Raw genomic sequence first — 41325 nt, 5'->3', positions numbered from 1 at the left:
GAGCTAACACATAGCTAACACATTTTGACTCCTTTGCCAAAACCTGATAGCCGTAGGTCATCATATCCCAATAGGTGGAGGCGTAGTGTGGAAAGTCACCGAGTTCTGGGCGGTAAAGTGCAGCTGTATCGGCGCGGTGAGAGTCGCATCTGGCAATGCTCTGCCTCGGTCGGCGGTAAACAACGACGCGCCACGACCAAACGTGAAAGTCTCGCGCTCGCTTCAGAGTTTGCCGAAGACTGGTATCTCGCGCTGCGTGGTAAAGATCATGCCGGTATTCTCCTTTCAGAGAAGAGCTTTGCCCAGGCCGCCGAGCAGTTTCTGTCGGAATATGCGGTCATCACGGAAGGTGAGCGCAGCCAAAAATGGACCGAGGGCCACGAAATCCGTCTTCGATTACATCTTTTGCCATTCTTCGGTGAGCTAGGCGTCTCGAAGGTTACTCCAGCCAAAGTGCAAGATTACCGTGTTCACCGAATGACATCGAGGCTTGAACCCAATCCGGCTTCGCGTAGCAATCGCCCATTAGTGGACAAGCCGCCGGCACGCAGCACATTGCACAACGAAATCGTAACGCTTCGCATGGTTTTGAAGACGGCTATCCGCAATGGCTGGCTGGAACATTTGCCAGACTTGTCACCGCCGTACAGGACGCAGGGTAAGATAGTGCATCGGCCCTGGTTTAGTCCGGCTGAATATAAGCAGCTGTATGAAGCCACACGTGCCTATGCGCGTGAGCCCTATCATGAGCGAGACCGCTGGAATGCCGAGCAGGTACATGACTACGTGCTGTTTCTTGCCAACACCGGCCTTCGTCCTGATGAGGCAAAGAACCTCCAGCATCGCGATGTGGCGATTGTCGAGGATGATGCGAGTGGTGAAACGATCCTTGAAATCGAGGTTCGCGGCAAACGCGGTGTCGGCTATTGCAAATCAATGCCGAGCGCAGTGAGGCCATATGAGCGTTTGCTCAATCGGCCTAAGCCTGTGAAGACTGAAAGCCGCCGTGAGAAACAGCGCCGCCGCAAGGCGGGGTTACCGCCCCTCTCTGAAGATCTACCGGAATTAGAATATCCCGATCTACGAGAGTCTGTTTTTCCAGGTAATCATGTGAGATTGTTCAATGGTATATTGGAGCGAGCAGACCTCAAGCGTGACCGCGACGAAAAGCCGCGCACTGCGTATAGCTTGCGCCACACTTATATTTGTATGCGGTTGATGGAGGGCGCCGATATCTACCAGATTGCCAAGAATTGCCGAACCAGCGTCGAGATGATCGAGAAATTCTATGCTGCACACATCAAGAGTACCCTTGATGCGGCATCTATCAACGTCCGTCGTCCCAAACGACCTGCGGGATTGAAAACATCAGCCCGCCCTGTGATTAGAATTGAAGACGATTAGTCTTGCTAACGGTACGGCCGCAATAAGCAGTGATTTACACAAAACCTTACACAATTGAGCCGATAAACAGTCATTTTCGGCAATCAGAAATTTGCTCGAAACTTAAAGGGCTGAAATGCTAGGATTGGATCGGTAGTCTCGCTCGACTCAAAATGCCGTTCCGAGAGGAGTGTCGGTTCGATTCCGACCGCCCGCACCATCATTCTAAACGAGCAAAAACGGCCCAGAACTGGGACTTTGATCGTTCTTGTATGGGGTGAAATGCGCCGAACGGGCATCACCCCGAACCTTGCGAAATGACAGCCGAACGCCTGTCATGCTGGCCACAGGAATCCCGGACGGGATTCGGCCATCGCCGTGACCTAGAAAATCCCCACAACCGCAAATTTTGCCCTTGGTTCCAGTCGCCAAGTGTGTAGGAAGGCACTAAAAGACCGAGCGTGCTTGCTTCCAATCACCCCGGCGACGTCAAGTAGGGGTGATATCATTATGTTGAATAAGCAATTCGTCGCGAAACAAGTGACATTTTAAAACAAGGGGCTGGTATTATGATCACCGTTAATCGACGCAAACTTCTCGGAGCAGGGGCCACCGGAATGGGCCTGCTCGGCCTGGCCGGTGCCGTTCCGGCCTGGGCGAGAGGTGGGAATCTCCTGGATGCTACAGCCCGCAAGGGCTTTGACGAAGTGACCGGATCGAATATTGACCTGACAGTTGCGCGCTCGGCTTTCACCACCGGGAAAAAGCGTGGCGGCGCGATAGCGATCAATGGCAGCATTCCTGGCCCGCTATTGCGTTTGAAGGAAGGCACGACCGTCCGCCTCAACGTGCATAATCAGCTAGAAGAGGACACCTCGATCCACTGGCACGGCCTGATCGTTCCGTTCCGGTTCGATGGAGTACCGGGGGTCAGCTTTCCCGGGGTTAAGCCCGGCGAGACCTTCACAGCAGAATTCCCCGTGCGGCAATCGGGTACCTATTGGTGGCATTCGCACAGCGGCCTGCAGGAACAGGCCGGGCATTACGGCCCGATTGTGATCGATCCCGCAGGCCCCGACCCGGTGCAGGCAGACCGCGAATATGTCGTTGTACTGAGCGAGTTCAGCGAAACCGATCCAAATGTACTTTACGACAAATTGAAAAAGAGTTCTGATTATTTCAATTATGAACAAACAACATGGACTGATGACTATCCGCTCAGTGGAGCGCAGAGAAGAACATGGGCAAAAATGCGAATGTCGCCCGTTGACATTCTCGATATCACGGGATCCACGTACACCTATCTTATTAATGGTCATGGACCGGCAGATAATCTTGAATTCACGTTCCAACCCGGCGAACGCATTCGTTTGCGTTTTATAAATTCGGGGGCCGCCACATTTTTCAATATCCGTATTCCCGGCCTCCCGATGACGGTGGTTCAGGCCGATGGTCAGAATGTCGAGCCGGTCGAGGTTGACGAATTTCAGATCGGCATCGCCGAAACTTACGATGTGCTTGTGACTCCGGGCAATGAAACTGCTTACACTATGGTGGCCGAATCGATGGACCGGTCTGGCATGGGTATTGCTTCACTGGCAGCTGCTCCTGGAGCGCGCGCCGCAATTCCTCCGCTGCGGGATCCACCGCTGCTGACCATGACCGATATGGGCATGGGCGGCATGGCTGGCATGGCGGCTGGCTCAGAAGGCATATCCGGAATGTCCAGCGGACAAGAAATGTCCCCAATGAAAAAGCGCGATGCGCCCAAATTGCCGGCGAATGTCAAGAAGGGCCCCGGACTTGCGATGGTAGCCGCGAACCCTGTCGATCGCAGCGGCGATCCAGGGGTTGGCCTTGCCGATGTTCCGCACCGAACGCTCAATTATCGCAAACTGCGCGCACTTACGCCTAACAAGGATAATCGAACACCTTCGCGAAGGATGGAAATCCATCTAACAAGTAACATGGATCGCTATATGTGGTCGTTCGACGGGAAGAAGTTCTCAGCCGTCTCCGACGACCCGATCCGCTTTGCTTATAATGAACGCGTGCGCGTCAAGCTGATCAACGACACAATGATGGCCCACCCGATCCACCTTCACGGGCATTTTTTCGAACTGGTCAACGGCGCGCCCGCCGACCGGCAGCCGCTGAAGCACACGGTTAATGTGCAGCCCGGCGGCAGCGTGGAGTTCGATTTGACCGCAGACGAGCCCGGTGACTGGGCCTTTCACTGCCATATCCTCTATCATTTGGTCGCCGGGATGTTCCAGATCGTCACCGTTGCCAATCCGGCCGGAGACGAAGCATGAAGACTTTTGTTGTAAGCACGATCGTATCGCTCGCTGCGGGAACCGCGCTGGTATCGCCGGTATCGGCACAGCAGCACACCGGGCATGACATGGCCCAGCCACAGCAGAGTGCGGGGCAAGCAGCGCAGCAATGTGCCCAAGAGGCACAGCGCCATCGCGCAATGGGTCACACCGTCCCGGATGGCGCCTGCAAACCTAAGCCTGAAGCTGAGGCCGAAATGGATCATGGACGCATGGATCGTTCGCAGATGAACCACGGCGCGATGCCTATAGCCGAAGGGCAAACGGGCATGGCGATGCCCATGAACCAATCCGGGCAGCAGGTCGCACCGATGGATCACGGCACAATGACCGATGCTTCGGCACCCGCGCAGGGCATGCAGGGTATGGACCACTCCACTATGCAGATGAATTCCGGCGCTGACATTCCGCTACTTCCTCCTCCGCCCGAAGCCGGAAGCGGGCCTGCCCGTGCGGCGATACCGGTATGGGGTGAGGAAGCCATGAGAGAGGCTCGCCAAGAACTGATCCGCGAGACCGACGGCGGCAAGCGCCTGTGGATCCAAGGCGACCGCTTTGAATATCGTGCGCTTGAAGGCCGGGACGGCTACCTTTGGGACATGCAGGGCTATTACGGCGGCGACATCGACAAATTCTGGTTCCGGTCCGAAGGCGAGGGCGCGTTCGGCAAGAAAGTTGAAAGCGCCGAGGTCCAGGGACTGTGGAGCCGTGCAGTCGCCCCTTTCTTCGATTTCCAGGCAGGTATCCGTCAGGATTTGACCGGACCGAAGCGGACCTATGGTGTGGTCGGCTTTCAGGGTTTAGCTCCCTACAAGTTCGATATTATCGGAGCAGCGTTTCTCTCTAACACCGGAGATATCACCGCTCGTTTCGAGGCTGAACTGGACCAGAGAATTACCCAGCGTCTGATTCTCACGCCACGGGTGGAGGTTAACCTTGCCGCTCAAGACGTGCCCGAATTGGGCATCGGGGCAGGCATCGACCGGATCGAGCCCGGAATTCGCTTGCGGTATGAATTCGTACGCGAATTTGCACCCTATATCGGCATCGCTCAGGGTTGGAAAGTTGGTAGAAGCGCCAATTTTGCACGCGCGGCTGGCGAAGACCCGAGTGTGACGAGCTACGTAGTTGGTGTCCGGTTCTGGTTCTGAGTTTGAGAGAAACCCAATGAAGACCGTCATACCTGCTTGGACCTGGGCCGGTGCTGGATACACTTCCGAAGGTGGAGCTAGGGATCGTCCGGAGCGATCTTTACGGATCACCCATGACCGTTGCGCTAACATCGTGCGGCCTGTTCACTTTTGGCGCGGCGACATCTCTCCTATTCATATCGCGCTGAAAGGAGGGCAAAGCGTTTATAGCGACCAGAATCAGTTTGCTGGTTTTCGAGGTCGCCGGCGCGCTCCTAACAGGTCGGGGACTCTGGCATATCTCACTGCGACAATTGGCGATTGGCGGCGTCGCTGCAGCTGCAACCTTTGCAATAGGAAACTGGTCGGGCAAGCTATCGGCTGACGGACATCCCACGAGAGGAAATTATCGTATGAAAGTAGAGAAATCAGGCAATCCACAGCACTATTCGAACCTGACGCGCTTTCTTCATCTGGTGACGGTACTGGCGGTCACCGCAGCGCTTGTCATCAGTTTGTTCATGACTTATCCAAAGGGGGGGCAGCCGGGCGATTTCTGGTTCGAAGTGCATGAAAAGGCCGGGCTGGTCGCTCTCGGCGGATTGGTCCTGTTCTGGCTATGGGCCGCCTTCCGGCGCCGCGAACCCAGTCTTGGTGACTGGTTTCCCTACCTATCTGGTCGTCGGCTTGCCGCATTGTGGGCCGATATCAAGGCGCACCTAGCTATCCTTCGGGGTGGCAAGCTTCCGATCAGCGATGATCAGCCGCTGGCCAATGCCTTCCACGGTCTTGGCGCATTGATCGCTCTTGTCTTGGCGGCGACGGGCACGCTTGGCTATTTCTACGGCCAGAGCTGGGCACTTGGGGTGCACGAGGCACTGGGCCTCCCGATGTGGATATATTTCGGCGGACATGTACTGATGAGTCTGGTGCATGAATTCGCGCATGATCCGGTGCTGAGGAACATGTTCGTCTTCCGCTCCCGCAAACCGTGATGAAACCGGCGCGTGTCACGCTCGACCTCGCCAGTCGCGCGCATGACGCAGAAGAGACCCCGGTTCTCGAACATATCGAGGGCCGCTAGCCAATCAGCGAGGATGCCGCAGAACTTGCGGAAGACCAGAAGAAGATTGGGGCCGAGTGTCGGACCAGATCGCATCGATTGGCGGTCCCTGGTCCTTCATCGGTAGGTTCTTCGCGTTCATAGCTGCGTGGATCGGACTCAACAGATACGTTCTGACAAAGGACGGGGAGTTTGGGTGGGCGGACATGCAGAGTTCTATTGGCGGGACGCCGTGGCATTACGTGTTGATTCCATACGACACGATTGCCGAGAATATGACATTGGATTTTCTCTTAAAACAGTTTGGTCAAAGGTTTTTTGCGCTGCCCGTCGGCAACCCGCTCTATGCGCTGCGCGCACCAAGCCTATAGTCTTGGCCCTTCGGGTGACCATCGGGAGCGCAGGCATAATGAGCGGGATTTTCTATAGTCGCTCTCTTTCTCGCTACGCTCCTTGAGGGTGCTGCATTTTTGAACTGACCCGCTGGCACTCTCGCCTCTCGACTGACCGGACGCCCGCTGGCCCACAGACCCGCGCGCAGGACGTCCGTCGGCGTCGCGCTGTGCAAGGGTGCCGTTGCCTGTGCCGCGTTGCGGCGGAGGGAGGCTGATCGCCTCCGTTCATTTGATTGTGGGGGAACGCCAAGGGCTTTGCCCTCTCGTTCCCAAAGCAGAATAGCCGCCCCCGTGTGGCGGTCGCTGCGCGCCCGCTGGCCCGCGCCAGGGCGTCGATTCAGCTTTCCCTCCCCCTCCCATCCTCGCCGGAAGGCAGAGCCGCATGTCGCAGACAGTGCGGCTTTCAGCCCAAGAGGAGACAGAAAATGTGTGATTTGCAGTTGATGTATCGTGAGTGCGGGGCCGAAACCCGCGACGATTATTTGCGCGGCATTGCCAACGAGAACGGCTTGCCGATTGCCTGTGTCCGCAAGATTGCCGACCGGCTTGGCGAGCGCGAAGATTTCGGGGCTTTGATTCTGATATGCGAAACCCGCAGGGGGCGGGTGCAATGAGCGCGACCCTTGCTAGCCAGCGCGAGCGGACGGCGCGGATTGCCCGATTGAATGATCGGGCTCGGCAGGCGATGGGGCTGGCCTGCACCGCTTTTGTGACAGTCGGGTTTCGCTCGCTGCCCGACGCCGACCAGTCCCGTGTCCGCGAACTGATCGAAACCTATGACGCCTTCGATGAGGACAGCGACCCGCACGGCGAGCGCGATTTCGGGGCCGTCTATCAGTTAGGCGATGGCCGTTGGACGACCGACCGTCCGAGGGTGCGCGACGACGAGCGCGAACGGGTGTTCTGGAAACTGGACTTGTATGAGGGTCAGTTTGTCAAGGTACATTCCTTTATCATTGCAGGCAGATCAGCTTTTTTCGTTCCAAGGCCCATAGATGCACAATCCGTGCATAGACTTGTATCCGGTCGGGATCATCGTCCCGCACCACAATCCGTATTCACATCCTTGGATCGAGCAAAGGCGGATGCGGACCAAACTACTACTGGGCGTTTTTCAGGCGCCATCAATCTTCCCGGTCACACATCACACCAACCCGCGCTTCCTATCAAACCTGTTGCAACTTTGGCTTCAGGTCGCGCGGAGCTCGGCACCTTGCGGAACCAGACCGGTTTCCACAAAGCGCCAAAGGGCAATCAAGAGTTTTCGCGCCAAGGCAATAATGCCGATTTTCGCCGAACGTTTTCCACGCCCTTTGTAGCGGTCACGATACCACTGCGACAGTTCGCTAGCGGGCTGATAGCGCAGCCAGCACCAGGCGAGTTCCACCAGCAGAACGCGGGTTTCGTGATTGCCCGCCTTACTGATCCCCTGATCGCGTTCCACGCTGCCACTGTTATACGGGCTGGGTGCCAACCCGATAAACGACGCCAGTTGCCGCCGATTGTCAAACTGGCGGCAGAAAACCTCGGCGACCAGCATCGTCGCGCTGTTCGAGCCAATCCCTTTCAATTGCTCCAGCCTGACAGCTTTTTCGGCACATGGGAACGACGTGGTCTCACTCGTGATCGCCTGCGCTCTATCGGCTTCGACCAACTTGATCTGGTCGTTCAGCAGTTCCAACCGGGCAAAGCAGCGTTCGATCTGCCGCCGCTGATGTTGCTCCAGCGGTCTGCCATCGCCGGTGCGCATGTCGTCCAGTTGATCGGCCCACTTGCCGCCCCAGATGGCCCGCACCTCGCGGACGCCATGCAAGGCCAAAAGCCCACGGATGCGGGAGATGATCCGAGTCCGCTCACGCACGAGATCGCTCCGTTCGCGCATCAGGCGGCGCGCATCTTCTTCCTCCGGCGTTGGAACCGCAACCGTCCGGCAAACGCTCTTGTCGCCAGCGAGATACGCCTTCAATATGCCGATCATGGCTTCGGCATCAATGCGGTCAGTCTTGACCCGCTTGCCGCGCCGCGAAACCAGAAAGCTGGCAGGGTCGAGAACATAGGTATCGATCCCGTTCGCCAACAACATTCGCGCAATCCAGAATCCGTCGTAGCCGATCTCAAAGCACAGGCGGATCGCCAATGGCCCCTTAGCCTTGCGGGCGGCACGCTCTTTGAGTTTTTGCAAATGGTCAAGCAGCGCCGCGCTGTCCCCGGCGGGAATCGTGCGCAGCGAAGGCCTCGCACATTCGGGGAGCAAAGAGGCCACAAGCCAACTTCGCTTGCTCAGTTCAAGGCTCACATAAATCGGGGCCGGTTCGATGTCCGTAATCTTGTCGTCGTTCATAATCTCTTCTCCTTCCGTCGAGCACCTCCATCAATCTGCCGCAGGCAAACCAACCTGCATAGGATCTATTACGACCGCGATTTGCGGTTCGGCAGCGAAGACCCCGCCAACTCCGCCGTCACACGGCGGGTGCTGACCATCATGCTCGCCGATGAATATTGAGCGGAGGCAGACAATGGCCAAGCGCAAGACATTACCGCAGATCACGCTGCCCGACCCCGACCAGATCATGATGGCGAGTGTTGCCCCCGTCAGCATGGGGGAGCGGCTTGGCTGGCTCGCCAACCAGCCGATGATGCAGCCCCGTCGCGCACAGCGTCCGCTCGATATCGGATTCTGGAATCCGATGCGCGATCAGATCGAGATGTTTTGAACTTTCGATCTCCGATTCATGATGATCGGAATACCAATCAGATAGATTGGTATCTTTTGCTGTTGCAATCATCACGAATCACGCTAGAGACGAATCAGCGTGATTAGAGCGTTGATTGATACCAAAGGATACGAACAATGACCAATTCAGGATTTTTGCTGTCCACAGCGGCCTTTGGCGGCCTTACTCCCTCCGCCCAGCAAGAGGTGCTTTTAGCGATGGGCCTCAGTGGCATCGGCCCAAGCAGTGCGGCCTCTCCGGCATCAAAGACCGCGCCGCGCACCATTGATGATGATGGCCCGGCAGAGCTGACACTCGCCTTTGTCCGCAAGCTCACGGACAAGCTAAGTGATAAGACTCTGAATGCGTTGAAGGTGATCGCCCAAAGCGACACCCCGCAGTTTCACATGAAAGACGTCATCGACGCCACTAGCGGGGCTGATGACTATATGGGTATGCGAGGTGTCTGGTCGGCACTTACACGGCGCACACGCAACATTCTGAATGATAGCGACGCTGATCTGATCTGGTGGGTTGGCGAGCAAATCAACGATGCTGACGGCAACTATGTCGATCATGTGGGGGAAGTTGCTGCGCTCACCCACGAGTCTCTCAAAACCCATTTCGGCATCTGACCTATCAAGTTGCAAAGGAATTATCTCATGCCGATCAAATCACATGGTGTGGATTACCGTCGCCATTCCATCAAAACCATGAAGTCAGGTGATGCGTGGCAAGCCAAAGCCTTTCGCGGAACGGTGGCTATAGGAGAGACCGTTACGGCTCCCACCAGAGATTCCGCTATCCTCTTTGTGAAGCGCCAACTGGATGAAGCCGCTGCTAAGCAACGGGCGATGCGCGGGGCCGATGGCTTTCCGACCGTGGATGAGGTTCGCGCCGCTTTGCCGCACCTGAAATGTAATAAGGCGCAGGATGCCATGCTGGCCGCTCACCTCCAGGCACCTGGCCATGTTTTAACGGCTACACATCTCGCCCAAGCTGCTGGTTATGACGATTATGTCGTCGCCAATGCACAGTATGGGCAGCTAGGCCGCGCCTTGGCGGAGGAGCTGGATTGGGAACCTCAGGAAAAAACGGCGGGCAAAACCGTTTGGACGTTCACACTTGCGACCGACGCAGACGGCAAAGCCCGCGAAGACGGTGAGGAAATAGCCGGGCATTGGCGCTGGAAGCTGCGGCCTGAAATTGCCGCAGCTTTGTCCAGCCGGTGATGCAGACAGGCTTGGCGGCACTCGGTTCCCGTTCGGCCCACCCCGCAATTTCGCGGCCCGTCCCTTGGGACGGGCCAAGGCCGATTGCGTTGGCATCCGGCCTCCACTGGCGCGGTGGCTTATGGCCACCGCGCCGATGAGCGAAGGCCTATGGATATTTATGGGTCGATTTGCGGATACAGTTGCCTTTATGGATATTTATGGGTATAGATATGGATATGCCCATCAACACTGCCTCGCTGACGATCACGCCGCAAATGCTTTCGCTGATCGCGGAGATCGACGAATTCAAAGGCGCATGGCGCGCGCTGGGGACGCTTGCGCCTGATCGCCTGTCGGCACTGCGGCGCGTGGCGACGATTGAAAGCATCGGCTCTTCGACCCGGATCGAGGGGAGCAAGCTGTCGGACAGTGATGTTGAGCGGTTGCTTTCCAACATCGAAATCCGCCACTTCGCCACCCGCGACGAGCAGGAAGTGGCGGGATACGCCGAAGTGATGGAAACGATCTTCGCCTCGTTCGACGCGATTGAGCCGACCGAAAACCATATCAAGCAACTGCACCGCGACCTGCTGGTTCACAGCAGCAAGGATGCGCGGCATCGCGGCGCTTACAAAACCAACACCAACCATGTCAGCGCCTTCGACGCCGACGGCAAAGAAATCGGCGTCGTGTTCGAGACAGCTACGCCGTTCGACACGCCGCGATTGATGTCCGAGCTGATCGAATGGGTGAATGAGACGCTCGATCAGAAGCAGCTTCACCCTTTGCTTGCCATTGCCATCTTCATCGTGGTCTTTCTCGAAATCCACCCGTTTCAGGATGGCAATGGCCGCTTGTCGCGAGTGCTGACCACCTTGCTGTTGCTGCGCAGCGGCTATGCCTATGTGCCGTATTCGTCGCTCGAAAGCGTGATCGAAGCGAGCAAAGAAGGCTATTATCTGGGCCTGCGGCGGACGCAGGGAACAATCCGCAGCGAAGCGCCCGCATGGGAGCCGTGGATTGTCTATTTCCTCCAGTCGCTCCGGCAGCAAAAGACCCGCCTTGAAGCGAAGATCACCCGCGAGCGATTGATGGTCGAGCGGTTGCCGGAACTTGCCGTGCAGATTCTCGAACTGGCGAAAGCGCATGGGCGGATCACCAACGGCCAGGTTGTCGATGTGACGGGCGCAAACCGCAACACGGTGAAAAAGCATTTGCAAATGCTGGTATCGGCCAGCCATCTTGTCCAGCACGGCAGCGGCAAAGCGACATGGTATAGCCGCGTCTGACAGCATCGGCGCAGCAGGCACCGATGAACCGAAGTAGGATTCTGCAACCAACTCCCCGACCGCGATCAGCCCCTGTCCTTGATTGACGGACGTTTGGCCGCTTGCACCGCCTTCATACCCGCAAGCAAAAAACCGGCGCGTCGCGCCTACGGTTTCCACATAAGCGGAGCCTCCGTTTTTTGGCTGGCGCGCAGGCGGCGCGCGGCCCTGTCATGTCCGTCAGGACATCTCGCCTGACACGATCAGGAGACAGACAGTGCAGAACATCGTCGAATTTCACATCATCGGACGGCTCGGCAGGATCGACCCCGCCAAGAACGTCACCCACATCTCGGTCGCCACCAATTACAACCGCCGCGAAGGCGAAACATGGAAGTCCGATCCGCAGTGGCATCGCGTCACCCTGTTCGGCAAATTGCGCGACCGGCTCGCCAAAACCACAATCGGCGATCTTGTCCGCATCACTGGGCGCATCGGTCAGTCGAGCTACAAGGTCGAAGGCCAGACCCGCTACTCGGTTGACTTGATCGCAGACGGTTTCGCGATCCTCGCCAAAGCCAAAGGCAAGTCAGCAGACGGTAAAGCTGGCGAATGAACATCCAGCGGGGCGGCTTTGCCGCCCCGTTTCTTTTGCCTAAGACTGATGTTGGGTGGTTAGCGGGCATTGACATGTGCCACCCAAAGAGCGAGTTTGAAGTGTGAAGTCCTTCAGCTCATTCCTTGTGCTTGCTACGACGTTAGTGCTGACTGGGTGCGCCCATGCGCGTCAGCCCAACTGCCCCGCTCCGGTTAATGCCAGGGCCGAGATCGACCGGACCATCCATGATTTCTTCGATGCGCTTCGCAAGGATGACGAGGCGTCCTTCAAACGCCTTACTACCGAATCCTTTTACTCGTTCGATGTTGGCAAGCGTTTTGAAGGGACCGAGCTTGTGGATGTAGTTCGAAACGCTCACGCTCAGGGTGTGCAAATCAATTGGTCCATAGGCCCGATAGATACAAAGCTGAGCTGCGATGTGGCGTGGTCCGCTTGGGAGAATGTTGGCAGCGCCGGGATTCCACCCGACCTTCAGCCTGTCCGCTGGCTTGAGTCAGCTGTAATCGTTCGCGAGAACGGGAGCTGGAAAATCGACTTCTTTCATTCGCAGCGAGCGGCCAAGTAATAAGGAAAATACCAACTGCCGACCGCTTCTGGGTCTATTCTGTTGAAAAACTCCGTGCGCAATTTTCTCAGACAACATTCAAAGCTCATACCGTCTGCCTTTGCAGGAATGATTCACGAACGGCTGCTCGTCCGAACCATTGTTGCTGAAAATTCGCGGTAGGAAGGTCAGTGATGAGTTTTTCAACAGAATAGGGTCGAAAAAAGACATAGCCTTCAAGCAGCATCAAACATCTCCGCAAACTCCTTGTCGGCATAATACCGCAGTTTCCTAACAATCAGCGGACTCTCCCCAACCCGCATGAGCAGCAGCGTATCGGGCGCGAGTTTCATAATCTCATTGGGGTCCATGAGATTGCGGGTGGCGAGATGCTGGGTCTTGCTCAAGGACCGTTCAGGGTCTTTGAGCATCACATCCTTCTGACTCTGCCCACCGGTTTCATAGGTGATGGTTTCACGGCCCATTGTTTTCGACAGCATATCGGCGGTTTCATAATCATTAACCCCGAACGCTTGCAGGACACCGGCATTGGACAGGAACGTCCCCGCGAGCGTTCCATAGAGGCTGCGTAGTTGATGAATGTCCTGCAAAATCGGCCAGAGTTGCAACCCGTAACCCGCCATCAGACCCATTGCGCGCTCGATAGGTTGCAGCCGTCCGAGCGCGGCAAATTCATCGAGCAAGAACAAGACAGGGCGTTCCGGCTTGGCCGACGACCGCGCCATTTCATTGATGGCTTGCGCCACAAGCAAGCGCAGCCAGCGCGAATAGGTGTCGAGCCGGTCAGGCGGCAGGATCAGGAACACCGTCGCCACTTCGTCCTTGAGATCGGCAAAGGCAAAATCAGACCCGCCCACCACAGCGGCGATACGCGGGCTATCCAGAAAATGCGTGTGCCGCTGCGTGCCCGACAACACGCCCGCCGCTTCGCGGTGCGATTTGCTGAGGTATCTGTTAGCGGCACGCGCGATCAATCCGCTCGCGCGGTCGCTGGCCTGCATGACAGTCAGCAACGCGGTAAAATCATCGGGTGCGAGAGTCAGATAATCCCGAACACTGGTCAGGTTGCGATGTGCAACATCATCGTGGCAGACGACATAAAGGATGATGCCCGAGATCAGCGCTTTGGCCTCTTCGTTCCAATGCGCTTCGGTTTCAGCTTCATCGAACACCAGCGCATCGGCAAGCGTCATCGCATCTTCGGCCAGATCGAGGCTTTTGGCGTCAAGCCGGTCGAGCGGATTGTAACGCGCGCTTGTCTGTCCAGAGATACCGAACGGATCAAGGCAATGCACGGACCCGAACGCCTCGCGCTGGCGTAGCGTCACAAGGGCATTCTCCCCTTTGGGATCGATACAGACCACCGACCGATTGGCGGTGAGCAGATTGGGGATGATCGTGCCGACACCTTTGCCCGAGCGCGTCGGGGCGATGGTGATGAGATGGGCAGGGCCGTCATAACGGAGCAACCGGCCCAATGTATCGCGACCGATCAGAAGATCGCCTTTGCTCTTTGCCAGCGCGTTCACATCAGCGCGCGATCCGAACTGGGCGGAGCCAAGCGTGGAATCGGGGCGGGCGAGCCGGACCTTGAGATAGATGCCCCCGATCCACAACGCGAGGCCACCAATCAGGATTAGCCAGAACGCGGTGTGCGTTTTGGGCAGCCACCACGCGATAACCAGCACCCCGGCGAAGATCAGCAACGCGCATCCGAGAAGCCGACCTTTCACCGATCAATCCTCCCCGCCGGAAGCGTTCGCCAAGTCTGCGACTTCCGCAGCTTCGGCATCGAACGCCCGCTTGCCCCGCCGCTTCCATAGCGCCAGCGCATTCACCGCGTCATCGCCCCCGGCACGTCCGGCGAGATCAAGCATCGCCCCGTAAAGGGTGGCGCGATCATCACCGACGAGTTCGACCAAGCCCGATTTCTGGACGAGGCCGCCCAGTTCGATCAGGTGCCTTGTCCGCTCGCGTCGCTCCACCACCCACTCCCTTGTGTCAGTGCGGCGCTGGCCTGATTCAGCCCGCCGCCGCGCTGCCGTATTTCTAGCCAGCGCCTGTTCCGTCGCCACCAGCAGGCCCATTACCTTTGCGCCCGCGTGACTTGAGAAACATGGCACCATCGGCGCGCCAGCTCTCCTTCACGGAATCGACCTGGGCTTCCACCACACCGTGCCGGAGCATTCCGGCGATGACTTCGAGATCGAGCGCGTCGGCTCCTGTTGCAACCACGAGCGCGCCAAGCTGCTCGACTTTGCGCGCCTTGATCGCCTTCGCCTTGTCGCGAAGCGCGGTCAGTTCAGCATCATAATCCCGGACTTTGCGCATGGCGCACCTCCGATTAGTGGTAGCATTGGATGCAGCGTAAGCGCGAATCACGCCGCAAACAACCATGCCATTCCAAAAGTGAAGCAAGTCACGCCAAAAATGGCGAAGACAGTTTTGAGTGCGCGCTTATACGTTGTTGCCAACGTCGCTTGAAAATGAGAGATTGCTTAGCGTAATGGCAATCTACCATTTCTCTGCAAAAGTCGTGAGCCGCGCCAACGGATCAAGCGCGGTTGCATCGGCTGCCTATCGTGCCGCTGAACGGCTAACTGACGAACGCCTAGGCCGCGATCATGACTTCACCAACAAGGCCGGTGTCGTCCATTCTGAAATCATGCTGCCAAACGGCACGCCGGAGCGACTCGGCGACCGCGAGGCGCTGTGGAACGCGGTCGAAGCGGGCGAGGTTCGCAAGGACGCGCAGCTTGCGCGCGATGTCGAATTTGCGATTCCAAGGGAGATGAATGAGCAAGACGGTACCCAATTGGCGCGAGATTTTGTCGCACGGGAATTTGTAGCGCGCGGTATGATTGCCGACCTCAATGTCCATTGGGACAAGGCCGCCGATGGCAGTCCCAAACCCCATGCCCATGTCATGCTGTCAATGCGCGAAGTTGGTCCGGACGGCTTTGGCCAGAAGGAGCGCGACTGGAACAGCAAAGAGCTTCTGGGTAGTTGGCGTGAGAGTTGGGCCGATCATGTGAACACCCGCATGGCCGAGCTGGGAATTGATGCGCGGGTCGATCATCGAACATTGGAAGCGCAGGGCATTCCGCTTGAGCCGCAGCACAAAATTGGTGCGGCAGGATCACGCCGCGCCATCCACGGCGAGGACGCCGAGCGCGCCGACGATCATATGCGGATCGCGCGGGAGAACGGCGAGAAGATCATTGCCGATCCGGCAATAGCGTTGAACGCGATCACTCATATGCAAGCGACGTTTACCAAGCGCGATCTTGCCCAGTTCGCGTTCCGGCATAGCGACGGCAAGGATCAGTTCGATGCGGTCATGGCATCGGTGCGCAGCTCACCCGAGCTTGTTGCGCTGGGCAAAGACGGGAAGGATCAGGAGCGGTTTACCAGCGCCGATATGATTGCGGTGGAAGAGCGGCTTGGGCTGTCGGCATCGATGCTGGTCACGAGCGAGCGCCACAGCGTTGGCGACCACTACCGCCATGCTGCGCTTGATGGCGCAGCCGAGCGCGGGATGATTTTATCGGGCGAGCAGCGCGATGCGTTCGATCATGTCACCAGCCAGCGCGGTCTTTCCTCGGTCGTCGGATATGCCGGGAGCGGCAAGTCGGCAATGCTAGGCGTTGCGCGGGATGCTTGGGAACGCGAAGGCTATAATGTGCGCGGTGCATCGCTATCGGGCATTGCCGCTGAAAATCTGGAAGCCGGTTCGGGCATTACGTCGCGGACAATCGCAAGTCTTGAGTATCAGTGGAAGCATGGCCGTGAACAATTGAGCGAACGTGATGTGCTGGTCATCGACGAGGCGGGTCTGACCGGAACCCGCCAGATGGAGCGGGTGTTATCATCGGCGCGCGATGCAGGCGCGAAAGTTGTTCTGGTTGGCGATCCTGAACAGTTGCAGGCGATTGAAGCGGGGGCGGCATTCCGGTCGCTCGCCGAAAACCACGGCGCGGTTGAGATCACCGAGATTCGCCGTCAGCGCGACGACTGGCAGCGCGGTGCGACACGAGCACTCGCCACCGGACGGACGGGTGAGGCGATCCATGCTTATGGTGAAAGCGGCATGGTTCACAGCGCTGAAACACGCGAGGATGCGCGCGCTGAGCTTGTTGAGGGCTGGAATGATGCTCGCACCAATGACCCAAGCAAAAGCCGTATCATCCTCACCCATACCAATGCCGAGGTGCGCGACCTCAATATCGCCGCCCGCGAGAAGCTGCGCAGTCATGGCGAGCTTGGGAATGACGTGAACGTGTCAACCGAACGCGGCAACCGCGACTTTGCCAGCGGCGACCGGATGATGTTCCTGCGCAACGAGCGCGGCATGGGGGTTAAGAACGGTACGCTTGGCACGGTTGAAGCCGTCTCCCCCGGACATATGGCCGTCCGCACCGATGACGGGCGCAGCGTGGCGTTTGACCTCAAAGACTATGCCCATATAGATCATGGCTATGCCGCCACCTTCCACAAATCGCAGGGTGTGACGGTCGATCAGGCGCATATATTGGCCACGCCGGGAATGGACAGGCATTCGGCCTATGTTGGCCTCACGCGCCACCGTGACGAGGTGCAGCTTCATTATGGCCGCGATGATTTTGCCGATCAGAGCAAGCTGGTCCGTACCCTGTCGCGCGAACGGGCCAAGGACATGGCGGGCGATTATCCGCTTCCAGACGCAGCCGCGCGCGGTTTTGCCGAACGGCGCGAGTTTCGGTTTGGGGAGGTTGCCCGTGATATGGTCGTCAAGGCGCGTAACTTGATCGCTGACCCTGACCGGATTGAAGCTTTGCGGGGCCGTCTCGACAAGGCGCTGGGGCGCGAGCCGTCAATAGCGCCGGAAGCTAAGCGCGGCGCGGACAAAGAACCGGAAAAAGGTCGCGATGCCAATTCTGCCGCGTCGCGCCTACACGCCCGCATGGCCGAACTGGGCAAGCAGGTGCGCAAAGATGATGAGCGAGATCGTGATCGGACGAAAGATCGAGACCGCGACCGTGGAGGGCCAGGACGATGAGCGACGAACAGGACGACCCGCTATTGCGATTGCTGACTGATATTGCCGAGGGGGTGGCTACATTGGCCGCGCGGATGGATGCAATGGAAACAAGAGCAGCGGAGCATCAAGCGCAGGTGAATGAGGCGCTTGCCACCATCGCCGAAATCGCCACGCGCACATATTATGCCAGCAAGCCGGCCAGCGCCTTGCCGAATGATGTTATCAACGCGACCGTTATAAATCCCATGATCGAACGGTGGCCACTCGAATGGACAACAACGTTTCCATCGTCGGAATTTAAGCTGCTCAAAGAGTTGGGATCACTGAGCGTCGCAGAGATAGAGGCGCAACTTAGACAGCGGGCAACTATTGCAGAGGATGCAACTAACGCCCAGCGCATTCGTCACGCACGGGCATTGGCGATGCTGAAAGAAGAAATGGACAGGCGATTCAAAGCCCATGAACAAGGCGAAGAGCGTGATGCACCGGGGCGGAGCCGATAACAGACATAGTGCTAGAAAACTGCTGCCTTAGAGTGCGCCACTGCCAGTCGATTGGCCGAGGAAGGTTGGGGCGCTTGTTTTTAGGACCAGTGATCCTTTTGCTAGGCATCGTGGACAAAGGGTATCCAGAGTTTGATTGAAGCGAGAGCAACGAAGCCAAGGTAGGATTCTCTGGTTTTGTCGTATCGGGTGGCAACGCGCCGCCAGTTCTTGAGTTTGCTGAACAGGCGCTCGACGAGATTGCGCCAGCGGTATTTCTCGCGGTCATGCGGGATGTGGATGCGGCGGTTGCTCTTGGCCGGGATGACCGCTTCGACACCGGATGCGGCAAGCTCTGCGCGGATGGCGTCGGCGTCATAGCCCTTATCCGCGAGCAGTGCCTCTATTCTGTCGCCCAGCATCCGGAATAACGGGCCAAAGCCCTGCACATCATGCGTCTGCCCCGGCGTCAGGACGAAGCCGAGCGGCCGACCGTGTCCATCGCAGCGCGCATGGAGCTTGGTGGTGAAGCCGCCGCGCGACCGGCCAAGCCCCTGGGTCTCTTGATCCCCCTTTTTAGCCCGACGGCGCAATGATGCGCCCGGACCACCGTGCTGTCGATCATGTCGGCGCTGGTATCGCGCTCCACCATCTCGGCCAGCGTCTCCAGCAAGGCATCGAACACACCGCTCTCGACCCACCGCCGGTAGCGCCGGAACACGCTGTTCCACTTGCCATATTCGTCGGGCAGCAGACGCCATTGCGCCCCTGATCGCGCCATCCACATCATGCCCTCGAAATACGGCCGGTTGTCTCCCGCAGGCCGACACCCACGGCCACGCTCCGGCGGCAACAGCAGCCCGATCAGCGCCCACTCTTCGTCCGATACCCCAATCCGCTCGCCCAACGCCGCCTCCAAAAGGCAGCCTTGAATCAACCTCCGAGTCTCAGGTCAAGCTTTGTCCACGATGCCTAAAGCAGTCATATTCGTTAAACCCGTGTTTGGCGGCGGCTGTGAAGGAGGATGCCGACCGGAATGCAGATGGCGATCAGGCCAATCATATAAACGCCGCTGATCGGATCGGCGGCAATGAAGGCAATCAGCAGCAACACGCTGATCACAAGTGCCAGCGCTGGCAGGACCGGATAACCGACTGCGCGGAACGGCCTGGGCAGATCGGGCTGGCTCCGGCGAAGGGCGAAGAAGGCGGCAAAGTAGAGGGAACTGGCAAAGATCGACAGCGCCCCAGTCAGCTTGAACACGAAGACGAAGCCACCGGACCAGATCAGCGGAAAGGCAATCAACGCCGAAATGGCTAATGCCACGGTGGGGGTGCCGCCGCGATTGACGCGCGTCGCGGACTGAAGGAACAGCCCATCGCGCGCCATTGCAAACAGGATACGCGGCGTTGGCATCACAATCGAATTGAGCGTGACCAGCGCCATGATTGTCGCGATCAGAGCCACAATGATATTGCCTGTCCGCCCGAATACCTGCTCGATTACCAACGCCATCGGCAATTCAGACGCGCGCAATCCGGCGATGTCGAGCGCCTTGAATAGACTGAGATTGACCAGCAGATACACGCCGATAATGACGAATACCGAGGTGAACAGCGCGCGCGGGATGTTCCGGCCGGGGTTCTTGTCCTCTTCGGAAAAGTAGATTGGTCCGAACCAGCCGTCATATGCGCCGAGGATGATCTGGAGCGCGGTTACAATAGCGATGAAACCGGCAATGCCGCCGGGCAGTGCCGGGACATAAGCTGCGGCCGACGAAGATGGCGCAGCGACAGGATCGATCAGGAACGCGATACCTACGACCGCGCCCAATAGGCCGAGTTTAATGGCCGTACCGATAATCTGCATCCACTTACCTTCCCGTACACCCGCCCAATTGGCTGCTGTCACGGCGATCAGGATTGCCGATGCCGCCCATGGCACATGCGCGGCAACCCACGGGTTAATGGTGCCGAGAAAATCTGCGCAGGCGATCGCGACGGCAGTCGTTCCCGCCACATTTGCCAGCCAGTTGGTCCATCCCGACAGCAGACCCATCGTATCCCCGAAGGCGGCATGAACCGCGACATAATGCCCGCCCGCCTTTGGCAATGCCGCACCAAGTTCGGCAGTGACATTCGCTGCCAACAGAATAAACAGCCCCGCCACCGCCCACAGCGTCATCGCAATCCAGAATACAGGCACCTCGTTCACGATCACGCCCGGTGCCCGCATGATCCCCGTTCCGATAACCCCACCAACAGAAATGGCCAGCGCAAAGGGCAAGCCAAGACGCTTTTGGAGGTGGTTTTGAATGGGTTGTGGTTGTGTCATGCGGGTTGCTTTCGAAGAGCGAAATCCGGTTCATGGGCCATGTCCCTATCCAGCGCCCGCGTCAGCATGGGGCCGAACACGAAATACAGCGCAGCCCCGAACCAGCAGGCGACAGCGTTGAGTGCCCAGAACAGCGCCGGGTCCATCGTCTCGTAAAAGCGCGAAAAATAGCCAGCGATGATTGAGCCGAAGAATACGACCAGATAAGCCGCCGCCATCATTCGAGCGGCAATTTGGCGCGGGGCATAGCGCGCCATGATCGCCAGCCACGTTGGCCATGACCAAGTAAATGCGACGCCCGTGATGAAATAGGAGAGCACCGGAAAGACGATGTTTACCGAACCCGGTCCCTGAACCGCTGATCCAATGGCTAACAGCATCGTGCCTGCGCCGTACATCAGACCCCCAAAAACCATCTTATTATTGTCGCTCTGCTCTCTCCCGCGCTTTGCTTGCCAGCGCCAAAAGCCAATCGCCGCAAACGCGCCTAGGACCGTGCCGAAGGAGTTGATCGAGACGAACCATGCCACCGGCACCGGCCCGAAAGGCGTTTGCAAATCGACTGCCGCGTCGATCCAGACCATGCCCATATTAAACTGCTGATCATAACCTGGCCCCAGAAGCACTTGGAATACCAGAAAGATCATCAATATTCCGACGCTGCGCCAATCTGCCGTTGTGAGTTTGACAGATACGGCAGCCGTGCGCGTCAAATGCGGTTCTTCGGGAAGATGTGGTAGCCCCTTCAGGTATACGCCAAGCGCCACCAGCATCAACAATCCGGCGGTGCTAAACCCGACATGCCAGCCATAGATTTGCGCCAGCAATCCGCAGGCCAGCGGACCGCCGATGGCACCGATATTGATCGCCGTGCTGAAAATGACGAAACCGCGTGCGGGTCTGTCATCGTCCTTTGAATAAAGCTGTCCCACCTGCGATGCGATATTGCCTTTGAGCGCGCCCGAACCCATGATCAACAGCATCAGGGCAATCAGGAAACTCTGATCCAGCGCCATTGCCGCATGGCCTGCGGTCATTAGCAGTACGCCAATAATGACCGTGCGTTTCGCGCCCAGCCAGCGGTCGGCTATCCAGCCGCCAATCAATGGCGTGAAATATACTAATCCGGCATAAAGCCCGAAGGTCTGCCCGGCCAATGCAAGTGGAGATAGCGGCCCGTATGCCCCTTCGAGCAGCGAGCGATACCAGCCCATGCCCGCGACATGTTCGATATGGCCGGGCAGGAACAGCTCCTGCGTCATATACAGCACCAGCAGCGATTGCATACCGTAAAAGGAAAACCGCTCCCACATCTCGGTGAACGCCAGATAGGCCAGCCCGCGTGGGTGACCAAGGAAGACGCTGTCTTGTTCTGCGGCTTTTATGGTAGAATCACCCATAGAAAAATCTTTCTTCGACAATCTGCCCGGCGCACACCGTATAGGTGGCGATTTCGCTGAAGGGTTCGCGCGTGCCGGTGGCACGGCGGGTGATTTCCATGTCGATAAAAAGCGCAAACTGATCGCCGGTGATGAAGGGGCCGTCGATTAGCAGTTCGCTCATCGCATTGGCCTCCAGCCATTGGGTTAGCCGAGCGATTGCCGCAGCCTTGCCCGTGGCGGTCGCCGGTTCGTTTGATTGGTTTTGGGCGGGTTCAAAGCACGCAATGTCATCGGCCCAATATTTTTCCGCTGCGACGAGCGGCTCGCCTGCTGCCACTAAGGCGGCATAATCATTCGCAATGTCGGCGAGACTTTGCATGGGCGTATCTCCCGGAGCTGACAGGGCCATAATGAAAGGATAGCCCGGCGGGTGACGGGTCGCATTCTCACCCGCCGGACCGGGTTGCGGTCTGGCCGGTCAACGCAAAGGGTTGCACTGTCCGGCCAGACCAAGCGCTGAAATTACCGGATTTTCGCTTCCTGTAGCGTCATGGAACCTGTGACCTTGCGGAATTTTGCCCGATTGCCGGATTCTGCATCAAGCTGCGCGTTGGTTCTTTTGTCAAAAGCTTCCCATTCCTTGTTGCGCTTTTCAAATTCAGCGCCGCTCGGCATGGAGGGGAAGGTCTGCGTCAGGTACATCATCGGCTCACCATCGCGGCGATCGATATTATAGTAGATTTTATAGTCGCTGATCCAGCCCTTGGATTTGGCAAAATCCTGATTTTTCTTCCACTCTGTGGCAAGATAAGTGGCGTATGCGGTTCCGCCTCCGGCCTCAAGATAGATACCGGTCATGGTTGTGTAATCACCGGCTACAAGCGGAAAATCATCTGCCATTGCGGGCGTGGATAGCGCGAGCGGCGCGGCCACAATCATGGCAGTGGCCATCATCATAGTTTTAATCAGTTTCATCTTTCTTCTCCTGTTATGTGCCGCCCCGGAATTGGGGCAGCGTCTGCAAAAATCGCGACCGGTCAGGCGATGACGGGCTGTGGTAAGCGGGCTTTGTCCTCTGGCCGTGGTTCGGCGCTGTCACGGGCGGGGAGTGTTTCCTTTCGCCCCAATCCGGCGAAAAGACAGGCCGCCATTCCCACAGCGATTGAGATCGCGGCGACCAGAAAGGCGGCGTCATATCCATAGCTGTCGATGATCTGGCCATGCGCGCCCGCGCCAAAGGACCGCGTCAGGTTGGGGATCGCCATGAACAGCGCAAACATGCTGGCTGCGACGGCGGGATTGGTGAGGTTCATCGACCACGCGACGAAGACAACGAAAGCTCCATAAATCCCGGCCCAAAAGACCACGAACCAAAGCTGCATCGCCAGCGTGCCGAATTGGCCCGCTCCGAAATATCCGGACAAGGCCAGAAATGCGCCTAGATTGGCCAGCAGCATCATCGAAGTGAACAGGACAAAGAAACGGGCCGTGCCAAGGCGGCTGACCATTGGTCCAGCGACAACCATAATCATAATCACCGAAATAAAGCCGGTAATACTGGAGAAATTGGTGAAATATGCGCTGCTCCAGCCCAGTTGGGATACGCTGTAACTTGGCCCGAAAACATCCGCCATCCCGACGCCGGAGTATATCATCCCGACGCCGGCAAAATACAGCAATGTGCGCCAGCGAAACAGGCCGCGAAGCACTTTACCGATGATCGGCAGCCACGGCTCCCCGCCCCGTGCAAGATTTTCGGGCGAGGCGGTTCCAGCCGTCCACGGCAGCAACCGCTCACCAACGCGCTCCCGCAGCAGTGTGACCATAATAGTTAGCACGCCCACCAGGAGCGCACAGGTCAGCGCTGTCAGTGCGACCCCGCCATAGACTAGCGTGACCCCCGCAAGCATTGCCGAAGCGGAAATCCCGACCGCCTGACCGCCGCTCATGAAGGCAGTGATCCGCTCGCGCTCTTGCTCAGGCACCAGATCGACCGCCATGCCGTCCACCGCGACATCGTTAAAAGCCGAACACAGCAGAAGCGTGAAAATCAGTGCGGTAAGCACGGCAAGGTCTGTTGGACCGGGGTTCAGCGCTGCGGTGACTAGCAAAACCGCGATCATCACTGCCTGCGAGCCGATAATCCATGCCCGCATCCGGCCCATCGGCCGATAGCAGAAACGGTCCATGAGAAGCCCGTTCACCAGTTTCAAGGACCACGGCAGCATCACGATGCCGATAAAAGCTCCTATTTCAGCCGCGCTCGCGCCATTGGCCGCGAGCCATGCGGGGATAGCGACCTGCGCCAGTCCAAAAGGTATGCCTTGCGTGACATACAATAGGAAGAACGCCCACAGCCGTAGGCGGCGGTTTTCGGACAGGGCGGGGAGCGTAGCAAAAGGACGCAAGAACATAGTCATTGCACCATCCCGGCCATCATCGCCCCGCGAATGGGTGAGACTTCTCCGGCCATGTCGATTTTCAAAATATCCGCTGCGCTTTCTCCGCCGCGCAGCCGGACCAGCCAGTCGTCTGGGTCATATTCCACTCCAACCGGATTATCCGCTATCTGCTCGCTTTTGAAATAGGCGGTACATTCTTCTTTGGTGGCAAAGCAATCGACGGCAAATTCCATTTGATTGCCATCGGGGTCGGCATAATAGAGCGATGCGCTCATCCCGTGATTCACCGCCCAATATGGCGTGATGCCATCGGCCTTCAGTTCAGCATAATTTTCCAGCAATGCGGAAAGCGAGGGCATGTCCCACGCCACATGATCGACCCCGATCATCCCGCGATCATCAGGATCATCCTCGCCCGGACGGATCACGCCAAGATCGGCAAAAGCGAAACGGTGATGCTCGTGGTCAAATGTGAGGAAGGCCAGCGCCGGGTTTTGATATTGCACTGTCGCGCTGAACACTTTCTCATACCATGCCAGCATTTCTTCAAAGCGGCGCGTGCGGTAAACGACATGGGCGAGCTGGGTTGGTGATGTGGGCATTGCTGATTTCCTAATCAGGCAAGCGGCATCAGAATGAGGCTGGCGGCGATACCTTTGGCTACGATGAAATGCTTCATTTGCGTTCTCCCTATCTTCAGGCACAGTTCTCCGGGCTGCGGAAACGGTGGTTGCCGGTTCCGTTCAAATCACCAGTTATGTCTGCTATCTCAGTGCGCTATAGATGCGCCCAAATGTAACTTTGGGTCAACGGCGCTACCGTCAATAAAGCGTCAATAATGATCTGGATTCAGGAGGAAGGTGCCGGGAGCAGGTCCGGCCAGCCATATTTGTCCCATGCTGCGATCAATCCGATGCGTTTTGCAAAGTCCCAAAAGTCTGGATGGATTCGCGTTTGACGGATCGGTTCGATATCGGCCCAGAGCGACATCAGCCCGACCATATTGGGCGGCGTAATCTGTTTCCCCAAAGTTTTGAAGACCATCGGCGCATAGCCCATCCAGATGGCAGGCCAAACAATGGTCGGATCACACGGGTCAGGAAGAGAAGCATGGAGCATTTCCAGCATCTGGCAATATTGCGCCCGGTCTTCCTCCCGCCCGCTGTGGATACCCTTGGCCGCGAGCAGCCAGTAAGCGTCCATTGCTTCTGGCGTCATTGGCGTGGTTCCGGCGGGCAGAAAAATCACGCTGTTCATTAGCAACCGGGTTTTTTGATATTGCTCTACGGCAAGGTCATGGTCGCCCGATGCCGCAGTTGCCGCTGCCAGATGAAGCGACGGTTGACCAAGATCAGCCATACGTTGCCCCGCATGGATTGCCGCATTGATATTACCAAGATTGAGGTGGGCAACACACAGCATACCGTAATTCCGTCCATCGACGGGATCTTGGTCTATTGCCGCCTGTATATAAGGCAGCGCCTGCTGTGTGCGCCCGCAATAGAGAAGGAACGACCCCAAACGCATCACGACAGCCGGATTTTCAGGCTCCATCCGATAGGCCTCAAACGCCAAATCGAGTGCGCCCACCGCGTCATTACGGGTCCATTGGTAAAGGCCAAGCATTGCTTTGGCATGGCCCTGTTTTGGCGATAGCTTAATGGCCCTTTTCGCACATTCGGCCATCCGTTCCACTTCGCCAAGTTTATCTAGGCACGGCGTGTAAACCGCTGTGTAAACATGCGCTTCGGCCAGCGCCGTCCAGCATTCGGCAAATTCAGGGTCGATTTCCAACGCCTGTTCCAGCAATTCAATCGCCTTGCTTAGAACGCCATCGCCAATTGCACGTCTGGTTAAGGCCCGCCCTTGCAAGTAAAGGCCATAGGCCTCTTTATTATCCGTCATCTGGCGAACATCGGGTTCCTCTATGTTTAGCTTGAGCGCGCGCCCTAATTCCCTTGTTATCGTCTTCGCAACTTCTTCGCGCGAGGCAAACATATCGTCGATCGTGCCATCATAGCTGTGGCTCCAGCTTTCAAAGCCGGTTTGCCCGTCAATCAAGCGGACATTCAGGTGCACATCCTCATTTTGCCGCTGAACCGAGCCTTCGACCAGATAGGACACGTGCAGGGTGTCTGCAATTTCCGGCAATGTCACTTGGGCATCTCTAAACTGGAACGATGATGTCCGTCCCGCAACCAGAAGCTGAGGCACTTGCCCCAAAGTCGTAATCAGCTCATCTACAATTCCGTCGGCGAAATACCCTTCGCTATCCTCGCTATCTTGCGAGGCAAAGGGCAAGACCGCAATCCGCGTCTTGCCGCTGTGCAGATCGGACATGATGACGCGCGATGAAGCCGGATGTCTCACCATCCACGCATCCAGCAATTTGTCATGTTCGGTCAGATTATCCGATGTCTTTAATTTGGCCAACGCTGCGCTTATTCTCGTCTGCAATCTTTGTTCGGTCGTTTGTCTTCGCTCGGCAAGCCAGATTTCGAAATCCTCGCCGAAACTCATCTGATCGAGAATTGGCTTGCCACCAATTGCCGAGAGTAATTCTGTTGCTTGCGCCGATTGGCCATCATCAAGCGCACTTTCCAAATCGGCTATGTCGGAGCGCACCATCTTGGCATTGAGTCCAATCCGGCTGCGCGAAACTTCGAGAAGATCACAGCCAAGCGGCTCGAATATCTTGCCGAGGCCTAACAAGCATTGCCGCAAGCTGGCGCGTGCCTGGGCTTCAAAACGCCCGGTCCACAACAGCTTGCAAATATGGTCTCGTTCGAGAGCTGCACCGGGTTCAAGCAAAAGCATCGCGAGCAAAGCGCGAGCGCGGCGATTGGCAATCTTGATCTCTTGCCCGTCATTGGACAGCAACTGAAACCCGCCAAAAAGCTTCGCCTCCAGTGGCATGAAAATTCTATCCCCCCATTTGCTCCACACATAGGACGGCGAACAGCGCCCATCGATATTCCTAACTATCAATATCCGTAGGGTGGTTCGTAAAAAATTGGAATAACATAAGAAACCTATGCAAGTCTGTCTTCCGTTCTTCGCTACTGATCATAGCCAAATGGTCTAGATCATTTTGTAGCATGCCGGCAACCCGATCTTCCGCAAATTGATTTCATTGATAGCGCGATGCTATGCGATTGAATGTCAGCTTCCGCCAATTAGCATCCCTATTCTGTTGAAAAACTCATCACTGACCTTCCTACCGCGAATTTTCAGCAACAATGGTTCGGACGAGCAGCCGTTCGTGAATCATTCCTGCAAAGGCAGACGGTATGAGCTTTGAATGTTGTCTGAGAAAATTGCGCACGGAGTTTTTCAACAGAATAATCCCAAAAGCTGCCAGTCAGCAAACCAGCCACTTGTTGCCGTTCAATCCGGGCGGGCACCCAAGCTCCCCATACAAGGCAAGGTCCGTCAGAGCGCAAAAGCGTCCTTGGCACCATCAACCTCCAAACACGGGTTTAATGTCTCAAAGGGGAGATTTTGTGCTAGTTTTTCGATTCAAAATTAGCACATTGATTAGCACACCAGCGCACAACTTTAATATTATATATATTTAAAACAAATAATTAAGTATAATTTAATTTGATAAAAAAGGGATTCAAAATCCCGTTCCGCAAGGAGTGTGGGTTCGATTCCCACCGCCCGCACCATCTAAATTAGCAGGCTCCGATAAGCCCACCGCACGGTGGGTAGGAGCCTGCATTAGCGGATCGCTTGGGGATGCACGTCCCGCGCTCCGCTTTCGCGAAATGACAATCGAAGGGTATTGTCATGCTGGCCTCAGAAATACCGCACGGGATTTGGCCATCGCCACAAAATTACGGCGCGAAGCGGCATTTGGGCCTTTATGAGTACTTGAAGTGCGCGCTATCGGTCAAAATTGAGTGATATGCACGAGTGTTACTTATCGCGTCATCATGTGGTCGAATGTGTCGGCTTCGCCTTCGTCTTCCTCCGACGGCCATGGTGGCGCAGCGCCAAGGTGCAAGAGCGTATAAGTCTTATCATAGCGTTCCGACATAATCGTTTCTTCGGCGCAAGGTTCTTTCAACCAAACGAAGGAAGGATGCTCCGCTCGACCCTTGCTATTTTCTAGCAGATGGGGCTGTGCGGCGAGCGACTCTGTAGGTAACGGAACTGGCCGGACATTGGCGGTTTTTATGTAGGCTCCGGACCGTAGCGCTTTCGGGCTGGACCGTGACCAAAGTATAAAACCATCTCTTGAAACCACAAAAAGAGTGCGTTGTTCGCTGAATTGAAGCCAGCGGAGCGTTGCCGCTGACAGAGACACGCCGTAGCGATCAGCACAGGCTCCTAGCTGGTCGAACGTCGGTCGGCTTCTCGGGGGGGCCTGTTTTGCAAAGTCGTCGCGTGGCATCAAAAGGCTCGCTGCAAACTCATTGGCCTGTTGCTCGATCTGGCCGTATTCGCTGTCCCATTTTGCCATATCCTCGGCGCTGCATTGCAGGCCGTTGGGAAACTGATTTCGGTGGACAAGGTAATGGCCGAACTCATGAGCCAAGGTGAAATTAATCCGCCCAGGAGACTTGATCGCTGAATTATAGATGATACCCCATCCCTTCTTACCGGGAGGAGCTTTGTACAGGCCGCCTTCAAATCTTCCGAGGTCATCCCCTTTCAACATAGTAACTGGGTCGTCGGGAAATACTTGGTGTGAATAAGCTTTGGCCAGCGATTTGACATCAATCGGAAACCGATCATCGCCGTCACGCGCCTTGAGAACAAGTGTCAGGTCGATAGCCCAGCGTTGCGGCGACTTATCTTCCATTATTCCTCGTCGTCCCACATGTCTGTGATCTTACGGATTTTTTGGCGGGTTTCGTCAGGCAAGTTGCGGTACTTGCGATAGAATTGGGCATCGACGGCGTCTTCAGCCTTCAACTCGTTCTTTTCGTCCATAAGATACTCGATTGTGACGCCGAGCTGTTCAGCAATCCTCGACAGTTTTTCAGCCGATGGTCTAGGCGGATTTTTGTTCTCCAGTTCCCATATGTAGCTCTTGCTGGAACTCGTGAGCTCAGCAAGCTTATCGAGCGTCAGCTTCTTCTCCTTACGCAGATCGCGAATCTTATCGCCCAGGACATTGGCCATAAACGGTCTCCTTCAAAAGTTCGGTATAGGCATACTTTAACTTCTTGACTTCCGATTTTCAAGCATTATATGCTGTTCGGAGTAGGCGCACTTATTATACGTCTTAAATATTAGTTGAAGGAAAAATCCGAAATGACCAAAGGCCCCAAAACGCACCACGTAGTTCCCAACCCCGATGGCGGATGGGATGTGAAGCGAGGCGGCGCAACTCGTTCGAGTAGCCACCACGATACCAAGCGCGATGCGATTGATCGCGGCCGCGAAATTAGCCGCAACCAGTCTACCGAATTCCGTATCCATAACCGTGACGGACGAATCGCTCAAAGCGACAGCCACGGCAAAGATCCACATCCGCCAAAGGGCTGACTTTAGAAGCGCAGGGAAACCCGATGAACACCGAAAAAATGATCGAAGTCGCCCGTGCACTGGGGCCTATAGAGGCCGCGCTAATGGATATCGCGCGCTCACTTCAGTTGACCCCGAGTATGCACGACGAAGCAACAAGGAGATACGAAGCGCTTGCGCGGCATGTTGATCGTCCTGGGAGTCCGTTAGAAGGGGACGTCGACGAGGTTTATCCTTCGGGCAGCTTTGCAATTCATGCGGCAATCCGTTCGAAAATCAAACGCGATCAGCATGATGTCGATGCGGTGATCGAGCTTGTCATCCCTTCTGAAACCGACCCAGATTTAGTGCTTGACCGGTTATACGGCGCAATCGTCAACACGGATGATGAACTTTATCGCGGGTTAACGGTGGAGCGTAACAGTCGCTGCGTGACCGTGCATTACTCTGATGGGGTAACGGTAGACCTTATGCCAGTCGTGCGCCTTCCCGCGACGCCGGAACGCGTATCGAAACTCTTTCATCATAAGCCTGAATCGGGAGAAGCTTACACGAAGGAAATTAATCCTGATGGGTTCGCGCGCCATTTTAATCAAACTGTGGAGATCAGTTTGGAGTTCGCGCGTCGGTTTGAGGCGCGGCGGCTCTTGGTTGATGGGCAGCTTTTTGCAAGTAATCCTGTCCTCGTGGAGAAAGCGGCTACACAGCCGATGCCTGAGCATATGCCTCTCGAACGCAAATCACCTCGTGTGGTTGCCCTTCAGCTTCTCAAGTGTTTCCGCGATAAGCGCTATCGCAAGCATGGGGACCACGCTGGTCAACGCAAGCCGCCATCTGTTGTCATGGCTGCCCTGGCTCTCGATGCGCCGCAAGTCGGAGCTTCCCTAACTGATGAATTGCTTACCGTAGCAACCACCATGCGGGATGCCATCATCGAGGCAGACAGGCATGGTCGGCTTTTAGATGTTCGCAACCCCGCATACCTCCCAGACCAGTTTACGGATCGTTGGCCGGAAGATCGCGAAGCGCAGAGACTTTGGGCGGCTGACCTTCGTCATCTTGTGGACGAGCTGAAGGAACTGCGCCGAGAAGGCTTTGACCCCATGCGTGTAAAACGGGTATTCGATGATCTGTTCGGAGCGACGATTGCGGATCATGTTCTTAAAGAGCACGCTAAGGCGCAAAATAATGCTGTCCTAGGTGGCGCTTCACAGATGACGCCAAGTGGGCAATTGCAATCTCCGGCAACCAGCCCGCGTCACCCTGCGATTTCAGGTGTAATGAACGCTGGTGGTCTTGGCCTTGGGGTCGGCCTCATCACGCCCGTTCGCGCAAACACGAGCATGGGTGGCGAGATCCCAGACGGATGACCTTGGACCAGCAGATCGAAGATATGGCGCGCGAGTTACCAACTTGGGTGTGCTCGCGCATCGATGATCGTACGGCTAGTTGGCAAGGGACGCTTCAGCCTTATGAGACACCTCACACAGTCCGCATCGAACATTCTGTGCCATTGGTAATCGAATACCGCTCGCTTCTTTATGTGCAGCCTTTGGTCGAGGTGGTTGAGCCAGCACTTCAGCGGCAGGAAGATGCTGAAGAGGGGCCCCTTCCACATGTGTATTGGCGTCACCCCCGCGTGGAAAGAGCCGGTCCATTTCTCTGTGTTTTCGATGCGGATGCTCGTGAATGGACGCTCAGCGATCCGCTTTCGCGAACGACCGTCCCGTTCGCATTGCATTGGCTCCAGTCCTACGAGCTTTGGCTCGCCACAAAGAAATGGCTTGGCCTTGGCCGCCACGCCGGAAAGGAAAGTACAGGTGCAAACTTCTCTAGATTCAAGTAACCTGGCGCCGTTGCCATCCGGTATTCGCTCAACCGGGATAAGGCAGAATCTGCGGCCACAACTGCCTTGGAATGACGAAGAGTTTCGGATTCTTTCCATAGACGGTGGTGGGATACGGGGTATTCTTCCGGCGAAAATTCTTGATGAATGCGAACGGCATTTTCTCAACGGTTCAACTGTGGCATCTTGCTTTGACATGATCGCTGGCACCTCTACCGGAGGCATCATTGCCATGGGCCTGGGCGCTGGAATGCGGGCCTCAGATATACTCGCGCTTTATACAGATCACGGTGAGGAAATCTTTCCGCCTGAGCTCCCGCCGGAAGGCTTTGGAGGGTGGTTTGCAAAGTTGGGCAAGCAAGGGCGCGATTTGCGTCGTGTAAGGTATAATCCAGATGCGTTACGGGCTTTATTGGAAAGAAACTTTGGTGCAAAGAAACTCGGTGACTCCGAACGCCGCTTGGTCATTCCGACGTTCGATGCGCACACGAAAGTTAATGTACTAAAGACGCCGCATCACCCGGATTTCCGCAGAGACTGGTCGAATAGAATGGTAGACATTGCGCTGGCGACGTCTGCAGCCCCGACTTATCTGCCACCTCATCGCATCGGATCGCAATATTACGCAGATGGTGGAATCTGGGCGAATAACCCAGTCATGTTGGCACTAGTCGATGCTCTAACATGTTATGACCTTGATCGAAGAAAAGTGCGAATTCTATCGCTAGGATGTGGGTCTGGAGAGCTGCGTATGACTGAGGAGCAAATCGAGCGCGGCGGGCAATGGCATTGGCGCGACATTATCTCTGTAGCGATGGATTTGAGTAGTCAAAATGCGGATGGTCAGGCTGGACTGCTGATAGGCCGCGACCGCCTATGCCGTATTGATGAACCGGACCAGATTCGGCCAATACCTCTAGATGATGTGGTGGCCGCAAAACAAATTTTGCCGGATGCAGGACAACGTCTGTTCAACGAGCGTAAGGCCGAACTCGCTGAATTCTTTGGTTCGTCCCGTCCAGTTTATGAAGCGTTTCACGGCTCTAGGTGCGGTCAGTAAAGTGGATGTGGGTTTAGGGCGTTTGTTGAATAGGCCGAAACTTGACGTTTCGCGAGCGCTCTCTTTGTATTTTCTGCATGCTGCTCCGGCCACTACCACTTTCTATGACCCAGTAATTTATTGCGTCGAATGGCTACTTCAGCGAACAAATGAGAATTTCGCGAATGTCCTAAAAGGCGTAAGCGTGGCCTGTGGGACGCAGGTCAGGCAGCTTCGGCGATGGGTTCGTTGATTGGCGGCTGCCAGTTCCATGGCATGAGCTCATCCCATCGCGAAGCGGGCCAGTCGGCTGCGATTTTGGCGATGACATCGGTGATGTAGGCCTGCGGTTCGAGCCCGTTCATTTTGGCGGTCTCGATGACGGAATAGATCGTAGCGGCGCGGTCACCGCCTGCTTGGGAGCCCGCGAACAGCCAATTTTTCCTGCCTATCGCGATGGGACGGATAGCGCGCTCGGCGATATTGTTGTCCATCTCAAGCTGACCGTCATCGAGGAAGCGGGTGAACGCTATCCATCGCTTGGTGCCGTAGCGAATGGCTTTGGTCATGACCGATTTTGGCGAAAGCTTGCTGAGGGCGTCGTCGAGCGCGGCACGAAGCGCCGTTACCAGCGGCCTCGACCGCTCCTGTCGGGTGCTTCGTCGAATATCGGCGGACTGGCCGCGGATCTCGGCTTCGATGGCGTAGATCTGGCCAATCCGGTCCAGCAGATTGGTGGTGAGATCTGTCGGTTGTTGTTTGTGCCGTTCGAACAGCTCGCGCCGGAAATGGGCCCAGCAGGCAACCTCCAATATCCGTCCATCGGTGTAGAGGCCATTGAAGCCGGAATAGGCATCGGCCTGAAGGAAGCCGGTAAACCCGGCAAGCTCGCGCTGGGGGTGGATACCGGCGCGGCTGGCGGTGAACCGATACCATGCGAGCGGCGGGGTGGCACCGCCGGAGGCACGATCATCGGCGACATAGGCCCAAAGCCTGGCAGTCGCAGTCTTGCCGCTGCCGGGAGCGAGAACCTTCACTGGCGTATCGTCGGCATGAAGCTTGGCCGCTTTGATCCCTTCCTCGCGGATCCGTTGGACGATCGGATCGAGCAAATACGCGGCTTGACCGACCCAACCGGCCAAGGTTGAGCGATCGATCACGACACCCTGGGCGGCCATCATCTCAGCCTGGCGATAAAGCGGCAGATGATGATCAAACTTGGCCACCGCAATATGGGCGACCGTGCCGAACGTTGCCTTACCGCGCGCAATGGGCTTGGGCGGTGCTGGTGCCTGAACGATCTTCTCGCAGGCACGGCAGCTATACTTGGGCCGGACATTGCGCACGACCCGCCAGCTAACCGGCACGACATCGAGCATTTCGTCGGCATCAATGCCGAGACGGCGAAGCGCGCCGCCGCATGATGGGCAGGTGCAAACGCCGGTTGCAGGCTCATGAACGATCTCGTCGCGTGGGAGATGTGGCGGCAGCGAACGGATCGGTGATAGGTGCTCGGGCTTTGCGGTATCAGGCGCGCTTACATCGGCGACAGCCGCTTCGGCCTCATATTCTTCGAGCGCCAGCTCAAGCTGTTCGATCTCCCGGGCCAGCTTCTCGGACGAGGTGCCAAAGGTCATCCGGTGAAGCCGTGCGAGCTGGGCACGGAGCAACTCGATTACACGGTCGCGGGCATTGATCTGGGTCTGCAGGCTGACAATCTGCGCATCTTTGTCGGACGATGAAAAAGCCTTTTGCGCCACGTCCGATCACTAGCGGATCAGCATACCGAAAACCACAAAAAACGGCGGTATCGCGCCGATTATTAGCCTGCCAGTGCGGGCCGCAAGGTGCGCTGCGGACGGCGCCAATCGACACCTTCGAGCAACATCGAAAGCTGGCTTGCCGAAAGATGTGCGGTGCCAGTCTGGCTCATCGGCCAGACGAACCTACCGCGGTCGATCCGCTTGGAGAACAGGCAGAACCCCTGGCTATCATACCAGAGCAGCTTGATGAGATCGCCCCGCCGACCTCGGAAGACGAAGACCGCGCCAGAATGCGGGTTCTGCTTCAGGACTTCCTGCGCCATCACGGCCAGCCCGCACATGCCCTTGCGCATATCTGTCGCGCCGCAGGCCAGCCAAACCTTCGTCGCTGGTGGCAGCGCGATCATCGCTCCAGCGCCGACAGCACGCGTCTGAGCGCTTCTGTATCGACAGAGGCATCAACGTTCAGTCTCACACCGCTGGGCATCTCGATCGCGATCTGGCCCGACGGCGTTGGAAATTGCGATGGCGATTGTAATGGCAATAACGGCGCCGTCGTCATCGGATCGGCGATCCTCACCTCGGCAAAGGAAACGCTGGTGCCCGCCGCAGACTGCGCCAGCGCCTTCGACGGCCGATCCATCAGCAGGCCTGCCATCGCGTTGCGACGCCAAGTGTAAAGCAGCGCGCTCGTCACCTCGTGCCGTTCCATCGCCTCGCGAACCGATCCGCCCGGGCCGAAAGCGTCGCGTAGCATCGCCAGCTTCTGCTCCACCGTCCAGAACCGGCGCCCCGACACACGGGCAATCACTTCGATCCGACCAGTCATACGACTGCTCGTATGACCACTCACATCCGTTCTGACTTCATCATCCACTGCGCAGCTCCGCCCAAAGATGACGAATATCGCAGCAATCTCATCATCGGCAAGGCGGCCTATGCGCCTCGCTTACTAAAAGGCAATACAGCAGAACAGCCATTGTTGCTATTTTGCCAAAATTTTCAAGCCGATTGCAGAGTAAGCGCTTAAGATGCAGCCATTTCAGAACTGCACATGTTCGTGCTGCTGGTAAAGCTGTGTCAGGCCAGCATGAGCGACGCGAAATTGGCTGCGGCGCTTGATCTTCGGATTCGCCGATGACGCGTTCTCCATCTTGACCGCTGGATCATAGTAGATTGTACCTGCAGCGAACGCTTTGAGAAACAGCAGGAAGTCCGTCTGTTCGCACAGAAGAATATGTGCGCCAAAGCTGTATTCTGGTGGCGGAGTTTGAAACAGGGAAGGGACATAGGCCGCCTGTGCGTGCTTGCGGTTCCAGTGCGCCATCATACCTTTGAAAGACCAGGACGCCGCGATTTCCTCGTCGACGTCAATCAGGTTCAGGCCACCATCAAGATCGGTGATCTTGCCGGTATCAGTATCATAGCCGGTCAGTGTCATACGAAGTCCGGTCATCGCATGGTGCTGGCGCTGGCAATCGTAGCGACCCCCAAAGTTTATGCGATCAGGCTTGCCGGACTGATCCGGGTAGCCAAACCTGGTCATGAATCCGGCAACACCTTCGGTGCGATAGATACCGCCGGTAGGCTCAGGCGTCATCAGCGTGACCGGTGACTTCGGTCTGAAATTCACGAAGTCCCGGACGCCATATTGCTTTACTTCCCAGCCCATGAAGTCAGGCTCGGCATAGCCATTAGGTGTTATCCCCAGTTCCGCTTCCAGTGTGTAACCGCCGCCATTGCGGGCTGAATACGGCGTTTTTATACCGTCGGCTGCCAGCTTCTGGGATGCAATCCAGTTCAGTTGATAAATCCGCCGGAGCTCATTCAGCAGCCGGTTCCTTGGGCTTTCCAGCTGATCCATCGTCAGAGGGAGTTCAAGAAAGACGCCCACTGTTGGCCAGTCGTGCGCGTTGAGCTCGGCTGTGATGGGATCGTCTGCGGCGGAGGCATAACCCATTACCTCACCCTGGCGGGTGATGCCCAGAATAAGCATCCGGCCTGCATCCCTTACCCGCATTATTCCTGATGGTGCTGCTCTACAACCAAGTAGGAAGCCGGACATGCGAACTTCCGGATATTTCGGATAGAGGATGAGGCCGGTATTGGGCGCTTTGTGGCGTCCCGCTTGATCGATCCAGTAGAAATCGACAGCCGCCTTCGCGCGGTCGCGAACAGCACCAGCGATGTCAGCATCGTCCGAATAGATTTCTCCGTGCGGAATAATATTGAGCGCTGAAAAATCACCGCCGAGATAAACCTGATTCTTGGAATTGTCGTTGGGGGCCAGCTTTTTGGCATAGATGCGGGTCGCGCCATGATGACGCATCAGGTCGAGCAACTGTCCCAGTGATGCGACCAATTATCCGCCCCTGATTGTGATTGTCTGTTGATCTGCCTTTATCCAGGCGATCAGCGACTGCATAGCTTTAGTAAAGTCAGGTCTGGTCCGGCCTTTCAGTGCACATTCCCAAACCGTTGATACGTGCCAGCCTGTCTTCAGTAACGCAATTTCGGCTCTTTGATCATTGGCAACATTACGGCTTAGCTTCGCACGCCAGAAATCCTGCCGGGTTGCTGGCCACCGGAACAGGTGGCAATCGTGCTGATGCCAGAAGCAGCCATGCACAAAGACGACTGCTTTGTAGCGAGGAAAGATCAGGTCGGGCTTTCCTGGCAGGTCTTTGCCATGCAATCGGTAACGCAGTCCTGCCGCATGCAGCGCCTTACGGACCAAAAGTTCGGGTTTTGTATTGCGACCTTTGATTGCTGCCATGTTTCGGCTGCGGGACGCGGCGTCATGGACGTCTGTCACGCCTCAGGCAGCTTCGCGCTGCCGGACCGGCTCAACCAGAGCCCTGATGTGCGGTTGCATGATCCGGGCGACTGCCTCGAACACCGGGACCGCCACCGAATTGCCGAACTGCTTATACGCCTGCGTGTCGGACACGGGAATGCGGAAATCGTCGCTATACCCCATAAGCCGTGCGCATTCGCGCGGCGTCAGGCGGCGAGGGTTTTTCTTCCGGCCCTGACTGACAAGTATCTCCGACCCGTCTTTATAGTAGCGGGCAGATAGTGTGCGGGAGACGTCGTCCGGTGTGACCAGACCAAAGCCAAAGCCGTTACCAGCCGCTTTGTGTTTGGCCGCATAGCCTTGCAGATACTGCCAGAGCTTGTCGCTCAGCGTGTATTTGCCATTCACCGCCGCCGCTGAACCGAGCGTATAGGGTTCCTCGGCTTTCTCGGACCCGTCTTCGGCGTGCAGGATACTCCTGAGGCGGACGCTGCCTTTTCCAGCGAGTTTCAGATCGTCCCAGCTGAACGGGACATCTTCACGGAACCCGACAATGATAATGCGCTCGCGGTGCTGGGGTACGAAATGCTGAGCATCGATGACCTTGTGCCAGACCTTGTAGCCCAGTTCTTTCGTGAGAGTGTCAAGAATTACCTGAAATGTGCGCCCCTTGTCGTGCCCCGTCAGGTTCTTGACATTCTCAAGCATAAAGGCAGCTGGTCGCTTTACTTTCAGAATACGCGCCACATCGAAAAATAGCGTACCCTGCGTTTCATCCAGAAAGCCGTGCTTACGTCCCAGCGAGTTCTTTTTGGAAACGCCTGCGATGGAGAAGGGCTGGCAGGGAAAGCCTGCCAGCAACACATCATGATCCGGAATCTCGTCGGTTCCGATCTCAGTGATATCGCCGTGGGGCGGGTGATTGTCGCGGAAATTGGCAGCATAGGTCTGCTGCGCATATTTGTTCCATTCCGAGGTAAAGACACAGTGGCCGCCAATGGCGTCAAAGCCCTTGCGGATACCGCCGATTCCGGCGAACAGATCGATAAAGTTGAACCGGCTGCCTGCCTGGTCAGCAGGCGCTGCCTCAGCCATGGACCGCATCAGGCCGATTGCTGCTGCTCTTGGCTTGCCTTCACCGGCTTCCCATCGCTGGACCTGGCGCGAGCTGTAACCTGTCATCAAAGCCAGGTCGTCCACAGAGAGACCGGCGCGAATGCGAAGAGCAGTAAATTGGTTTATCATATCACCTCTGGGTCATTTTGCGACATAGTGTCGTTATCTGTCCCAGAGATCAAGCTTTTTCTTAGGTAAGTTCATATTTTGTTCTGGCGGGATAGCTTTCAGTTGATCCTCAGGCAAGCCACAAATTGTCTTGCCGCAGGGGCTTGGTAATCATTGGCTGGCTGCTCATGATATTTGATCCGTTTTCTGCCGGTTAGTCTCGCGCAAATTTCAATAGGGGTTCGATGTCTTCACGGTCTGCTGCCTGTAATGCTGCGATATAGGCTTTGCGGGTTTCGCTGGCATTGGTGAGGCTTGTGCGCCCCCATGTAAATGGGGGCTGGCCCAGTTGCATCGCGAGATAATCTCCTGCCATGCGGGAATGGCGTCCATTGCCGTTGGGGAAGGGATGAATGGAGACAAGCTGGTGGCTGAACCGGACCGCGATTTCATCGGGCGGGTAGGTTTCATTTTCTACCCAGAACCGGACATTATCGACAAGCTGGCGCATTTCTGTCGGGATCAGGTAGGCCTCAATCCCGATGTTGCGCGGGCTCTGGCGATATTTGCCTGCCCATTTCCAGACCTGCCCGAACATCTGTTTGTGCAGTTCTTTCAGGAATGCGTCGTCAAGTATATCGGCCTTGCGCTTTCGTCCATACCAGCGGCTTGCCTCGGTAATGTTGATCTGCTCGGCTTCGTTCAGCTCGCTGCGCAGCGTGACATAGGTCGGGATCAGCTGTTCACGCTCCTCCTCTGTTAAAGGTGTATTGGCTTCATCATCACCATCAAACAGCGGATCGGTCATTCATCATCCCACAGCTTGCTGATCGGCTCTGCCAGAATGTCCCTGGTTATGCGTTCGAGCTCTTCTTCCATTTGCGTCTTGGTCATCGACTGATTTTCCAGAAGCATTGCGTGTGACACGGTTCCAATCTGGCCGCGGGCTTTGCTTCGCGCACGATCCTCGACGATTTGATCGAGCGGCTTATTGGGAACAAATGCATAAACCAGCGTGCAATCCAACGCTTCAGCCGCTTCTTTTAGCGTTTTTAGCGTGGCTCCGCCATGTGCTTCGGCCCGTTCCAGCGGGGTAATACGCGACTGGCTAACGCCCAGTCTGCTGGCAAGCTGACGGCTCGACATGCCCAAGGCATCGCGAATGGCACGTATCCAGCCGGTTTTGGGGCTGGTAAGGTCGGCATCGCGCAGAAACCCGAGACGTTTATCGAGGTTTTTGCGGGCTAGCGCGGATTGCTTTGCATTTGACATATTCTATCTCCGGCGCTTTTCTAACACTCATATATGTTCAAATCAATAATTATTGAACATATTTAGGTATTAGATATTGTGATAATTGAGCACATATAGATATTTGATTATGAGCGTGCCTTGATATGAAACCGCCAATCTCTGGGGCTGGACTGTGAGGTTTTGTATCATGCAGATGAGCGTGGTTTGTTTCCTGACAGAGGCAGAAGGTTCCAGGAACATTGTCTGAACTTATGTTTTGGGGAAGGCCTTCCCCTGAGCCGGAGCCGCTGCGCTGTCTCCGGCTACCCCTTCTGCGGGGACACCCCGCAACGCCCCGGATAATGAGCGGGATTTTTTAAGGACGCACTCTTTCCCGCTGCGCTCCTTGAGGGTGCGGCTTCTTTGTTCTGACCCGCAGGCACTCTTGCCTCTCTCCTTGCCCGGTGGGCGCTGGCGCACTTTCGCGCGCGCACACCACCGCGCGGCGTCGCGCCGTGCAAGGGTGCCGTTCTTATTGGGCCGCTTCGCGGAGGGGCAGAATCGCGATTGTTAGCGATTGATATGGACGGCGCGGGGGCGCCGGCGTTGTTTTCCGGCACCAGAGAGACGGTGTGGGCGGCGCTCCCGGCTAGGCCCGCCGCGCTCAGGCGCAACCCCGCCCTTCGGGCGGGGTCTTCCACTTTGTTTCAGCCCAGCGACTGCTTTTCAATGCAGTCAAATAAGCAATTCTGTGCGCCTGACCGCTTGATGCGGGCCTTTCTGGTCGCTCTTGCCGCCCACCCCGCCTCTCCGGGGCCGGTTGCGGCAGTTTTGGGGTGATGGAGGCGGTTATGTTGCATGAAAATTCTAAGGCCAGTGAAAGCGGAACGGGCAGGAAAGCGAAGGCTAAGTGCGGCTTTCGCGCAGCGCGCAAGACGCACCGACGCGGTAATGCCGCGCCGAAGGTGTCTCTTTATGATGAAGTGACCGCGCAGATTATCGCGCAGCTGGAGGAAGGGGTTTTTCCTTGGGTGAAGCCTTGGAACGCTGGCAACGCCGTAACAGGATTGCCGCGCAATGCGATTACGGGGCGGCACTATTCGGGTATCAATATCCTTATTCTTTGGGGCGCTGTCATTGATGGCGGCTATCCCTCGCAGGATTGGCTGACATTCCGGCAAGCCTTGGCCGCTGGCGGATGCGTCCGCAAGGGCGAGAAGGGCCGGACAGTTTTTTACGCTAACCGCTTCACGCCCGATGATGACAAGAAGCACGAAGGCGAGGGCGACAAGCCTCGCTCCATTCCATTCCTCAAGCGCTTTACCGTGTTCAACGCCGCGCAGTGCGATGGCTTGCCCGAGCGGTTGATCGCCGAACCCGCGCCCTTACCGCAGCGCGAATTGCACGATCAAGCCGAAGCTCTGATTGCGGCGACCGCAGCGGACTTTCGGACGGGTGGAACGAAAGCCTTCTATAATGTGGGCGCGGATTATGTGCAGGTTCCCCCGCAACCCGCCTTCACGTATCAAATCGACTATTACCGCACGGCCTTGCATGAACTTGGCCATAATGCCGTAACCGGGATTATGCCGCATAGCCTCCACTGGGGGTTTAATTTCCGGGCTTTGACCATGCGGC

At 56.7% G+C, this 41325-nt stretch carries 42 protein-coding genes and 2 pseudogenes; 22 read left to right on the top strand and 22 right to left on the bottom strand.

Going from position 1 to position 41325, the window contains the following annotated elements; all coding sequences use genetic code 11:
• The first annotated feature begins 87 nt into the window (after positions 1 to 87).
• The 7 genes and pseudogenes from V7676_RS16810 to V7676_RS18885 form a co-directional block, all read left to right on the top strand.
• On the top strand, positions 88 to 1404 hold the full coding sequence (locus V7676_RS16810) for a tyrosine-type recombinase/integrase (RefSeq protein ID WP_335660766.1): 1317 nt from the start codon (positions 88 to 90) through the stop codon (positions 1402 to 1404).
• 548 nt (positions 1405 to 1952) lie between these two features.
• Entirely contained in the window at positions 1953 to 3698 is a 1746-nt protein-coding gene (locus V7676_RS16805; protein WP_335660765.1) for a copper resistance system multicopper oxidase, read from the top strand.
• Positions 3695 to 4870, top strand: coding sequence for a copper resistance protein B (locus tag V7676_RS16800; RefSeq protein WP_335660764.1), 1176 nt, complete (start codon positions 3695 to 3697; stop codon positions 4868 to 4870). Before V7676_RS16805 ends, V7676_RS16800 begins: the two co-directional genes overlap by 4 nt.
• A 392-nt stretch (positions 4871 to 5262) precedes the next feature.
• Entirely contained in the window at positions 5263 to 5844 is a 582-nt protein-coding gene (locus V7676_RS16795) for a cytochrome b/b6 domain-containing protein (RefSeq protein ID WP_335660763.1), read from the top strand.
• A gap of 274 nt (positions 5845 to 6118) precedes the next feature.
• Complete coding sequence (locus V7676_RS16790) at positions 6119 to 6283, top strand: hypothetical protein (protein ID WP_335660762.1); 165 nt, start codon at positions 6119 to 6121, stop codon at positions 6281 to 6283.
• Between the two features lie 449 nt (positions 6284 to 6732).
• Positions 6733 to 6921 (top strand): hypothetical protein, encoded by a 189-nt coding sequence (locus V7676_RS16785; protein WP_335660761.1) that lies wholly within the window; start codon positions 6733 to 6735, stop codon positions 6919 to 6921.
• Positions 6891 to 7229, top strand: a pseudogene (locus V7676_RS18885) (DUF3768 domain-containing protein); the annotation flags it as partial. The gene V7676_RS16785 and the pseudogene V7676_RS18885, both read left to right, overlap by 31 nt.
• Before the next feature lie 267 nt (positions 7230 to 7496).
• Here the strand turns inward: V7676_RS18885 and V7676_RS16780 are convergent.
• Positions 7497 to 8648 (bottom strand): IS110 family transposase, encoded by a 1152-nt coding sequence (locus tag V7676_RS16780; RefSeq protein ID WP_335660760.1) that lies wholly within the window; start codon positions 8646 to 8648, stop codon positions 7497 to 7499.
• Between V7676_RS16780 and V7676_RS18880 the strand changes: the two genes are divergently transcribed.
• From V7676_RS18880 to V7676_RS16745, 7 genes are all read left to right on the top strand, one after another.
• Positions 8604 to 8810, top strand: coding sequence for a DUF3768 domain-containing protein (locus V7676_RS18880; protein ID WP_442955461.1), 207 nt, complete (start codon positions 8604 to 8606; stop codon positions 8808 to 8810). The two genes, V7676_RS16780 and V7676_RS18880, sit on opposite strands and share 45 nt — an antisense overlap.
• Before the next feature lie 13 nt (positions 8811 to 8823).
• On the top strand, positions 8824 to 9021 hold the full coding sequence (locus tag V7676_RS16770) for a hypothetical protein (protein ID WP_335660759.1): 198 nt from the start codon (positions 8824 to 8826) through the stop codon (positions 9019 to 9021).
• Positions 9022 to 9158: 137 nt separating this feature from the next.
• On the top strand, positions 9159 to 9656 hold the full coding sequence (locus tag V7676_RS16765; protein ID WP_335660758.1) for a hypothetical protein: 498 nt from the start codon (positions 9159 to 9161) through the stop codon (positions 9654 to 9656).
• Positions 9657 to 9683: 27 nt separating this feature from the next.
• Positions 9684 to 10253 (top strand): hypothetical protein, encoded by a 570-nt coding sequence (locus V7676_RS16760; protein WP_335660757.1) that lies wholly within the window; start codon positions 9684 to 9686, stop codon positions 10251 to 10253.
• Between the two features lie 212 nt (positions 10254 to 10465).
• Positions 10466 to 11524 (top strand): Fic family protein, encoded by a 1059-nt coding sequence (locus V7676_RS16755; RefSeq protein ID WP_335660756.1) that lies wholly within the window; start codon positions 10466 to 10468, stop codon positions 11522 to 11524.
• 256 nt (positions 11525 to 11780) lie between these two features.
• The gene (locus tag V7676_RS16750) at positions 11781 to 12119 is read left to right on the top strand and encodes a single-stranded DNA-binding protein (RefSeq protein ID WP_335660755.1); all 339 of its coding nucleotides are present in this window, start codon (positions 11781 to 11783) and stop codon (positions 12117 to 12119) included.
• A 103-nt stretch (positions 12120 to 12222) separates the two neighbouring features.
• The gene (locus V7676_RS16745; protein ID WP_335660754.1) at positions 12223 to 12687 is read left to right on the top strand and encodes a hypothetical protein; all 465 of its coding nucleotides are present in this window, start codon (positions 12223 to 12225) and stop codon (positions 12685 to 12687) included.
• Positions 12688 to 12902: 215 nt separating this feature from the next.
• On the opposite strand, the gene V7676_RS16740 is transcribed toward V7676_RS16745, so the two are convergent.
• The 3 genes from V7676_RS16740 to V7676_RS16730 all read right to left on the bottom strand — a co-directional run bounded on the left by V7676_RS16740 (position 12903) and on the right by V7676_RS16730 (position 15018).
• Positions 12903 to 14420, bottom strand: coding sequence for a type IV secretory system conjugative DNA transfer family protein (locus V7676_RS16740; RefSeq protein WP_335660753.1), 1518 nt, complete (start codon positions 14418 to 14420; stop codon positions 12903 to 12905).
• A 3-nt stretch (positions 14421 to 14423) separates the two neighbouring features.
• A complete protein-coding gene (locus V7676_RS16735) occupies positions 14424 to 14672 on the bottom strand; it encodes a conjugal transfer protein TraD (protein ID WP_335660769.1) in 249 nt (82 codons plus the stop codon).
• Positions 14673 to 14736: 64 nt separating this feature from the next.
• Positions 14737 to 15018 (bottom strand): conjugal transfer protein TraD, encoded by a 282-nt coding sequence (locus V7676_RS16730; RefSeq protein WP_335660752.1) that lies wholly within the window; start codon positions 15016 to 15018, stop codon positions 14737 to 14739.
• A gap of 175 nt (positions 15019 to 15193) precedes the next feature.
• Between V7676_RS16730 and traA the strand changes: the two genes are divergently transcribed.
• Together traA and V7676_RS16720 are read left to right on the top strand one after the other, a co-directional pair.
• Positions 15194 to 17725: a Ti-type conjugative transfer relaxase TraA gene (gene traA / locus V7676_RS16725; RefSeq protein ID WP_335660768.1), complete on the top strand. Its 2532-nt coding sequence runs from the start codon at positions 15194 to 15196 to the stop codon at positions 17723 to 17725.
• On the top strand, positions 17722 to 18210 hold the full coding sequence (locus tag V7676_RS16720) for a hypothetical protein (RefSeq protein ID WP_335660751.1): 489 nt from the start codon (positions 17722 to 17724) through the stop codon (positions 18208 to 18210). The genes traA and V7676_RS16720 overlap by 4 nt, the downstream gene beginning before the upstream one ends.
• A 101-nt stretch (positions 18211 to 18311) precedes the next feature.
• Here V7676_RS16720 and V7676_RS16715 read toward each other — a convergent pair.
• From V7676_RS16715 to V7676_RS16670, 10 genes and pseudogenes are all read right to left on the bottom strand, one after another.
• A pseudogene (locus V7676_RS16715) lies at positions 18312 to 19042 on the bottom strand (IS5 family transposase).
• Positions 19043 to 19179: 137 nt separating this feature from the next.
• A complete protein-coding gene (locus V7676_RS16710) occupies positions 19180 to 20523 on the bottom strand; it encodes an APC family permease (protein WP_335660750.1) in 1344 nt (447 codons plus the stop codon).
• On the bottom strand, positions 20520 to 21923 hold the full coding sequence (locus V7676_RS16705) for a peptide MFS transporter (RefSeq protein WP_335660749.1): 1404 nt from the start codon (positions 21921 to 21923) through the stop codon (positions 20520 to 20522). The genes V7676_RS16710 and V7676_RS16705 overlap by 4 nt, the downstream gene beginning before the upstream one ends.
• Positions 21916 to 22284: a nuclear transport factor 2 family protein gene (locus V7676_RS16700; RefSeq protein ID WP_335660748.1), complete on the bottom strand. Its 369-nt coding sequence runs from the start codon at positions 22282 to 22284 to the stop codon at positions 21916 to 21918. The genes V7676_RS16705 and V7676_RS16700 overlap by 8 nt, the downstream gene beginning before the upstream one ends.
• A 143-nt stretch (positions 22285 to 22427) precedes the next feature.
• Complete coding sequence (locus V7676_RS16695) at positions 22428 to 22880, bottom strand: hypothetical protein (RefSeq protein WP_335660747.1); 453 nt, start codon at positions 22878 to 22880, stop codon at positions 22428 to 22430.
• A gap of 62 nt (positions 22881 to 22942) precedes the next feature.
• Positions 22943 to 24325, bottom strand: a complete 1383-nt coding sequence (locus tag V7676_RS16690) for an MFS transporter (RefSeq protein ID WP_335660746.1) — start codon at positions 24323 to 24325, stop codon at positions 22943 to 22945.
• Entirely contained in the window at positions 24322 to 24909 is a 588-nt protein-coding gene (locus tag V7676_RS16685; RefSeq protein ID WP_335660745.1) for a VOC family protein, read from the bottom strand. The genes V7676_RS16690 and V7676_RS16685 overlap by 4 nt, the downstream gene beginning before the upstream one ends.
• A 247-nt stretch (positions 24910 to 25156) precedes the next feature.
• A complete protein-coding gene (locus V7676_RS16680; protein WP_335660744.1) occupies positions 25157 to 27223 on the bottom strand; it encodes a hypothetical protein in 2067 nt (688 codons plus the stop codon).
• Positions 27224 to 28232: 1009 nt separating this feature from the next.
• Positions 28233 to 29117 carry an ImmA/IrrE family metallo-endopeptidase gene (locus V7676_RS16675; RefSeq protein ID WP_335660743.1) on the bottom strand — a complete coding sequence of 295 codons (885 nt, stop codon included), beginning with the start codon at positions 29115 to 29117 and terminating at the stop codon, positions 28233 to 28235.
• Positions 29117 to 29440: a helix-turn-helix domain-containing protein gene (locus V7676_RS16670; protein WP_335660742.1), complete on the bottom strand. Its 324-nt coding sequence runs from the start codon at positions 29438 to 29440 to the stop codon at positions 29117 to 29119. The genes V7676_RS16675 and V7676_RS16670 overlap by 1 nt, the downstream gene beginning before the upstream one ends.
• A gap of 132 nt (positions 29441 to 29572) precedes the next feature.
• Here V7676_RS16670 and V7676_RS16665 point away from each other — a divergent pair, with 132 nt between their 5' ends.
• The 4 genes from V7676_RS16665 to V7676_RS16650 are packed head-to-tail and all read left to right on the top strand — an operon-like array spanning position 29573 to position 32691.
• Positions 29573 to 29806: a DUF2188 domain-containing protein gene (locus V7676_RS16665; RefSeq protein WP_335660741.1), complete on the top strand. Its 234-nt coding sequence runs from the start codon at positions 29573 to 29575 to the stop codon at positions 29804 to 29806.
• A gap of 23 nt (positions 29807 to 29829) precedes the next feature.
• Positions 29830 to 31155, top strand: a complete 1326-nt coding sequence (locus V7676_RS16660) for a nucleotidyltransferase domain-containing protein (RefSeq protein ID WP_335660740.1) — start codon at positions 29830 to 29832, stop codon at positions 31153 to 31155.
• Positions 31152 to 31631 (top strand): hypothetical protein, encoded by a 480-nt coding sequence (locus V7676_RS16655; RefSeq protein WP_335660739.1) that lies wholly within the window; start codon positions 31152 to 31154, stop codon positions 31629 to 31631. The genes V7676_RS16660 and V7676_RS16655 overlap by 4 nt, the downstream gene beginning before the upstream one ends.
• Positions 31570 to 32691: a CBASS cGAMP-activated phospholipase gene (locus V7676_RS16650; RefSeq protein WP_335660738.1), complete on the top strand. Its 1122-nt coding sequence runs from the start codon at positions 31570 to 31572 to the stop codon at positions 32689 to 32691. The genes V7676_RS16655 and V7676_RS16650 overlap by 62 nt, the downstream gene beginning before the upstream one ends.
• Before the next feature lie 203 nt (positions 32692 to 32894).
• Here the strand turns inward: V7676_RS16650 and tnpC are convergent, their stop codons facing one another.
• The 3 genes from tnpC to tnpA form a co-directional block, all read right to left on the bottom strand.
• The gene (gene tnpC / locus V7676_RS16645) at positions 32895 to 34430 is read right to left on the bottom strand and encodes an IS66 family transposase (RefSeq protein ID WP_442955460.1); all 1536 of its coding nucleotides are present in this window, start codon (positions 34428 to 34430) and stop codon (positions 32895 to 32897) included.
• Positions 34431 to 34492: 62 nt separating this feature from the next.
• Entirely contained in the window at positions 34493 to 34840 is a 348-nt protein-coding gene (gene tnpB, locus V7676_RS16640) for an IS66 family insertion sequence element accessory protein TnpB (RefSeq protein WP_335660737.1), read from the bottom strand.
• Entirely contained in the window at positions 34837 to 35262 is a 426-nt protein-coding gene (gene tnpA, locus V7676_RS16635) for an IS66-like element accessory protein TnpA (RefSeq protein ID WP_335660736.1), read from the bottom strand. Before tnpA ends, tnpB begins: the two co-directional genes overlap by 4 nt.
• Positions 35263 to 35274: 12 nt before the next feature.
• On the opposite strand from tnpA, the gene V7676_RS16630 reads away from it, so the two are divergent.
• Positions 35275 to 35463, top strand: a complete 189-nt coding sequence (locus V7676_RS16630) for a hypothetical protein (protein WP_335660735.1) — start codon at positions 35275 to 35277, stop codon at positions 35461 to 35463.
• Between the two features lie 12 nt (positions 35464 to 35475).
• On the opposite strand, the gene V7676_RS16625 is transcribed toward V7676_RS16630, so the two are convergent.
• The 5 genes from V7676_RS16625 to V7676_RS16605 all read right to left on the bottom strand — a co-directional run bounded on the left by V7676_RS16625 (position 35476) and on the right by V7676_RS16605 (position 39726).
• A complete protein-coding gene (locus V7676_RS16625; RefSeq protein WP_335660734.1) occupies positions 35476 to 36795 on the bottom strand; it encodes an MvaI/BcnI family restriction endonuclease in 1320 nt (439 codons plus the stop codon).
• A complete protein-coding gene (locus V7676_RS16620) occupies positions 36796 to 37209 on the bottom strand; it encodes a very short patch repair endonuclease (RefSeq protein WP_335660733.1) in 414 nt (137 codons plus the stop codon).
• Positions 37210 to 37251: 42 nt separating this feature from the next.
• The gene (gene dcm, locus V7676_RS16615) at positions 37252 to 38475 is read right to left on the bottom strand and encodes a DNA (cytosine-5-)-methyltransferase (RefSeq protein WP_335660732.1); all 1224 of its coding nucleotides are present in this window, start codon (positions 38473 to 38475) and stop codon (positions 37252 to 37254) included.
• Positions 38476 to 38668: 193 nt separating this feature from the next.
• Positions 38669 to 39262, bottom strand: a complete 594-nt coding sequence (locus tag V7676_RS16610; protein WP_335660731.1) for a mobile mystery protein B — start codon at positions 39260 to 39262, stop codon at positions 38669 to 38671.
• Positions 39259 to 39726, bottom strand: a complete 468-nt coding sequence (locus V7676_RS16605) for a mobile mystery protein A (RefSeq protein ID WP_335660730.1) — start codon at positions 39724 to 39726, stop codon at positions 39259 to 39261. The genes V7676_RS16610 and V7676_RS16605 overlap by 4 nt, the downstream gene beginning before the upstream one ends.
• An 812-nt stretch (positions 39727 to 40538) precedes the next feature.
• Here V7676_RS16605 and V7676_RS16600 point away from each other — a divergent pair.
• Positions 40539 to 41325, top strand: a 787-nt coding sequence (locus tag V7676_RS16600; RefSeq protein ID WP_335660729.1) for an ArdC family protein, incomplete at its 3' end; no start/stop codon positions are given.

The sequence above is a fragment of the Parasphingorhabdus sp. genome, assembly GCF_036963805.1.
Taxonomy (GTDB): Bacteria; Pseudomonadota; Alphaproteobacteria; order Sphingomonadales; family Sphingomonadaceae; genus Parasphingorhabdus.
The sequence above is the reverse complement of the archived record's forward strand: the minus strand, read 5'-3'. Positions and strand labels throughout refer to the sequence as shown.

Excerpts from the sequence above, each read along its gene's own strand:
- V7676_RS16805 (WP_335660765.1), top strand. The coding sequence starts at position 1,953 with ATGATCACCGTTAATCGACGCAAACTTCTCGGAGCAGGGGCCACCGGA.
- V7676_RS16800 (WP_335660764.1), top strand. The coding sequence starts at position 3,695 with ATGAAGACTTTTGTTGTAAGCACGATCGTATCGCTCGCTGCGGGAACC.
- V7676_RS16795 (WP_335660763.1), top strand. The coding sequence starts at position 5,263 with ATGAAAGTAGAGAAATCAGGCAATCCACAGCACTATTCGAACCTGACG.
- V7676_RS16790 (WP_335660762.1), top strand. The coding sequence starts at position 6,119 with ATGCAGAGTTCTATTGGCGGGACGCCGTGGCATTACGTGTTGATTCCA.
- V7676_RS16785 (WP_335660761.1), top strand. The coding sequence starts at position 6,733 with ATGTGTGATTTGCAGTTGATGTATCGTGAGTGCGGGGCCGAAACCCGC.
- V7676_RS16780 (WP_335660760.1), bottom strand. The coding sequence starts at position 8,648 with ATGAACGACGACAAGATTACGGACATCGAACCGGCCCCGATTTATGTG.
- V7676_RS16770 (WP_335660759.1), top strand. The coding sequence starts at position 8,824 with ATGGCCAAGCGCAAGACATTACCGCAGATCACGCTGCCCGACCCCGAC.
- V7676_RS16765 (WP_335660758.1), top strand. The coding sequence starts at position 9,159 with ATGACCAATTCAGGATTTTTGCTGTCCACAGCGGCCTTTGGCGGCCTT.
- V7676_RS16760 (WP_335660757.1), top strand. The coding sequence starts at position 9,684 with ATGCCGATCAAATCACATGGTGTGGATTACCGTCGCCATTCCATCAAA.
- V7676_RS16755 (WP_335660756.1), top strand. The coding sequence starts at position 10,466 with ATGGATATGCCCATCAACACTGCCTCGCTGACGATCACGCCGCAAATG.
- V7676_RS16730 (WP_335660752.1), bottom strand. The coding sequence starts at position 15,018 with ATGCGCAAAGTCCGGGATTATGATGCTGAACTGACCGCGCTTCGCGAC.
- traA (WP_335660768.1), top strand. The coding sequence starts at position 15,194 with ATGGCAATCTACCATTTCTCTGCAAAAGTCGTGAGCCGCGCCAACGGA.
- V7676_RS16720 (WP_335660751.1), top strand. The coding sequence starts at position 17,722 with ATGAGCGACGAACAGGACGACCCGCTATTGCGATTGCTGACTGATATT.
- V7676_RS16710 (WP_335660750.1), bottom strand. The coding sequence starts at position 20,523 with ATGACACAACCACAACCCATTCAAAACCACCTCCAAAAGCGTCTTGGC.
- V7676_RS16705 (WP_335660749.1), bottom strand. The coding sequence starts at position 21,923 with ATGGGTGATTCTACCATAAAAGCCGCAGAACAAGACAGCGTCTTCCTT.
- V7676_RS16700 (WP_335660748.1), bottom strand. The coding sequence starts at position 22,284 with ATGCAAAGTCTCGCCGACATTGCGAATGATTATGCCGCCTTAGTGGCA.
- V7676_RS16695 (WP_335660747.1), bottom strand. The coding sequence starts at position 22,880 with ATGAAACTGATTAAAACTATGATGATGGCCACTGCCATGATTGTGGCC.
- V7676_RS16690 (WP_335660746.1), bottom strand. The coding sequence starts at position 24,325 with ATGACTATGTTCTTGCGTCCTTTTGCTACGCTCCCCGCCCTGTCCGAA.
- V7676_RS16685 (WP_335660745.1), bottom strand. The coding sequence starts at position 24,909 with ATGCCCACATCACCAACCCAGCTCGCCCATGTCGTTTACCGCACGCGC.
- V7676_RS16680 (WP_335660744.1), bottom strand. The coding sequence starts at position 27,223 with ATGCCACTGGAGGCGAAGCTTTTTGGCGGGTTTCAGTTGCTGTCCAAT.
- V7676_RS16675 (WP_335660743.1), bottom strand. The coding sequence starts at position 29,117 with ATGGAAGATAAGTCGCCGCAACGCTGGGCTATCGACCTGACACTTGTT.
- V7676_RS16670 (WP_335660742.1), bottom strand. The coding sequence starts at position 29,440 with ATGGCCAATGTCCTGGGCGATAAGATTCGCGATCTGCGTAAGGAGAAG.
- V7676_RS16665 (WP_335660741.1), top strand. The coding sequence starts at position 29,573 with ATGACCAAAGGCCCCAAAACGCACCACGTAGTTCCCAACCCCGATGGC.
- V7676_RS16660 (WP_335660740.1), top strand. The coding sequence starts at position 29,830 with ATGAACACCGAAAAAATGATCGAAGTCGCCCGTGCACTGGGGCCTATA.
- V7676_RS16655 (WP_335660739.1), top strand. The coding sequence starts at position 31,152 with ATGACCTTGGACCAGCAGATCGAAGATATGGCGCGCGAGTTACCAACT.
- tnpB (WP_335660737.1), bottom strand. The coding sequence starts at position 34,840 with ATGATCGCGCTGCCACCAGCGACGAAGGTTTGGCTGGCCTGCGGCGCG.
- tnpA (WP_335660736.1), bottom strand. The coding sequence starts at position 35,262 with ATGACTGGTCGGATCGAAGTGATTGCCCGTGTGTCGGGGCGCCGGTTC.
- V7676_RS16630 (WP_335660735.1), top strand. The coding sequence starts at position 35,275 with ATGACCACTCACATCCGTTCTGACTTCATCATCCACTGCGCAGCTCCG.
- V7676_RS16620 (WP_335660733.1), bottom strand. The coding sequence starts at position 37,209 with ATGGCAGCAATCAAAGGTCGCAATACAAAACCCGAACTTTTGGTCCGT.
- dcm (WP_335660732.1), bottom strand. The coding sequence starts at position 38,475 with ATGATAAACCAATTTACTGCTCTTCGCATTCGCGCCGGTCTCTCTGTG.
- V7676_RS16610 (WP_335660731.1), bottom strand. The coding sequence starts at position 39,262 with ATGACCGATCCGCTGTTTGATGGTGATGATGAAGCCAATACACCTTTA.
- V7676_RS16605 (WP_335660730.1), bottom strand. The coding sequence starts at position 39,726 with ATGTCAAATGCAAAGCAATCCGCGCTAGCCCGCAAAAACCTCGATAAA.